The 57,671-nt window shown below is 38.7% G+C and carries 50 protein-coding genes and 1 riboswitch; of the genes, 9 read left to right on the top strand and 41 right to left on the bottom strand.

Features of this window, described 5'->3' with window-relative positions:
- Nucleotides 1–11: 11 nt before the first annotated feature.
- Complete coding sequence (locus CXF74_RS09150; RefSeq protein ID WP_101082102.1) at nucleotides 12–632, top strand: AhpA/YtjB family protein; 621 nt, start codon at nucleotides 12–14, stop codon at nucleotides 630–632.
- A gap of 80 nt (nucleotides 633–712) precedes the next feature.
- On the opposite strand, the gene CXF74_RS09145 is transcribed toward CXF74_RS09150, so the two are convergent.
- The 3 genes from CXF74_RS09145 to CXF74_RS09135 form a co-directional block, all read right to left on the bottom strand.
- Nucleotides 713–2,506 carry a chitinase gene (locus CXF74_RS09145; RefSeq protein WP_101082101.1) on the bottom strand — a complete coding sequence of 598 codons (1,794 nt, stop codon included), beginning with the start codon at nucleotides 2,504–2,506 and terminating at the stop codon, nucleotides 713–715.
- 464 nt (nucleotides 2,507–2,970) lie between these two features.
- Complete coding sequence (locus CXF74_RS09140; protein WP_101082100.1) at nucleotides 2,971–4,089, bottom strand: DUF5610 domain-containing protein; 1,119 nt, start codon at nucleotides 4,087–4,089, stop codon at nucleotides 2,971–2,973.
- Nucleotides 4,090–4,201: 112 nt separating this feature from the next.
- Nucleotides 4,202–4,546: a 50S ribosome-binding protein YggL gene (locus tag CXF74_RS09135; RefSeq protein ID WP_101082099.1), complete on the bottom strand. Its 345-nt coding sequence runs from the start codon at nucleotides 4,544–4,546 to the stop codon at nucleotides 4,202–4,204.
- 210 nt (nucleotides 4,547–4,756) lie between these two features.
- Between CXF74_RS09135 and CXF74_RS09130 the strand changes: the two genes are divergently transcribed.
- Nucleotides 4,757–5,713: a trypsin-like serine peptidase gene (locus CXF74_RS09130; protein WP_101082098.1), complete on the top strand. Its 957-nt coding sequence runs from the start codon at nucleotides 4,757–4,759 to the stop codon at nucleotides 5,711–5,713.
- 38 nt (nucleotides 5,714–5,751) lie between these two features.
- On the opposite strand, the gene CXF74_RS09125 is transcribed toward CXF74_RS09130, so the two are convergent.
- The 15 genes from CXF74_RS09125 to moaA all read right to left on the bottom strand — a co-directional run bounded on the left by CXF74_RS09125 (nucleotide 5,752) and on the right by moaA (nucleotide 17,945).
- Entirely contained in the window at nucleotides 5,752–6,486 is a 735-nt protein-coding gene (locus CXF74_RS09125) for an EAL domain-containing protein (protein ID WP_101082097.1), read from the bottom strand.
- Between the two features lie 117 nt (nucleotides 6,487–6,603).
- Entirely contained in the window at nucleotides 6,604–7,662 is a 1,059-nt protein-coding gene (gene modC, locus CXF74_RS09120; protein WP_232772479.1) for a molybdenum ABC transporter ATP-binding protein, read from the bottom strand.
- Complete coding sequence (modB, locus tag CXF74_RS09115) at nucleotides 7,655–8,341, bottom strand: molybdate ABC transporter permease subunit (protein WP_101082096.1); 687 nt, start codon at nucleotides 8,339–8,341, stop codon at nucleotides 7,655–7,657. Before modB ends, modC begins: the two co-directional genes overlap by 8 nt.
- 73 nt (nucleotides 8,342–8,414) lie before the next feature.
- On the bottom strand, nucleotides 8,415–9,128 hold the full coding sequence (gene modA / locus CXF74_RS09110; protein WP_232772478.1) for a molybdate ABC transporter substrate-binding protein: 714 nt from the start codon (nucleotides 9,126–9,128) through the stop codon (nucleotides 8,415–8,417).
- On the bottom strand, nucleotides 9,125–9,577 hold the full coding sequence (gene moaE / locus CXF74_RS09105) for a molybdopterin synthase catalytic subunit MoaE (RefSeq protein ID WP_101082094.1): 453 nt from the start codon (nucleotides 9,575–9,577) through the stop codon (nucleotides 9,125–9,127). Before moaE ends, modA begins: the two co-directional genes overlap by 4 nt.
- A complete protein-coding gene (moaD, locus tag CXF74_RS09100; RefSeq protein ID WP_101082093.1) occupies nucleotides 9,578–9,826 on the bottom strand; it encodes a molybdopterin converting factor subunit 1 in 249 nt (82 codons plus the stop codon).
- Nucleotides 9,823–10,323 carry a cyclic pyranopterin monophosphate synthase MoaC gene (gene moaC / locus CXF74_RS09095; RefSeq protein WP_101082092.1) on the bottom strand — a complete coding sequence of 167 codons (501 nt, stop codon included), beginning with the start codon at nucleotides 10,321–10,323 and terminating at the stop codon, nucleotides 9,823–9,825. Before moaC ends, moaD begins: the two co-directional genes overlap by 4 nt.
- Nucleotides 10,324–10,483: 160 nt before the next feature.
- Nucleotides 10,484–10,999: a molybdenum cofactor biosynthesis protein B gene (gene moaB, locus CXF74_RS09090; RefSeq protein WP_101082091.1), complete on the bottom strand. Its 516-nt coding sequence runs from the start codon at nucleotides 10,997–10,999 to the stop codon at nucleotides 10,484–10,486.
- 107 nt (nucleotides 11,000–11,106) lie between these two features.
- Nucleotides 11,107–11,685 carry a molybdenum cofactor guanylyltransferase gene (locus tag CXF74_RS09085; protein ID WP_101082090.1) on the bottom strand — a complete coding sequence of 193 codons (579 nt, stop codon included), beginning with the start codon at nucleotides 11,683–11,685 and terminating at the stop codon, nucleotides 11,107–11,109.
- Nucleotides 11,686–11,786: 101 nt separating this feature from the next.
- Nucleotides 11,787–12,362, bottom strand: coding sequence for a NapC/NirT family cytochrome c (locus CXF74_RS09080; protein WP_101082089.1), 576 nt, complete (start codon nucleotides 12,360–12,362; stop codon nucleotides 11,787–11,789).
- Nucleotides 12,363–12,375: 13 nt separating this feature from the next.
- Nucleotides 12,376–12,846, bottom strand: a complete 471-nt coding sequence (locus CXF74_RS09075; RefSeq protein ID WP_101082088.1) for a nitrate reductase cytochrome c-type subunit — start codon at nucleotides 12,844–12,846, stop codon at nucleotides 12,376–12,378.
- A gap of 341 nt (nucleotides 12,847–13,187) precedes the next feature.
- The gene (gene napA, locus CXF74_RS09070; RefSeq protein ID WP_101082087.1) at nucleotides 13,188–15,683 is read right to left on the bottom strand and encodes a nitrate reductase catalytic subunit NapA; all 2,496 of its coding nucleotides are present in this window, start codon (nucleotides 15,681–15,683) and stop codon (nucleotides 13,188–13,190) included.
- Between the two features lie 302 nt (nucleotides 15,684–15,985).
- Complete coding sequence (locus CXF74_RS09065) at nucleotides 15,986–16,240, bottom strand: chaperone NapD (RefSeq protein WP_101082086.1); 255 nt, start codon at nucleotides 16,238–16,240, stop codon at nucleotides 15,986–15,988.
- Nucleotides 16,237–16,716: a ferredoxin-type protein NapF gene (gene napF, locus CXF74_RS09060; protein WP_232772477.1), complete on the bottom strand. Its 480-nt coding sequence runs from the start codon at nucleotides 16,714–16,716 to the stop codon at nucleotides 16,237–16,239. Before napF ends, CXF74_RS09065 begins: the two co-directional genes overlap by 4 nt.
- 248 nt (nucleotides 16,717–16,964) lie before the next feature.
- Nucleotides 16,965–17,945, bottom strand: coding sequence for a GTP 3',8-cyclase MoaA (gene moaA / locus CXF74_RS09055; protein WP_101082084.1), 981 nt, complete (start codon nucleotides 17,943–17,945; stop codon nucleotides 16,965–16,967).
- Nucleotides 17,937–18,080: riboswitch (molybdenum cofactor riboswitch) on the bottom strand. It overlaps the preceding gene by 9 nt.
- A 183-nt stretch (nucleotides 18,081–18,263) precedes the next feature.
- On the opposite strand from moaA, the gene CXF74_RS09050 reads away from it, so the two are divergent.
- Genes CXF74_RS09050 through CXF74_RS09025 form a run of 6 tightly spaced genes read left to right on the top strand, consistent with a single transcriptional unit; the run spans nucleotide 18,264 to nucleotide 24,049 of the window.
- On the top strand, nucleotides 18,264–19,856 hold the full coding sequence (locus tag CXF74_RS09050) for a histidine kinase (protein WP_232772476.1): 1,593 nt from the start codon (nucleotides 18,264–18,266) through the stop codon (nucleotides 19,854–19,856).
- Nucleotides 19,849–20,484 (top strand): response regulator, encoded by a 636-nt coding sequence (locus CXF74_RS09045; protein WP_101082082.1) that lies wholly within the window; start codon nucleotides 19,849–19,851, stop codon nucleotides 20,482–20,484. Before CXF74_RS09050 ends, CXF74_RS09045 begins: the two co-directional genes overlap by 8 nt.
- Before the next feature lie 23 nt (nucleotides 20,485–20,507).
- The gene (gene dinG / locus CXF74_RS09040; RefSeq protein WP_101082081.1) at nucleotides 20,508–22,571 is read left to right on the top strand and encodes an ATP-dependent DNA helicase DinG; all 2,064 of its coding nucleotides are present in this window, start codon (nucleotides 20,508–20,510) and stop codon (nucleotides 22,569–22,571) included.
- On the top strand, nucleotides 22,568–23,347 hold the full coding sequence (locus tag CXF74_RS09035) for a TSUP family transporter (RefSeq protein ID WP_101082080.1): 780 nt from the start codon (nucleotides 22,568–22,570) through the stop codon (nucleotides 23,345–23,347). Before dinG ends, CXF74_RS09035 begins: the two co-directional genes overlap by 4 nt.
- Entirely contained in the window at nucleotides 23,335–23,895 is a 561-nt protein-coding gene (priC, locus tag CXF74_RS09030; protein WP_101082079.1) for a primosomal replication protein PriC, read from the top strand. The genes CXF74_RS09035 and priC overlap by 13 nt, the downstream gene beginning before the upstream one ends.
- Nucleotides 23,888–24,049: a YbaM family protein gene (locus tag CXF74_RS09025; RefSeq protein ID WP_101082078.1), complete on the top strand. Its 162-nt coding sequence runs from the start codon at nucleotides 23,888–23,890 to the stop codon at nucleotides 24,047–24,049. Before priC ends, CXF74_RS09025 begins: the two co-directional genes overlap by 8 nt.
- A 66-nt stretch (nucleotides 24,050–24,115) precedes the next feature.
- Here the strand turns inward: CXF74_RS09025 and CXF74_RS09020 are convergent, their stop codons facing one another.
- The 13 genes from CXF74_RS09020 to CXF74_RS08960 all read right to left on the bottom strand — a co-directional run bounded on the left by CXF74_RS09020 (nucleotide 24,116) and on the right by CXF74_RS08960 (nucleotide 44,727).
- Nucleotides 24,116–25,732, bottom strand: coding sequence for a methyl-accepting chemotaxis protein (locus CXF74_RS09020; protein ID WP_101082077.1), 1,617 nt, complete (start codon nucleotides 25,730–25,732; stop codon nucleotides 24,116–24,118).
- 65 nt (nucleotides 25,733–25,797) lie between these two features.
- Nucleotides 25,798–26,085, bottom strand: a complete 288-nt coding sequence (locus tag CXF74_RS09015) for an acylphosphatase (protein WP_232772475.1) — start codon at nucleotides 26,083–26,085, stop codon at nucleotides 25,798–25,800.
- 166 nt (nucleotides 26,086–26,251) lie between these two features.
- Entirely contained in the window at nucleotides 26,252–26,965 is a 714-nt protein-coding gene (locus CXF74_RS09010) for a hypothetical protein (protein WP_101082076.1), read from the bottom strand.
- Complete coding sequence (locus tag CXF74_RS09005; RefSeq protein ID WP_101082075.1) at nucleotides 26,952–27,212, bottom strand: DUF2960 domain-containing protein; 261 nt, start codon at nucleotides 27,210–27,212, stop codon at nucleotides 26,952–26,954. The genes CXF74_RS09010 and CXF74_RS09005 overlap by 14 nt, the downstream gene beginning before the upstream one ends.
- 422 nt (nucleotides 27,213–27,634) lie before the next feature.
- Nucleotides 27,635–28,585 carry an FHA domain-containing protein gene (locus CXF74_RS09000; RefSeq protein ID WP_101082074.1) on the bottom strand — a complete coding sequence of 317 codons (951 nt, stop codon included), beginning with the start codon at nucleotides 28,583–28,585 and terminating at the stop codon, nucleotides 27,635–27,637.
- A gap of 53 nt (nucleotides 28,586–28,638) precedes the next feature.
- Nucleotides 28,639–29,166 carry a GGDEF domain-containing protein gene (locus CXF74_RS08995; RefSeq protein ID WP_101082073.1) on the bottom strand — a complete coding sequence of 176 codons (528 nt, stop codon included), beginning with the start codon at nucleotides 29,164–29,166 and terminating at the stop codon, nucleotides 28,639–28,641.
- Nucleotides 29,167–29,457: 291 nt separating this feature from the next.
- The gene (locus tag CXF74_RS08990) at nucleotides 29,458–31,599 is read right to left on the bottom strand and encodes a YcaO-like family protein (protein ID WP_101082072.1); all 2,142 of its coding nucleotides are present in this window, start codon (nucleotides 31,597–31,599) and stop codon (nucleotides 29,458–29,460) included.
- Between the two features lie 50 nt (nucleotides 31,600–31,649).
- Nucleotides 31,650–33,494, bottom strand: a complete 1,845-nt coding sequence (gene asnB, locus CXF74_RS08985; protein ID WP_101082071.1) for an asparagine synthase (glutamine-hydrolyzing) — start codon at nucleotides 33,492–33,494, stop codon at nucleotides 31,650–31,652.
- A gap of 29 nt (nucleotides 33,495–33,523) precedes the next feature.
- A complete protein-coding gene (locus CXF74_RS08980) occupies nucleotides 33,524–35,689 on the bottom strand; it encodes a TOMM precursor leader peptide-binding protein (RefSeq protein ID WP_101082070.1) in 2,166 nt (721 codons plus the stop codon).
- 49 nt (nucleotides 35,690–35,738) lie between these two features.
- Nucleotides 35,739–36,875, bottom strand: coding sequence for a hypothetical protein (locus CXF74_RS08975; RefSeq protein WP_101082069.1), 1,137 nt, complete (start codon nucleotides 36,873–36,875; stop codon nucleotides 35,739–35,741).
- Nucleotides 36,876–36,898: 23 nt separating this feature from the next.
- Nucleotides 36,899–40,894 (bottom strand): TOMM system kinase/cyclase fusion protein, encoded by a 3,996-nt coding sequence (locus CXF74_RS08970; RefSeq protein WP_101082068.1) that lies wholly within the window; start codon nucleotides 40,892–40,894, stop codon nucleotides 36,899–36,901.
- A 429-nt stretch (nucleotides 40,895–41,323) separates the two neighbouring features.
- Nucleotides 41,324–42,391, bottom strand: a complete 1,068-nt coding sequence (locus tag CXF74_RS08965) for a porin (protein ID WP_101082067.1) — start codon at nucleotides 42,389–42,391, stop codon at nucleotides 41,324–41,326.
- 587 nt (nucleotides 42,392–42,978) lie between these two features.
- A complete protein-coding gene (locus CXF74_RS08960; protein ID WP_101082066.1) occupies nucleotides 42,979–44,727 on the bottom strand; it encodes a DEAD/DEAH box helicase in 1,749 nt (582 codons plus the stop codon).
- A 321-nt stretch (nucleotides 44,728–45,048) separates the two neighbouring features.
- Here CXF74_RS08960 and CXF74_RS08955 point away from each other — a divergent pair, with 321 nt between their 5' ends.
- On the top strand, nucleotides 45,049–45,423 hold the full coding sequence (locus tag CXF74_RS08955; protein ID WP_332870269.1) for a hypothetical protein: 375 nt from the start codon (nucleotides 45,049–45,051) through the stop codon (nucleotides 45,421–45,423).
- Between the two features lie 87 nt (nucleotides 45,424–45,510).
- Here the strand turns inward: CXF74_RS08955 and CXF74_RS08950 are convergent, their stop codons facing one another.
- From CXF74_RS08950 to CXF74_RS08910, 10 genes are all read right to left on the bottom strand, one after another.
- A complete protein-coding gene (locus tag CXF74_RS08950) occupies nucleotides 45,511–47,451 on the bottom strand; it encodes a bifunctional diguanylate cyclase/phosphodiesterase (RefSeq protein WP_101082065.1) in 1,941 nt (646 codons plus the stop codon).
- A 4-nt stretch (nucleotides 47,452–47,455) separates the two neighbouring features.
- Nucleotides 47,456–48,091 (bottom strand): transglutaminase-like cysteine peptidase, encoded by a 636-nt coding sequence (locus tag CXF74_RS08945; RefSeq protein WP_101082119.1) that lies wholly within the window; start codon nucleotides 48,089–48,091, stop codon nucleotides 47,456–47,458.
- Between the two features lie 69 nt (nucleotides 48,092–48,160).
- Nucleotides 48,161–48,763 (bottom strand): OmpA family protein, encoded by a 603-nt coding sequence (locus CXF74_RS08940; protein WP_101082064.1) that lies wholly within the window; start codon nucleotides 48,761–48,763, stop codon nucleotides 48,161–48,163.
- Nucleotides 48,760–50,160, bottom strand: coding sequence for a TolC family outer membrane protein (locus tag CXF74_RS08935; RefSeq protein WP_101082118.1), 1,401 nt, complete (start codon nucleotides 50,158–50,160; stop codon nucleotides 48,760–48,762). The genes CXF74_RS08940 and CXF74_RS08935 overlap by 4 nt, the downstream gene beginning before the upstream one ends.
- A 26-nt stretch (nucleotides 50,161–50,186) precedes the next feature.
- Entirely contained in the window at nucleotides 50,187–51,560 is a 1,374-nt protein-coding gene (locus CXF74_RS08930) for an HlyD family type I secretion periplasmic adaptor subunit (protein WP_101082063.1), read from the bottom strand.
- Nucleotides 51,557–53,734: a type I secretion system permease/ATPase gene (locus CXF74_RS08925; protein ID WP_101082062.1), complete on the bottom strand. Its 2,178-nt coding sequence runs from the start codon at nucleotides 53,732–53,734 to the stop codon at nucleotides 51,557–51,559. Before CXF74_RS08925 ends, CXF74_RS08930 begins: the two co-directional genes overlap by 4 nt.
- 195 nt (nucleotides 53,735–53,929) lie before the next feature.
- Entirely contained in the window at nucleotides 53,930–55,183 is a 1,254-nt protein-coding gene (locus CXF74_RS08920; protein ID WP_101082061.1) for a type I secretion C-terminal target domain-containing protein, read from the bottom strand.
- An 18-nt stretch (nucleotides 55,184–55,201) separates the two neighbouring features.
- The gene (locus CXF74_RS08915) at nucleotides 55,202–56,650 is read right to left on the bottom strand and encodes a VCBS domain-containing protein (RefSeq protein ID WP_101082060.1); all 1,449 of its coding nucleotides are present in this window, start codon (nucleotides 56,648–56,650) and stop codon (nucleotides 55,202–55,204) included.
- Between the two features lie 11 nt (nucleotides 56,651–56,661).
- A complete protein-coding gene (locus CXF74_RS21935; RefSeq protein WP_157822370.1) occupies nucleotides 56,662–56,826 on the bottom strand; it encodes a hypothetical protein in 165 nt (54 codons plus the stop codon).
- Nucleotides 56,799–57,671, bottom strand: an 873-nt coding sequence (locus tag CXF74_RS08910; protein WP_157822369.1) for a hypothetical protein, incomplete at its 5' end; no start/stop codon positions are given. The genes CXF74_RS21935 and CXF74_RS08910, both read right to left, overlap by 28 nt.

The raw sequence follows: 57,671 nt of genomic DNA, 5'->3' as shown, positions 1-57,671 counted from the left end.
AGGAATAATCGATGAATAAAAAAATGTATTACTGCTTACGATTTTTTCAAATTAGCGGTTTATTAGTCGTTTCTATTATTATTATTTTTCAATTAAATGCATTACGCGTTATCTCCAATGAAGTGCGCTACCAACAAACTGAAAAATTCTCATACTCGCTAACTAATTTGGCTGCGGCGGAGGCTGCTCGTTACCTTGCTCAACAAAAAAACAAAGATTTACAGCTATTAATTAATGATTTAAGTAACGACCCTATGGTGCGTGATGCGACGATTTACGATAATTTAGGCAAGGTATTGTTCCAGTCAAATGAGCCGTTATTATTACCTATCCTGTTAAAAATAAACCCTTCATCAGGTAAAGAGATCAAAGGCATTATTCCTTATATCGCCGAATTATATAAAGAAGATGAGAAGATTGGCTACATTAGAATATCACTAAGACAAGATCATATTTTACGCATTATTTTTGATTCTCAAGAGCAAACATTAGAAACACTTATTTCGCTATTAATACTCTCTTTTCTAGCAGGAAGTATCATCATGGCACTCTTTTTTAAACGTCTTAAAGGCTGGTATTACCGCTTGAATCGACTAATACCGAACTTAATTACAGCGAACACTAAAACTTAAACGCATTAAAAAAGGCCAGTATCATAAAATGATATTGGCCTTTGCTGTCACTTAACGTTCATTTGTTAACGGCGAGCTAATTACTCACCTTTAGGAATGATCACGCCATTACCATCGGTTGCTTGCGTATTAAAATTATCTTCAACACACATTTCATAATCACCACTTGCCCAAGCGCTATAAGCGGTTTGGTAACCTGCGAGTTTACATTTGAAGCTATGGTTGGCAGGTGTATTTGCATCCCATCCCCAATCTTTATCCCAGTTGATCATTAATGCGCCTGCACCATCAGTATTGAATGCTTTCATATCAGCACAATCTAATTTCTCAGCAGAAATATCAAGATTTAAGTAGTTTGAAAACTCTTTGTAATAAGCAATACGACTTTTCGCTTGATTAGACGTAGTGCCTTTATTACATTCAAATGCACCATTGATGATTTGAATAGTTGCACCAAAACCATGCTCAATGCCAGCTGCTTTATCCGCTGCATTTGGCTGCCACGTTCCATCTATAACATGTAACATGCTTGGTTTAGGCGGCTGCGGGTAAACATAAAAGAACACGGCAGAAGCAAGATTTAACCAAGTATCAGCGACCAAATCTGGATTTTCTAACAAGACATCTTTATCGCCAAACATCGCCTCAGAAAATGGACCGTAGTTATAATTCCAACTTAACTGTTTTGCACCACGACCAAAGTAGCTTTTATCTTTTGCACAAGGCCAACGCTCACCTTGCCATCCTGAACACGCATTATAAGGTCCTGTTGTATCCGATTCTGATTTATACATCTCACGGAGATAATAGAGACCTTGACGCCATTCGGGATTACCCTTCGCACCTTCCCAGCCAGGAGCATGCGCACCCGTTTCTTGTGTAAAGTGTGCAAACATTGTTGCCATTGAACGTTTACAGATAGCGTCTGAATCACGACCATCTTCATAGGTACGACAGAACGCAGGGAACTTAGCAATTGCCTGTAAAAAACGACGGTAAGTATAAGCCTCATTACGTATTGGGAATAAGAACTCCCATAGTGCGCTATCAATTATTGATTCAGCACGTAACACGTTATCAGGGTTCGCCAGACGCATTGGTAATACGGCTTCAACAGCAATATTATCGAGTGTTACCGCGTCAGCACGAATTAAATCAAATAACTCGCCACTCGTTAGCTCTGTTTCAATTGCTGATAATTGTGCACGTGGAATTAAGAAACCACCGTTACCATCTTCCGTTACACTTAGTTCGCCTGTAAATGGCGGTATAGGTGTTGGCGTAATCACAACCGGCGTGGGTGTAATCACAATAGGTGTTGGCGTAATTACAACCGGTGTTGGCGTAATGAAAACTGGCGTTGGTGTAATAACAACTGGCGTGGGTGTAATGACAACACTGTCACAACCCGCCAGCTCCCAGAACCATGAAGCAACACTTGGTGTCTCCCATGTACCGGGATTATTTTTAGCAACAAAACATTCGCCTTTATAACTAACAATATCGCCATTCTTTGCTTTTGTTTTACCTGCAATAAATGGTGTCGCGACAACAACAGGTGTTGGGGTGCTAATGGGGGTTGGTATAATAACAGGTGTCGGTATTCCCGTTGGTGTCACGATGTTATTGCACGAGCTAACATCCCAAAACCATGAAGCAGCACTTGGTGTTTCCCATGTGCCAGGGTTATGTTTTGCACTAAAACATTCGCCTTTATAAGAAACAACATCACCATTAGATACTTTTGTTTTACCTGGTACAAAAGCGCTGATAGCACCCTCAGCAGCAAACGCACTATGACTTGCGAGAAGTGTCAGTGATGAAGAAAGTAACGCAATAGAAACGGCTTTTTTCGCTGGACTAAATTTAAACATTTAACTCATCCTTGTTAAATTAATGAACGATTTAACTAAGCAATGAGGAGAAGAGTAAAAAGTAAGATATAACCGGAGGCCCCTTTACGTTTCAACAAAAAAGGCTAACTTATAGCAATATTAGGGTTAATAATCCTTATACCAAGTGTATTAAATATGTGATCTTGTATTGCGCAGGAAAAATGAGGGCTATCAAGGCATGAGTTGCAGGAAGTAGTTATTCTCCTTTCAATATTCATAACGCAGATAGCGTTCATTTTAACCAGCAAGGCTGATCAAAAATTAAATTCAGTTGGTATTATCACACATTGCCGTTTATCCCTGACTAATTAAGCATTTCCGTATGCTTAGCCAAATACATGACCATATCGACATTGAAGCCGATATAATTAAAGAGTACGCTTTGTGTTTTTTTAAATCAACAACAACTCTGTAAAATATTAGTTAAATCAATGACTAAATTGTCATCTATTTTCACGTTGAGACGCTAAATTAGCTAATTGTTCAAAGACAGACTCACTGTACTCCAATAAATTATCTGATTCTTTGTCATCCGGTGCTAACCACTGAAGTAATTCAGTAAGATGTTCTTCAATAGCAAAAGGCTTTGCTTGCTCGTATGCTTGCGTTAACTCATCATTAATAGGCCTGAAATTCTGCGCAAGCTCTTTTCCTGGCATCACTTTTTGGTATTCTTTAATAGAGGCGACCGTTTCGCTCCGATTAAGATCCATCGAAAACGCGGCTAAATGTGTTGGGTCCATCGAGATAGTTTGCGCTTCATCAAAAGCGTCTTCCAGGTCGCCATTAAAGAATAGATCACTGACATTTTGTAAACTACCAAGCAATTTATTGATGGTCTGCTGTTCATCTTCATTTAGCTCGCCATTTACCTCAAAGGAAAAGGCAGTCTGAGAGCTTGTTTTTTGGGAAGAGGCGTGATTTAAACCATTTTCAGTCAAATTGGAAACGGATACGTTCTGCTGCAGGTACTCAGAGTTAAAGGTAATATTAACTTGATCACCCTCTTTAGTAATGAATTTAAAAGAGGCGTCTTTGGTTAAATTATAATGGCTGGCTTCTTTATAGCTAGTTAACCCCATTGGCGGGGAGTCAGTATTAGCCAAAATTTCATCAGCAAAGGTATTTAAACCGCTTGTAAGTTGCTTCGCAGTTTCATCAATACCTTGTTTAATATTACTCGTTAATAATCCAAGTTCAGCAAGCTCTTTTGAAGCACCATTAAGGCCTTCTTTCATGCCTTTTTGCGCATCGGAAAGCATCTTATTTAACTCGCCTTCCGTTGCACCATTATTTTTAGCGTTGTTGATTGCACCGGTAACAACGTTAAGAATATTCTTAGTCACCGTCTCAAAGTCAAAAACAGTCACGTCTTTGTTTGCCCCTTGTGCAGGCAACCCCAGCGCTTCATTTAATCGATTATTAACAACATTGGCAGCAACATTATTTTTATCAATATGGTTATCGTTAAGAGCCTTTGCATCTGAAGCAATTTTCACATTACCTTGTGTCAATTGATTAAACATCGCTAAAGGCTGAAAATTTTGCATATCTACTTTCATGCTACTCTCCAATACGCTCGAAAAAATTATCACCTTTGATAGTTATCGACATTTACAAAGAAATCCTTAACTTATTTTATAGAAAAGTTAAGGATTATAAAATAAGTGTTTATTACTGACCGTAATATGCATCTGAAAGAGGCGCAACAGAACTATCAATAATGAATTCATAACCTGCTAACCATTGCTCAAATGCGCTACGGTCTTCGTCTGTTGCACTTAGGTAACGGCCGTAGCTGCTGATGAAGATAGTAAAACTTTGCGTACCACCGGCACCGCCCATAATAAGATTACGCGAATCAACAAATGTCACTATATCAGCAAAAAAACGATCAAAAGCTTGCTCATCAAGATCGGCAAATTTAAATGAAACATCAAAGCCTAATACAGCGTACTTACCAACATAAAGTTTTTTATCAAGACGGTTACTTCTTTTTACTTGTGTAATTGTTTTCATAACATTTCCTAATTATTTTAATGAATTAATCTTATTACATAATACTGCTAATAATTAATAGGTATATAGTAAAGATTGCTTTATTTACATTCGCTTAGCCTTTAAAGCACTTAAATACAAAACACACCTCACAGTTTATACTTAAATGTATTTTTAAAAAACCAAAAAAATGTTACTGGATTTTTTGCGAATCGAACGTATGCTTTTTAAATGAATAAATTTTTAAGTGCGATCCTATTGTTACTCTTTTCACTGCAATTATGTGCAGAGAGGCTGAGTGAAAATCGCGTTATTGATTTCAAAAATAGTAATACACACACCCTTCAGTACAAACATATGCTGACTAATACCGGTATTTTAGTTGATGATAATAATATCCATAAAAAAACCCTGTTAGCAGATCGTATTCTTTCTATATTTTATAACAACACCAAAAACCGCAATGTCTGTGAAGATGTCCCTTTTATCAAGCAAATCGCAATTGGCACCTGCAGCGGTGTCTTACTTAAACCAAATCTTGTGGCGACAGCGGGCCATTGCGTTGATAAGAATATATTTTCTAAAACATGGTTTTTTAATTACCAAAATGGTGACAACCTAGCATTAAAGAAAGGTTACAAAGTACAACGAGTCATTTTTAAAAATTTTGAATTAATCCGAAGCGGCTATTCCTTTGAACGTAATACCATTAATCGTCAGCGCCAAAAAATTGGAGTGGGTCCCCTACCTCCTGATATGCACGATTATTCAAATTATCGAGATATTGCATTGCTTGAACTGGAGGCTGAGGTCGAGGGTTACATTGCTTTTAATATTAACTTCACCCCGTTCTTCTCTGGACGAAAGGCGATATCCGTCGGTTATCCACTGGGTTTATCTTTAAAGCAAAATACTAACGGCACGCTAAAAGAGATGGCCAGCCCTTATTATATGACCACCAATATTGAAACATTACAGGGAAATTCTGGTGGTCCATTATTTGATGTTGAAACAGGCGACCTTATCGCGATAACGGTGAATCAAGGCTTTAATTCAACTTTTGGTTTACGTAAGAATGAGCGTTGTTACGGCTTTAAACCCCATTTAATGGTAGACAAAGATGTCGCTCACTCAAGCGGGCATATGACACTTGCTCAAGTGAAGCAGTATATTTTTGACTCCCCATAACGAATGATCAATGTTTTATTGATCATTCGCTTTCGCTCTCAGGTAACATTATTAAATAATTTTTTATATAAAAAACCCTGCACATAATCCGCACCAATCTGTTTTGCAAAAGTGAGATCTTCTAGTGTTTCCACCCCTTCTAAAATGATTTTTTTCCCTGTTTCGTGCGCATAAGAGATCATCGCGTTGACTAAGGGCATAAAATTTTTACTGTGGCGTTTTTTAATGACGTATTTATCAAGCTTAATATAATCCACCATCTGAACAACGGACGTTGACAGCATTGATTGTGGATTAAATAAATCATCAATAGCAGTGCTAATGTTATTTTTTGATAAGTTATCAATCATCGACAAACTCATTACAGCATCACTTAATTCCGAGTTTTCAATAAGTTCTACGATAACATTCGCTTTATTATAATTTTTAAACAACGCCACAAAAGGATTATTACTGTCTAACAATCCGGATGCCGAGTAAGAGTCCTGATCCAGGTTCACAAATATATTGGCGCTGTGTGGCGCATAGGAAAGTTGTAATTTTTTTTGTTCGTACTCTACTTGAAAAAGGCTCAAAGGGTTGTCATGTAATGAAGCGTAAACTAAATCTGGGGGGATAGTCTGACCATCCGCTTTATAAAAACGAGAAAGACATTCATAAGCAAAAATTCGCCCATCCACTGTTGATACAATCGGCTGATATTCAGCCCCGTAACGTTTTGTTTCCATTAATTCGAGTAGTTGACGTGCATTAAGGTGTTTAAAGTGACTCATTAGCATTCCATTGTTTATCAGGTTACAATACAATGTAATTGATAATCACTACCAAGTAAATGGGGTAACTTAAAGTTTGACTAAAGATTTAGCTTTGAAGGAATGAATTAAAAATGATTAGGTTATCTCGCCAATAATACTGACCGCTTTAATATAACTATAAACAGATTGCCCTACTTTCAACTGTAACTGTTGCAACGACTTAGCTGTTATTTTGGCTAATAATTTTTGCTTTCCAAGATTCAGCGTTAACAATATATGACTGGCTGATATCTGTTCTATTTGTTCCACCTCGCTAGTAAAACAGTTTTGTAATGAACTATGCGGGAATTGTTGCGTTGCAATGATAACGTCTTTGCTTTCTACCTTTATCTGTAAAATTTCTTGCTCAACAGGTTTATCCATGGCGAGATATATAGCCTGACCATCAACTTTACCCTGCAACATCGCATGTGTTTCATCCCACGATAAACACGTTACATTAAGCAACAAACCAGAATGAGCGTGCTTTACTAAGCTTAACCTAGGGTCAATAAATAATTTTTGAGGGTCCCCTACCGCTTCTATTTTCCCGTCATTAATCAATAACATATTATTGGCCAAATAAAAGAGCTCTTGCATCGAATGGGTAATATATAAAATAGGAATCTGCTTGGCTAAGCGCTTGATAAACGGTAACAGTAACGCACGGCTATGCGCATCAAGTGATGAAAGTGGCTCATCCATGATTAACAATTGGGGCGCGGTTAAAATAGCACGTGCAATCGCGATACGCTGCTTTTGACCTCCTGAGAGGGCAATCGTTTTTTTATCAAGTAGGTTTTCAAAATCCAGTAACTTAGCCAGTGTCTCTATCGTATATAGACTGCGTTTATTGTGCGCTAACGTTAGGTTTCCTAAGGCATCTAAATGGGGAAACAAACGAGGTTCCTGAAATACCATACCAATTTGACGATGCTCTGTTTTGACAAAATGTTTGTCATCTTGCCAAACGTTATTATTAAAATTAACTGAGCCAATAAATTGTTCATCTAATCCAATTAGGGCACGTACTAGTGAGGTTTTACCCGCGCCAGAGTCGCCAAAAACGCCACAAACGCCCGCTAAATTAATCTCAGCAGCAAAATTAAATAACCCTGCTTTGCAGAGCGTAAATTTAAGCATATTATTAGGCATCGTTTAATCGCTTCTGGCGTTTTTGAAGCACACCGTAAATTAAGATGAGTAAAGACATTGAGAAAATGAGCAGTGATATAGACAGTAAATGCGCTTGTTCGTACTGTAATGTTTCAACATGATCAAACAGCGTAATCGACAATACCTGTGTCTCACCAGGGATATTTCCCCCAATCATCAATACCACGCCAAATTCACCAATGGTATGTGCAAACCCTAATGCGCCAGCAATAATAAAACTGGGCAAGGTCATCGGGAAAACGACTTTATAAAAGGTTTTAATAGGACTAAAACCTAAGGTTGACGCCACTTCTAAATAGTTTTTATCTAGGTTTACAAAAGCACTTTGCAGAGGCTGTACAACAAAAGGTAATGAATAGATAACAGAGGCGATTAACAGTCCGGCAAAAGAAAAGGCTAAACCACTGCCGGTTAATTGTATCCAAAAAGCCCCAAAATAACTGTCAGGAGAAAATGAAAGTAGAAGGTAAAATCCTAATACAGTAGGCGGTAATACTAAGGGTAATGCCACCAGCGATTCGATAAAGGGTCTAAAAAACAATTTACTACGCGCGAGCCACCAGGCAAGCGGAGGCGAAATTATTAATAAGGTCAGCGTTGTTAAACTCGCAAGTTTTAACGTTAAATAGATGGCGCTTAGATCAAGTTCACTGAGCATATTTATAAATCATCGTGAGAAGCCATAGTTAGCAGTCATGCTTAGAAATCATAGTTATAGTTATAAGTCATGGTTATAAGTACCCTTTTTGGCGTATCAAATCCTGAATAGCATCAGATTGTAAAAAGTCGACAAAGTCTTGTAGCGCTTGTTTATTTTTACTGCCTGATAACATCACACCTTGTTGTAAAATTGGCAGATAGCTATCAATGGGTAACAGATAATATTGGCTTTCATTATTTTGTAATAATAATGTCTGTGCGACAAAACCTGCACCGATATTGCCGGTATCGATAAATTGATAGGCTTGAGCAATATTATTGCCTTTTATATAAGAAAACTTATTCCATAACTTAAACTTCTGCAATGCTTGTTGAGTGGCAAGGCCGTAGGGAGCAAGTTTAGGGTTAGCAATGGCAACATGTCCTTCAAAATCAATCAGACTTTGTTTGTTAACTTCTGTATCACTTTTCGGCACCCAAAAAGCCAACTTACCACGTGCGTAAGTAAAACGAGATCCCTTGATACCTAATTTGGATTGTTCAATCAATTGGGCTCTTTCTTTATCAGCAGATAAAAACAGGTCAAAGGGAGCGCCGTGTTTGATCTGATTATATAAAATGCCCGTAGAGCCACTTGAAATTAATACTTTTTGATCAGATTGTTGTGCATATAAATCAATAATTTCACTCAATGTGACTTTAAAATTACTCGCAACCGCTACCTTCAACGAAGCATGCGCTGGCAAGATAAAACAAAGCAATAAAAGAGCAACTAACTGTTTCACACAATATCCCATTTAGAGAGTGCCGTTTGATCACTTTCACGGGCATCAACCCAATAAGATTCACCAACACTGTTGGTTTCTTTTTTCCAAAATGGCGCCTGTGTTTTTAAGTAGTCCATTATAAATTCACAAGCAGCAAATGCATCACCACGATGAAGACTTGCCACACCCACAAAAACAATTTGATCCAATAACTGTAATTCACCCACACGATGAATAACCGTCGCATTGATGATGGACCAACGTAACTTCGCTTGTTCAACAATATCAGCTAAGGCTTTTTCAGTCATTGCAGGGTAATGCTCAAGCGTCAACGCACTTATCTTCTCACCTTGATTAATATCACGCACTAAACCAGTAAAGGTCACAACGGCGCCCGTATGGCTTGCTTGGCGCAATCGATCATATTGAACTTGTTGATTAAAATCTTCAGTTTGAACTTTTATCATCTAGCCACCCGTCACAGGGGGAAAGAAAGCAACTTCGTCACCACTCGACAAAGTAGCGGTTTTATTACTAATGGTTTGATTAACAGCTACCATTAATGTCGCTCTTGAAAGTAGTTTTTCCCACTGTTCATCTTTGTTTTTTAAATTGTTTAATAATACTTGTACGTTTGGATTTTCATCGCTGCTGACACTTAATTCAGACACACCGAGTTGGTCGCGCAATTGCGCAAAAAATAGAACTTTAATCATGCCTTACTTTCCATATTGCTTGCTGCTTTAAAATGGCCTGATTTACCACCGGTTTTCTCAAGTAATTTAACTTGTGAAATGATCATATCTTTTTGCACTGCTTTGCACATATCGTAAATCGTCAGCGCCGCCACAGAAGCGGCCGTTAATGCTTCCATCTCAACACCTGTTTTACCAGATAATTTACATAAGCTTTGAATACGCACACGATTCAGTTCTGGCTCAGCAGTTAATTCAACTTCTACTTTTGTCAGCGCTAATGGATGACATAACGGAATAAGATCCGATGTTTTTTTAGCCGCCATAATGCCAGCAATACGTGCTGTCGCGAACACATCACCTTTATGGTGATTGCCACCTATGATTAACGCCAATGTTTCAGGTGCCATCTCAATATAAGCTTCAGCAATCGCTTCGCGAACGGTAACACTTTTCTCTGTCACATCAACCATATTGGCTTTACCATCTTGATTGATATGAGTAAATTTATTTTCCATGATGAACCTTTGTTTTCGATGTAACGGAATATACTAACTAAATATGTTTGATGAATTCAGTCTAAGCTAGATTGTTAAATTCAAGGCGAAAGCGCGGAGCTTGGTTTACCAAGTGAGCACTTTCAACGCAGAAGTTAACAATATAGCGACGACTGAAACATTAAACACCGATGTGTGGCATAAAATTACACGGCTTATGGGTGCTATTCATCTGTTCTTTAATGATTTTTGTCCAAGCGGTTTTACATGCGCCCGTAGAGCCAGGCATGCAGAAGATAACCGTCTTATTAGCAAAACCAGCAATAGCACGACTTTGAATCGTTGACGAGCCAATCTCTTGGTAAGAAACGTGGCGGAACAATTCGCCAAATCCTTCAACATGTTTATCAAACAAAACAGATACCGCTTCAGGTGTTGTATCACGTGAGGTGAAACCAGTACCGCCAGTAATCAATATCGACTCGATATTATCATCCGCAATCCACTGCGATACGATTGCACGAATTTTATAAGGGCAATCAATGACAATCTGCTTATCCGCTAATTGATGTCCCGCTTCCACTAATGCGTCCGCTAAATACTTTCCCGACGTATCTGTTTCTTCGTTACGAGTATCTGATACTGTTAATACTGCCATTTTTGCAGGTTTGAATGCTTTAACACTAAGGTGACTCATTTGTATTCCTTTGTTTTTGTAACCATTCAGAGTCCATCATTTTGCTCTGAATAGGTATTGTTTGTTTTTATATAAAACACCCGTATTAAACGAATGCACTGTAAATATTATTTTGGTAACGCGTGATACGTTGCTAAGCAATCAGTCCACTCTTGTGGCGTATTACTATTTTGAAAACGATGACTGTTTTCGGCTTGCACATTAATAGGCTGTAGTTTAAGTATTTTTAACAAACGATAAAGTGAACGTTGCCTATTATGGGGTGAAGCGAGTGCTTCTGTTAAATATTCTTTTAGCTGCTTTGTTAAAGGCAGAATCATCGGGAAAGTTGCTTGCGCATAAAATACTCCTTGCGGATAAGTAGCAAAAGCATTTAATAAGAACTGACACTCTTCAAGCCCTAAAAGAGGCATATCAACAGGAATAACAAATAAAGCATCATACTCTGAAAACAATGTATTAACACAGGCATCTAAGCCACCAATAGGACCTAATAAAGGATTAACATCCTCTATGCATTGGAAGTCTTTATATTGACCACTTACAAAAACATCACTGAGTTTTAATGTCGATAAAAGTGCCACATTACGCGTTAACAATGTTTGTTCGGCTAATAAAAGTTGCGCTTTATCTCGCCCCATACGCGATGATAATCCACCCGCTAATACAATTCCTGCAACGTTCAAAAAAATTCCTTTCATCTTTTTTATAATAAAATTAAAAAAGGGGCTAGTAGCCCCTTTTTAGTTTACGTATGACTCAACAGTATTGAGATAATACAGCTATTTTACCAGCCTTCAATACCTTCCATATTTGGAAGTTGATGTGCAATACCTTTGTGGCAATCAACACAGGTCTTTTCACCCGAAGCAAGTGCGGTAGAGTGCTGTTTTACACTACGTGCGCCCTGCTCACTGAAGTCCATAAAGTCGAACTCATGACAATTACGACATTCCTGTGAATCATTCTCTTTCATACGATGCCACTCACGATTAGCAAGATAACCTCGACGTTCTTCAAATTTCTCTTGGGTGCTAATGGTACCCATTGCAAATGCCACTAACTCTTTAGACGCTTGTACTTTACGTACAATTTTATCTGTCCAGTTATGTGGTACATGGCAATCACTACAAATAGCACGTACACCCGATCGGTTTGAGTAATGAATCGTCTCTTTGATCTCTTTTACAATTGGCGCATGACAACCCGCACAGAACTCTTCTGAATTGGTCGCTTCCATGCCCATATTGAAACCACCCCAAAAGATGATACCACCGGTAAAACCGAGTATGAGGATAAACCCCATAGCAGCTGAAGAGGGAGACTTCATCACTAACCATAACCGTTTTAATAAATTCAGCATAATTTTTGCTCCTTTATCTCAACGAGTCGACTGGTTGGAAAGTATTTCCTACCAATGGTTTTGCATCGGCTTGCGTTACGTGACACTGCAAACAAAAGTAACGACGTGGCGATACATCAGATAACGTTGTACCATCGCGCGCTTCAAAATGCGTCACACTAATTTTTGTTGCGCCCATATCACCCGCATTTTTGAAGCTATGGCATGACAAACATTTATTAGCATTTAAGTTCACCTGATAACCACGTGTTGTGTGTGGTACTAATGGTGGTTGTTGCACATAGTTTCGATCGATAGGTTGTTGGTCTCTTGGCACACGCTTCATTGGCTCAGATTTATTAATATCCGAAATTTCAACCAAACCACGCAATGAACTAACACCCCCAGTATTCGAAACTAACTCATCTGAGCCATCGCTCCAAACAGGTGATGCGGTTAATGCAACGATTCCAGCTGCAATAATAGCTGTTAGCAATTTTTTCATTTTGTCTCTCCGACTTTTTTTATCTTATTTTAGGCTGTTTTTCTGCAACCTAAAATAATCATAACGATAACAATACACGCGTGAACACCTTAAATTACTCTGTATTTCACACTAGCTATAAGAGTGGCTAAGTAAAACTGCCTAGCCATTCTTATTATTGTTTTGGTTATACCAGTTCCATTAATTTAATGGTCTAATATTGCGCAGGAAAAATAAGCGAGTTCAAGGCGAAAGTTGCTGTAAATGGTTGTTCCCTTTACAAAACTTACAACGTGGAAATCGCTTCTTTTAACCAGCAAGATTGATCCGTTATTTAGTGAAATTGGTATTAATCCCCTTGATTATGCTTTTTTGGTTATCTTAACCGCACACTTTTTGTAATCCGTTTGTTTTGAAAGCGGATCCGTTGCATCGAGTGTGATTTTGTTAACTAACTGTTTAGCATCGAACCAAGGCATAAATACCAAGCCTCTTGGTGGACGGTTACGACCACGCGTTTCAACACGAGAGGTTAACTCGCCACGACGAGATGCTAATACAATCTCATCACCACGGCGTAAACCACGTGATTTAGCATCATCAGGGTGCATGAACACAACCGCGTCAGGGAAAGCACGATGTAATTCAGGTACGCGACGTGTCATTGAACCAGAATGCCAATGCTCAAGCACACGACCAGTACTTAACCACAGGTCATATTCTTCATCAGGTGATTCTGCAGGTGGCTCGTATGGTAGTGCAAAAATAACCGCTTTTTTATCTTTTTTACCATAGAACTGGTATTCAGAGCCTTTTTCAACATACGGATCGCTTCCTTCGCGGAAACGCCATAACGTTTCTTTGCCATCCACAACCGGCCAGCGTAAACCACGTTCTTTATGGTATCTGTCATATGGTGCTAAATCATGTCCATGACCACGACCAAACTGAGCATACTCTTCAAATAAGCCTTTTTGAATGTAGAAACCACAATCACGCGCTTCATCATTGAGACGGTCTGCAGGCACTTCATCTAAACTAAATGCATCAACATTACCGTTACGGTAAAGCACGTCATACATAGTTTTTCCACGTACTTCAGGCATTTTAGCGATTAACTCTTCTGTCCAAACTTCTTCAATTTTGAAGCGTTTAGCAAATTCCATTAATTGCCATAAATCAGATTTTGCACCCGTTGGCGCTTCAACTTGTTGGTACCAAGTTTGTGTACGACGTTCTGCATTACCGTAAGCGCCCTCTTTTTCAACCCACATTGCTGTTGGTAAAATAAGGTCAGCCATTTGCGCTGTTACCGTTGGGTATGGGTCTGAACAAACAATAAAGTTCTCTGGATTACGGTAACCCGGAATAATCTCTTCATTAATATTTGCACCGGCTTGTACGTTGTTGTTACACATTGTCCAATAAGCATTTAGCTTGCCGTCTTTAAGCATGCGGTTTTGCAATACAGCGTGATAACCCGGTTTTGCTGGGATAGTCCCTTCAGGTAACTTCCAAATTTTCTCAGCAATCGCACGATGCTTAGGATTTTTAACCACTAAATCAGCAGGTAAGCGATGTGAGAAGGTACCCACTTCACGTGCTGTACCACAAGCTGATGGTTGGCCTGTTAATGAGAATGGACCAGAACCCGGTTTAGAAATCTTACCGGTTAACAAATGAATGTTGTACATCAGGTTGTTCGCCCAAACACCACGTGTATGTTGGTTGAACCCCATTGTCCAATATGACGTTACTTTAATTTTTGGATTTGCGTAAACTTTTGCAAGCTCAATTAATTTCTTGGCAGGTACACCAGACATTCTCTCTGCATATTCAACATCAAATTCAGAAACATACTTAGCAAACTCATCAAAACTGATGGGTGTTGACGCACCTGAATCTGGGTTTTTAGCTTCTTGTTGTAATGGGTTTTCAGGACGAAGTCCATAACCAATATCAGTGGCACCTTTACGGAAGTTTGTATGCTTTTTAACGAAGTCTTTATCCACACCATCATTTTGAATAATGTAGTTAGCAATAAAGTTTAAGATGGCTAAATCAGACTGTGGCGTAAAGATCATACCGTTATCAGCAAGCTCAAATGAGCGATGCGTATAAGTAGATAAAACATGCACACTAACATCAGCATTGCTTAAACGTCTGTCAGTTAAACGCGACCAAAGAATCGGATGCATCTCTGCCATGTTCGATCCCCATAATACAAATGCATCTGCATTTTCAAGGTCGTCATAACAGCCCATTGGCTCATCAATACCGAAGGTACGCATGAACCCACCTACCGCAGATGCCATACAGTGACGTGCATTGGGGTCGATATTATTACTACGGAAACCGGCTTTCATCAATTTAGAGGCAGCGTAACCTTCCATTACTGTCCATTGACCAGAGCCAAACATACCCACCGCGGTAGGCCCTTTCTCTTTTAATGTTTTTTTGAATTTCTCAGCCATCACATCAAATGCAACATCCCAAGAAACCGGTGCAAAATCGCCTTCTTTATCGTACACACCATTAGTTTGGCGTAATAAAGGGGTTGTTAAGCGATCTTTCCCGTACATGATTTTTGACAGGAAATAACCTTTGATACAATTAAGGCCCTTATTCACAGGTGATTCTGGATCCCCCTGCGTCGCCACTACTTTCCCGTCTTGTGTTCCTACAAGTACACTACAACCGGTACCACAAAAACGACATGGGGCTTTATCCCATTTGATTTTACTTGCATCCTTGCTGGCAATTAAATTGCTAGCAGAAGCCGGTAATGTTATGCCTGCAACAACGGCTGCCGATGCGGCTGCCTGTGCTTTCATAAATTCACGTCTGGTAAATGTCATGTTTCTTCCTCACTGATTTTTTTGAACTGCGTTATATACCCATGTTATCTCAAGATACTTTGTCAGGCACTAGCTTGATAAGCAGAGCAAGGCGCAACAAGAGTTAATGGTCATTCCCTTTTCGATTGTTGCAACGTAGGGCTGTTTTTCAAGCTAGCGCCCCGTAGGGCAAGGCAACTTGCACCAATCTACGTCGTTATAAAATATCGACTTAGAATAACTAGGCTTCAATTTTATGCCTAGCATCTCGGCACAATTTTCCTTGCTGACTTTGCATTTTGAGGTAGCATGGGTATAAATGGTTAGGCTTCTGCTTTTTCAAACTCATGGTAGACAAGGCCGGTATTGATAACCCCATCTATTTCATTAATACTATCAATTACTTCCATAATAATGCGTTGATTTGGTGCTTCTAGCACCACGATCGCTTTCCCTTGCTCTGAAACAGTGATCACCTCAGCACCCTGTAATAAGTTAATTTTGGCACGGATCATATCCACTTTTAGGATATTCACATGCACGATCAAACTTGAGATATGTAGTTCTTCAGGTTTCATTTTAGTTCCTTTATTTCAATTGCTTTCGTTGGACAAGGCGCAACACAAGCACCGCAACCGATACATAAATCAGTATCAATTATTGGTATAGCACTGATACCAAGTTGAAACGTTAACGCTTGAGCCTCACAACTTTCAGCGCAACTGCGACAATAAATATTTTCATGGGCTAAACATGTTTGCTTAATGAGGGCTTTTTTCTGCCACGGAGATGCACTAGTAGCTGTAAATATAGGCTCTTTACAAACATCTGCACATTTCCCACAAAAAACACATTCGCCTAAATCAAAATCAATATTTGGAAAGCCGCCGTCCCCTTTGATAATAATATTTTCTGGACAAACAGAAATACAATCAGCACATTGTGTACATTTTTCTAAAAATTGCTGTGCATCGATAATCCAAGGTAATAAATTATCCGTGGTTATCTCTTTTTTTCGCTTAAATAGACTGCGTTTCGTATCATCAAAGTGCACAATATAACCCTACTTTAATTATTGTTATGTAAACGTTAATTATTGTTTTTACTTTGTAACAAATAATAACAAATATGCATTAGACAGGTATGCTAAAGAAGAGATCTATTGATGCACATCAATAACTTGGTCGAATAATGGGAGTTGACAAACAAAAAACAGGGGTAAATAATTTAATTTAGTAAGGTGGTTTACTCTCACGTTTACGGGGGTACTCAGTAAGGAGTAGTAACGTGAGAGTGTTTATACTATCCGCCGATAGAGGCTAAATGAGGCGTTGCACCAGTATTGCCCGATTGTAAGTAGTGGCTTTCTTTTTTGTCATTTAACGCCAATATAATACGATGCTTCAACGCTTCTTTTTGCGAAGCATCCACCAATAAATCACGTAGATCAACGCCCTGCTCACCAAATAAACAAAGGTGTAATTTGCCAGTTGAAGAAACACGTAAACGGTTACAGCTTTTACAAAAATCTTTGCTGTAGGGCATAATTAACCCAACTTCACCTTGAAACTCATCGTGGGTAAAAATTTGTGCAGGTCCATCATGACTTAAGGGGACTTTTTGTGTCCAACCCTCGGCTAATAATTTCTCTTTTATCCACAAACCTGAAAGATGGTGTTTATCGAAAAATTCAGCATTATCACCGGTTTGCATTAACTCAATAAAGCGCAGTTGAATGGGACGTGTTTTTATCCAATCGATATAAAGATCCAGATCTTTATCATTCAGGCCTTTCATTAATACACTGTTAATTTTGACCTGTTTATAACCCGCATCAACGCAAGCAGAAACGCCATCCATCACTTTTTGAAAGATGTTTTTGCCAGTGATTAAATGAAAGGTTCTAGCATCTAAGCTATCAATACTGACATTGATTGCATCGAGACCCGCATCAAACCACTGCTGTGCGTCTTTTTGCAGTCGAAATCCATTGGTAGTGGTCGCCACCTTTTGGATACCCGGCACACTCGCAACCGATTTAATGATATCAGGAAAGTCTTTACGTAAGCTCGGTTCACCACCAGTGATACGTACTTTTTTAGTGCCTAACTCAGAAAAAGCATTAACCAGATGGTTAATTTCTTGATGAGATAAAAACTCACCTTGGTGGCTACGTTTGTACCCATCAGGTAGACAATAATTACATTTAAAATTGCATTCGTCGGTTATCGACAGGCGCAGGTATTCGAACTTACGCTCGAAGTTATCTTTTAGCTGTTGCATGTTTTAGTTCCTTTCCAAACACGGGAGGCAAAACAATTTCTTGTTTTACCCTTCTTAACAAATGGTTAACGTTAAGCGGCTTAATTCACATATTCAAAAAACTTAGCGATATTAAGCTCGGAGCTGTAGGTATAAATGTGAACATTATGTTACATTTGCGTTCTGTTTTTTTATTCTCTATTAGTCATGAAAATTAATCTACTCTTTCATTCCCATTCTGTTGTAAAAGTGATTACAAACGCTTGTTTGTTGATTCTTATCATATCGGCAGTACATATTATAAGCGTATTTGCGACTTTCGACAGTCATATTGTTAATATGAAAATCATCGATAAGCTCACGACACTTAAAATTTCCACCAACGAACTCATTTATGCATCACACTATTATCCGCAAGATATGTCGCATATTATGCAGAAAATAGATAAACAATTACCCGTCCCAAAATTATTTGAAAGCTCGTGGTTTAATACCAAACAGATTAATCAAACCAACAAACACCTTGCCGTGCAATGGCAAGCGATACATAAAAGCATCAATGCTGGTAACTTTTCAGAGACGGATTTATTACTCCGCCCTTTTTCTGCTTCGCTTAATCAACTTGTAAAACAATATCAAATACTGGCCACTAAAAAAATGCACTTAGTGCACCTGGCTGAATTGATCAGTTTTTTCCTTATCATGCTCATCGGTATCACACTGTATTTGTATTCCCAAAAACAGATAGTTTTACCGATTAAACAATTAGTTAAAAATGTAAAGTTGATTAAAGAACGCCAATTTGATCTTGAATTTCCACAATCAAAAAATGAAATCGGCATTTTATCTCAGGGTATTGAAGACACCTCAAACGAACTTCACCACCTAATTAGCACCATGCAAACTCAAGTTTCAGAGCAAACCATCGCCCTCGAAAAAGCGCACCAAACGATTGAATTTTTATATTCTATTTCGCAGCAGTTAAGCACAGTAAAACTCACCTCGCCTATTCTGTATAACGCACTTAATGCATTAGCCAAACAAGCCAATTTAGAAAAATTGTGTATCGAGCTCAACAATGGCACCTTTATCAATAGTGAACTTGGCTGTGCTGGCATTGATGAAAATATGTTACGTATTGCGATTATCATCAATGGAAAACCTTACGGATTTTTAAACTATGTCTTAATTAAAGGCTCGCAGGAGCAACACGGTTTAATCGAAAGTTTCACCGGTTTAGTCGCACGTGCGCTTTATCAAGAAGAATACAGCTTACAAGAACAAAAAATATTGTTGATGGAAGAGCGCGGCATTATTGCCCGTGAGTTACACGACTCTATTGCGCAATCACTTTCATTTCTCAAGATTCAATGCACATTATTACATCGCCATGTGAACAACTCAGCGCAACAAGAGGCGCAACAAACCATTGGTAATATCGAAGAAGCCGTGTCCGATGCGTACATACAATTACGCTCGCTGTTATCGACTTTCCGTTTGAGTGTCACCGAATCAAACTTTAAAGAAGCCATGGTCACTATGATAAAAACATTGCAAAAACAAACCAATGCTCTGATCTGTATCAGACAATTTGAAACACATTTTTATACCGATGCCAGTCAACATATCCATCTGTTACAAATAGTGCGTGAAGCGATCATTAATGCGATTAAACATGCTCAGTGTGAACGTATTGAAGTGTCATGCATTATTACTGATCAGCATAAGGTATGGATTAGTGTTATTGATGATGGCTTAGGCATCATTGATAATAGTGAAAAGAATAACCACTACGGGCTATCCATAATGAAGCAGCGTGCCGATGAATTAGGTGCAACACTTTCATTTAACAGCTTAAGCAAAGGAACTGAAGTTAAGCTGATATTCCCTTATAAAGACTCAATACTTAATCAAGGAAGTGAAAATGTCTAATGTAACACGTATTATGATTGTCGATGATCACCCACTCATGCGCAAAGGAATACAGCAGCTGTTGTCTATCGAACCCAGTTTTCTTGTTGTTGCAGAGGCAACCAATGGCATTGAAGCGGTGAGTTACGCTAAAAAAGTTCATCCGGAACTCATTCTACTTGATTATAATATGCAGGGTATTTCTGGTTTAGAAACACTAAAAGCATTAAGAAAAGACAACTGTCCCGCTAAAATCATCATTCTGACTGTTAGTGATAACAAACAAGATGTGATTGCGATGATCAACCAAGGGGCAGATGGTTACTTATTAAAAGACTCAGAGCCAGAACTCTTATTAAGCAATATCATCAAAGTACTTTCGGGCAAATTAATTGTGACCGATAAACTGACTGCATTTTTAGATGAGCTTGACCAAGAAGATAATATCCGCGAGAAATTAGCTAATTTAACCAAGCGAGAACAGCAAATTATTGCTGAAGTTGCTAAAGGTTTAAGCAATAAAGAGATATCAGAAAGTTTACATATCTCTGAAGGTACGGTAAAAGTACATGTTAAAAGCTTATTGAAAAAGTTGGCCATAAAATCACGCGTTGAAGCAGCGGTATTATATCTGCAACAGCCTAAATAACGCCCTAACACAGTTCGGAATATATGCTCTCAGACACAGTTAAAAAACAGATCCGCAATGGATATGAGCGACTCACAGAAGCGTTACCTAATTTTGCAAAACGTAAAGCGCAAAACTATTTAGTTGCTGAAATAGCAAAGGTACTTGCTGGTGAGTATGACAAATCTCGACGGATTCTGGTGGCTGAAGCGGGTACCGGCATTGGTAAGTCGTTAGCATATATTCTGGCAGCCCTGCCTGTTGCACAAGCGAATAACAAAAAATTAGTTATCTCTACCGCGACTATTACGTTGCAAGAGCAGTTAATCAATAAAGATCTGCCTTTTTTCCTGCGTCACAGTGATTATCAATTCTCTTTTACGCTGGCCAAAGGCAGACAACGTTATTGCTGCGAACATAAATTACTCGCAACACAACAGACCGCTGCACAACCGGTCTTATTTGAAGAGAAACCTAAAGCGGGTGATAAAGCGTTATTAAAACGTTTAACTGATGCTTACCTTGCGGGGAAATGGCAAGGCGATCGCGATAGCTGGCCAACACCTATCCCAAATAGAATTTGGCAACATATCGTCTCCGATAAATTTAGCTGTAAACGCGCGCTTTCAAATCATCGACAATGTCCGTTTCATCGTGCACGTGACGATATAAATAAAGCTGACGTTATTGTTGTTAATCATGCCTTATTACTCGCAGATCTCGAATTGGGTGGCGGTATTATTCTGCCTGATCCTGATAACTGTTTTTATGTCTTAGATGAAGCCCATCACCTGCCAAAAATATCACGTGATTTTGCCAGTGCTTCAACCAATATCAAAAATTCACAGGAATGGTTAAAAAAACTTAAACCGCTGAATCAGCATATTTCTAAAAGTATTAAAAAACATACCACTATCACGCCCTGCTTAAATTTACTGGAAAGTGGCGTAGAACTAGAAGCGGAATTTAAAAAAGTAGATCACTTTTTCCGTGATAATCCACAGCTCTTAGGCGAAAAAAATCAATGCCGATTTGCACTGGGTGAATTACCCGATGCATTGCTCAATATCATGAATAATATTGCCATGGAAAGCAAAAAAGGACTCGCTGCATTAACCAAGCTGTCTTCGATTATTGATGAAGAGATAAAAGATGACAATATTAAGTTACGTGATGCTGAGCCTTTGTTAATAGAAACAGGTCTATTTTTACAGCGTTTTGAAACCATTAATAGCTTAAGTAAAATGCTCACTAAAGAACGCTCTGATAAATATGCACCGATTGCCGCTTGGGTCGATAATGAGAATAACGAACTAAGCGTGCATGCTTCTCCCATCGAAGTCGGTGGTTTATTAGAATATATGCTTTGGTCTCAGGCAGCAGGCGTTATCGTCACCTCGGCAACCCTCACCTCGATGAATAGTTTTGAATATTTTAAACGTCAAAGTGGGCTGCGTAGCGACGACGGAACACAATACCTACGTTTGAAATCTCCTTTTGATTACCCTGCGATCCCATTGATTGTCGCCGACATGATGCACGAACCTACTCATCCTGAATTTGATAATGAGCTGGTTGATAAAGTTGAACAGTTCATTGAAGATAAAGAAGCGAACTTAGTTTTGTTTGCCTCTTATTGGCAGATGAATTTAGTCGCAGACAAACTGGCTAAAAAATATGGACCGGCGCTGTTAATACAAGGTGTGCTTTCACGTAGTCAGTTAATCATTGATCATAAAGAACGCTGTGACAAAGGCCAAACCTCCATTTTATTTGGTACCGGTAGTTTATCCGAAGGATTAGATTTACCAGGGCATTATCTGACGAATTTAATGATCACTAAGTTGCCCTTTGCGGTGCCTAATTCTCCTGTTGAAGAAGCACATTCAGAATGGATAACCTCACAGGGAGGGAATCCATTCATGCAACTCGCTATCCCAGAAACCAGCAAAAAACTCATTCAATCTTGCGGACGACTTATTCGTAAAGAACAAGATACAGGTAAAATAATTATTTTGGATAAACGCGTAAAAACAAAACGTTATGGCAAAGGTTTGCTTGACGCATTACCTCCTTTTAATATTCAATACGAGCAAAAATCTTCATGACCGAACTGCTACTTGACCCAAGCTGCTTAGCTTTGTTAATGGGTGTTGGTTTATTGGCTGGCTTTATTGATGCGATTGTTGGAGGCGGTGGCATGTTAACCGTACCTGCGTTATTAAGCTTAGGTTTACCCCCACATTTAACATTAGGCACTAATAAACTGTCTGCCTGTTTTGCCTCTGGTACGGCGGCTTACACCTATTTTAAAAAACAACTATTTACACCCAAGTTTTGGAAAGAAAGCCTTTATAGCACCTTTATAGGCGCTTTATTCGGGACTATTTTTATAAACTTTGTCAGTACTTACTGGTTAGAAAAATTTCTCCCCCTTATTATTCTGGTAGCTGCCATATACAGCTTATTTAGCCGTTTAAAAGAGGTTGAAGGTGATGCACTACCCACACAAAATAAACAATTAGTATTCAAGCAACGCATCCAGGGTTTTTTATTGGGTTTTTACGATGGTTCATCAGGGCCTGGTACGGGCGCATTTTGGGTTATCTCAAACATGCGTTTATATAAACTGAATATTTTGTTGGCCAGTGGCGTCGCGAAATCGATGAACTTTACCAGTAACTTTACCTCGCTATTAGCCTTTATTTATTTTGGTCAGGTCAACTGGCTGATTGGTTTAACCATGGGTTGTTGTTTAATGTTAGGCGCTTATATCGGCGCGCATTCTGCGATTCGTTTTGGCAGTAAATTTATTCGACCTATCTTTATTGTTATTGTCATGATCATGGCACTCAAACTAGGGTATAACGCATGGCTCAGTTAGACAGTGGATCAATACAACAACTTCAGGCACAATTAAACGCACTTAAATTACGATGTATTAAAATTGATAGTGAGATAAAACAAACAGAAAATCGTTGTTTTGTTTTTGAAGCACATCAATTTCCAAAACGTAGTTTGACGCTGCTGGGTTATTTAACCCAAATTGAGAAAACACTGAATTCACTGGAAAGTTGTATCAGTAAAAAACGCAGTGAGCTATTGATTAAAATAGAGTGTGAGAAATTTGTTGTTCAATTTCAGTTGCTCTTACAATTGGTACAATCCGTCGACAAAGGCAAAGCGTCGTTGCTATATAAGTCTTATTCGTCACCGAAAGAGAAAATATTTCAACAACTTAAAAAGCAATCTGAATATGAACATAGATTGATTGCCATGATTTCTGAACAGGAAGAGTTATTGGCTGACGACAACGGCTGTGATCGCGCTTATACCAAAGAAAAAATCGAAGCATTAAAAGGTCGTTTTCAGAAATGTAATAGTTTTACCCAAAAATTAGAGTTTCAACTTGAGGAAATAGACGATGAGTGAAGAACAACATAAACTAGCCGATGCGCCACCAGCAGTACAAATTGCAGTGGATTTAATTCAGTTACTTGAAGAAAATAAAATAGATAATCAAACTGCCGTTGAAGCGCTTCAAATTGTATTAAATGATTTCCAAAAGAAAGCACAGACTAAATAAAGGCAAAAGGCTAGAACGCATAAATGCCTTCTAGCCTTTCAATATTAAACCTTCCAGTTCACTTTCTTAAATGGTAAAACGTTCAATACGTCGATCAACATCTTGCGATAACGATTTCACATTTAAACTTTCCAGTTTAGTTTGCTCACTGGCTTGCTCTGTCTCAACAGATATATCACTAATACTGACCATTGCACGTGCCACTTCCTCCGCAACCGCTGCCTGCTCTGTTGTTGCTGATGCAATTTGTCCGGTCATCTCATTGATTCGAGCAACATGTTGCACCACTAATTTTAGCTTCTCATCCGTACTCGCTGCAGCTTCAATGGTTTGATTAGCAGCCTCTTTACCGTCAGCCATACTTTGAGATGCGGTTTGTGACAATGATTGTAACTTCTCGATGATCTTGCGAATCTCAACCGTTGAGTCTTGCGTACTGTGTGCAAGGCTCCTTACTTCATCTGCTACAACGGCAAAACCACGACCCGCTTCACCCGCACGTGCGGCTTCAATGGCTGCATTTAACGCTAACAAGTTAGTTTGATCAGAAATACCCGTGATAACATTTAATACTTCAGCAATTTCAGATGATCCCTGTTTCAATTCATCAACAACCGCACCAGCATGATCAATCTTTTGCGCTGCATTATCAACAAGCCCCATCGTTTCAGCCACCATCAAGCTTGCATCATGAATCATGTCATTGGTTTCTTGTGTCGTATTAGAAGCCGTTACTGTATTACCTTCTACTTCTTTTACCGTCAGTGACATCTGCTCAATCGCACTGACTACCGTTTGAATCTCTTGCGTTTGCTTGTTCACACCACGGTTAGTCTGTTGTGCAATCACTGATAAGCTGTTCGAGGCATTGGTTAAATCATGTGAAGAACCCGATAGCTTTTTCAACAAATTATGAAATTCAGTTAACATAGAGTTAATTGATTGGCTCAATAACCCTAGCTCATCATTTTTGTTAACCGCCAAACGTAGGGTAATATCACCCGCTTCGACCTTAGCCATCACTTTTTGAATATTGCTAATCGGTGCGATAACCGCAGAGATAATTTTCCAAGCAATAAATGCAAGTCCCGCTAATACCAAGGAAACAATGATGGCCATCTCAATAATATTACTCACCACTTTTTCTGTTACATCGCTAATATAGATACCCGTACCTACGACGATATTCCACGGTTTAAAGTGTAATGAATAAGAAAGTTTATCTTCAGGTATGCCATTAGCAACACGCTGAAATTGATACTCTACATAACCTCGGCCACCGGTATAACGTGTCGCGTTGAGAATATCTTGATATACATAACGGCCATTGGCATCTTTAACAGTGGCAACGTTACCGCCTATTTTTTTACCTTTTAAACTCGCTTTTAATACCATATCGGTGGTGAAAGCAAAAAAGTAGCCATCTCCACTATATTGCATCTCTTGCAGTGTCGAGTAAAAAGCTGTTTGTGCCTCTTCTAGACTTAACTCATCGGATGCTGCTTTTTGTTGGTAGAATTTTAAAATACCTTCCACTGTTTCTATTTGTACTTTTAGCTGGGTTTTTCGATCTTCGTACATCTCCTCTTTTAATAAAGAGATACCGCTGTAACCTATGAACAAAATAGACAACAGTGAGAATGCGACGAAAAAATAAACTTTTTGTTTTATAGTAAATGACACTTAACAGTTCCTTTAAAGGTGATATAGATCAATATTATAGTCAATTTGGTATGATAAATAGATACCTAGAGGCATAAAAAGCCTTCTTTATGAATATATACTGTTTCAGTCACCTTAATGTCATCAACAATAGATGTTTTAGGACCCTTCTCTAGCCATTTCAGTAGTATGAGTAATTGTGGCTTTTCGCCATACATTTTTACCTCTACAGAGCCGTCGATTAAATTCTTAGCGTGGCCATAAATAGTTAATTTATTAGCCTCTTTTGCCGTGAAATATCGAAAACCAACCCCCTGAACACGACCAGTAACGATCACCTTATAACCTATTTTATCCATGTTATTTTTACTCATATCCACCTCTCTTTATGCTTTTATGAACTAAAAATCAAAACCAATATAACTAACACTTATATAGTAGGGCAGTTTTTAAATGATGTTTGCTTTTAATGCGCATTATTATCAATAAGAAGATTACTTTTATAATATTCACAAATATATCTTGTAGGGTTTATGAATATTATTGTTTTTGACTAAAATATGACGTTATATCTAACCAAGGCATTGATAACCATGTATCGGGCACCGGCCATTGTTCAGGAGGAAGCGTAAGTGGGTATGTGTTTTTAACAATAAGGGGCTCACCAGTAAACTGTCGTTTCACATAATGATCACAATGAGATGCTTTGCTTAAGATTAGCTTGTCTTGTATTAAAAATACATTATCGGGCTTAGTTTGGCTTTGATAATCGTAAAGTACAAAAATAGCTTGTTCAGAGACTTTCAATAAATAGATAAAACCGCCCATTTCAGGTTCCTGAAATCGACACACGGCTTGTATAGGGTAAGTTTCATCAACGACGGTTGCGTCTGTGATGTCTTGTAAAATGAGGGGGTAGGTATTCTCTGTTGTGGTTAACCATAGATAAGTGCTAAATAGTGCATACAATGCAGTACCTACAATCACTAATTTCTGTCCCCCTGAATAAGAGAGGATTTGGCTAAGTAACTCACTGTAATGCGCTAAAGAACTCGCAACACCACTGATTAACAATAAACCGAGTAACGCCCCACCCCACATTACCAGCGTGTTTAAAATCGCTTTTAGTAATCGTTTACGTGGGCTTAGGGTTTGTTGTAGTCGGTGTTTTAGGTACTCTATTTCCTCTGCAGTGCTCGCTCTTGTTGAACTAGCACTTGTTAAACTCGCACAGGGAATATTATTTTTTTGCATCTTTCTCTTCATCACGAACAAATTTTATATCTGAAAACCCCATAGCAGCAAATTCTGTTTGACGGTGGTTTTTTAAAATTCCCTGGCCACGGCAACTCATTGCTAGTTGTTTTTCCATCTCAAGAAAGTTTGTTAAATCAACGCCTTCAGCATCAGCAACCGCTTCGTAAATATCGTGAAAGATACCGTATGAAAATTGGATTGTTTTAAGCTTCTTTTTGAATTTATAAGTCACTTGACGTGCCATTTTATTGCCCTTTTAAGTTTAATTTTTTAAGAAGGGGGATATTACCGCAAGCACCGCAGTCAGCAAGACAAATAATGATAAAATTTCACTATTATACCAATCGAAATAAATAGCTGATCTATTTTACTGGCTAAAATAACTTACTTCTTCGTTGAAAATTTCGTAAAGGGAACAACCATTAATGAATTAAAGTCTTTAATTTAATTCACCGGTAGAGGGTTAACCAAGTTAACCGCTCGAAAGGCGTCAACTTCCGCCTTGAATTAAGCTATTTTATCTGCGTAAAACTTAGACCACATACTTACTCCAATTGGTATTGTTTCTAACGAAATATAACTTACCGTTTTTTAGGAAAAAAAATCCCAAATAATTTGGGATTTTAACTGGATGAATAACGCATCTTATTAGTAACTGGTTACTGGTTACTGGTTACTCGCGACTTCAACAATTGAGCCACCTGAAATGTCGATATCTTCGTAAGCAAAACGAATTTCGCAGGTTCTTCTTTCAATCGCCTGCGGAAAGTTTAATGAACGAGGCAGTAAACTAATCACTTGTTTTCTAAAACGGTAAACAAGAATATTAATATGGTTTTCACTTAACCCCAATATTTTACAAAGTTGGTCTTTATCCATCCAACCTTGCTCAGCATCACACACACCACTTTCACGATCTTCTAAACGTTTACGCGCTAACAGTAACATCAAATAATGGTGGTTTCGTTTACCTAAATCATAAACATGATCACCCATTTTAAATTTGAATGATACGTGCTCTTCATTTTGGCTAACATTAAAAAAGATGCCCACTTGTGGAGACGTAGGTAGCTCGTTTGACACTAAATAGGTCGTTTCTTCGCTTGCTCGGGCTTCAATAAAACGCCAAGTATGACCTTCACAACCGACCAAATCACCGGTTTTTAATACCGAAATACCCGACTTGCTTTCGCAGACCCAGTGGCCATTAGGTGATTGATACAACGTAACTTCTGCTAGTTCTTCGTTGGGTAAAATAGCGATATTATCTAATTCAATGGTTTTTAAACCCGCAGTCACTGGCACAAGCAAACTTTTAGGTGCAACCACTTCCAGTATTTCCCACGCGTCACCCGCTAAACTCGCAAAATGGATTTTATCCCCTTTGTTTAATTTTTGCATCGTGCCACGTAATACCGGGTTACCGTTTACAAAGGTACCGTTACTACTTGAGTCCTGCACTAACCAATCCTCACCATCCCAAAGAATAGTTGCATGCATGCGCGAGGCATCTGGATTTTGCAAAACCGTATGCGAAGTGCTTGGATGACGACCAAATATATGCTGAATCAATAACGTGATTTGCTCTTCGGTATTGTTATTAATCATTCTTGTCATTTTTATTTCTCCATGCAATTCAATGCACTAACATCATATTTATGCAGCAAATCTTACTGACCATTTGCCACTAAATCATAAAGCGGGTAATCCGCATAATTGATACCAGTTGCTATTTGTATGTTTTTTCTAATATTAAGTGATTGTTCAGTGCGTTCAACCAAACTGTTAAAATCATCGTGATCAGTGACATCAGCACGGCCAACAGAGCATGCAATGTCAAACTCTCTCATAATGACATTACTGTCTAATACTTTGCATATTTGTCTGACGAGGTCCGTCACTGAGGTATCTTCTGTGTGATTTAAAATCACAGTAAATTGGTCGCCGCCGTAGCGAAAAACTTGATCGGTAAAGTGAATACATTGCGATAATAGACTCGCAAAAGTGCTAATGACTAAATCACCCGATTTATGACCGTGTGCTTCGTTAATTGATTTGAGACCATCTAAATCGATTAAGAGTAGAGAGATGTTTCTTTTCTTTTGAATGCTCATTTTTACTGAATTTTCAAAAGCGATAACAAACTGTTTACGGTTTGCAAGTCCGGTTAAATTATCCTGCAACATTAATTGACCCATATTCTACTCCTAAATATCCTGAAACAAACGAAAATACGTCTGCATGCAGGAGCAATTAATTAAACTAGGTGTAGATTAGCGGCTTAATGCAAAGATAACCATTACAACTTATTACAGGAAATGAACCTTTCAATCTATTTTACTCGCAGTGAAGAAATTACTGAAAAAATGACAATTTACACACTAACATACTAATAATAATGATTATTTTAAACTTGTATCTATAAAGTCAGGCGACAGATAATAACCTGTAATAAATATTACACGTTATTACACCGGGCTTTTGTATCCCTATACATACAAAGCTTGTTGATTTATCGTTTGTTCACAATAGGCTTTATCTAACCAGCCCAGTTTAACCGGCGTTTGATAAAGGCGCTGATTATCAAATTGTGGCCAAATATGACATAACCCAGGTACAAACACTTTTGCGCTTTTTATTGGCAAAGGCGCGCGAGAATAATCAAGCGCCAAGGTTTCTAATCCTAATGACTGCAATTTATCCACCAGCATTTCAATATCCAATTTTATATCACCGCTACTTTCAATATCCTTCGGTACAGTTTTGATGCTATCCAATGGGAATAAATAAGCATCAGGTTGCACCGCATCAAAATCAAAAGGCGCGTCTTTTTGATTCCGTATTGGAATCAACTGACACAATTCCGTGAGTGCCCGTTGCGCAGCCAAGTCACTTTGCAGATGACAACCAAAACCAAAACTTAACCCACCATTTTGTTTATGTTGCCCAATCGCTATCATCACGGGTACCTCAATATCATGGGTTAAATCTAATACCCAATAATCATGATCAGCTAAGGTTTCATCAATGACCTTTAAATTGTCTTTATCAAGTCGCGTTAAATCAAACGCCGGACGTTCGATGCGGTTATACCACCAGATAGCCACGGCATCACGTTCAATCAATTCAAATAAAGCCTGTAAAATCGCTTCCTCTAAGGTATTACCGGCAGCACAGCCGTTAGAGTGCCAGCGAGCAAATTTATCATCATCGAAGGGAATATTGGCAAAACAATGTGTGAGAGGCAGGTGAACTTGTTCATGCTCAGTCAACGACCATGTTGGTAACCAATGTATCGCTTCACCTTGATAAGCGATAGCTGCTTGTTTTAATAATGAGTCTGGATGATTTTCATCATTAAACTGCTGATATTGCAAGACACTATAAGGGACTAACTGTTGGAAGTCATAATAACGTTTAGCTAAAACATCAGGTTTACTCAAATGTAGAGGCTCATCGCCTTGGAAATGCGCACTGAAACGTTCAATCGCTTCACACAACGCACTGGCTTGTGATTGGTTATGCGAAACACCTTTGCCCATGCACTGATGTACAAAACTGCCATTATCGATATTAGTCAGGCGATTTATTGCAGGTTTCTTGAAAAAGGCAGTGGTGTAGATTTTCACTGGTTTATCAAGGCTGTCAGGTAACGCCTGAATATGGGTAATAAGCCCCGTTATTGGGCTAATAAAGGGCGTGATGTTGTCTACGGTTTGCTGTGGACAGACCGTTCGTGAGCCACCATCTTTATTAAATTGAGCAGGACAAGTGGTTAACGTGATTTTTGATAATATTTGTGTTTTAAAATCGGCCTGATGTTCGTTTATCAAACTAATAGGGTGCTGTTCAACCGCCCCGCTCGCTCTATTAATTACAGTGAGTTGTGGTTTAACAGCTGTTAGTTGATTCGTTAGTTGTTGCTGTAAAATAGGTAATAGCATCGCTGTTAATGGCTGATTAGCGATATAAGCAGACATTAAATCAGCATCCGGAAAGCAGGTGGCAATCAAACCTAATGTGGGATTATTATGCGCTAAACGATGTTGTAACTTAGCAAAATATTGTGACGCATTAACCAGCCCGAGTAACGATACAATTTGTAGCTGCTCGCCGGTTATTTTAATAATGCACACAGCATCATGTTTTCCGACTTCAGCGAGTAACGCAGGGTTTAAGAGATCATCACAAACAATAAAAGTAACGTATTGGCAAGTCAGACATTCAAGTTGAGTAAAACATTCAAGCCATAAGCTAAGCGCAGGTGCTGTATTTTCAGTGAGGTTAACAACAGCATAATGTTGATTTTTATAAATGGGTTTACTCAAAGAACACCTTTGAGTAACAAAACACAGCTCATTAGCCTTTAAACCACCAGCTTCTCTCACATCCACCAATAACTGCTGTTGCTTAAACTGGCTCACTTGATACAGAAAAGTCGCGATATCTTGCTGGCGATCCAACAAGATTGCGATAATGTCATCAGTTGAGCGTTTGCCATCAATTAACGTTAACGCGCTAAACTGTTTTTTAGGTAATGCGAAACTACTCATTTCACTGAGTAATAACATGTCGCCACTTTCAAGGTTAAATGCTTTAAATTTTGGATGCCAATTGAGAAGTTCAGTCATTTTTTCCTGTCTATTTCATTGTTTTCTGAAAATTAGTTGCGAGTAACACGTCAGAATTCCATCTTATACGCGGCTTGTAATATCATCACACTGCATAAAAACATAAATACGGGATCTAACTGGGCTTGCTGTGCTATTGGTAATTGCAGTGCATGGTGATAGAGGTTAGATACTTTTTGTTTATCATAGAAATCGGGTAAGTGTGTCAAATCTAAGAAGTAGCTTTGGAACACTTCCGCCAACGGCCCCACGGTGTGCAAACTAGCAGGACTGCTGATAAACGGTTTTTTAGCAATGGCAGTGTATTGCTTAGGCATATATTTCGTGGCAACGTCTCGCAAAATACGCTTATCCACGCCGCCATCAAATTTATAACTCAGTGGTAAACCATGGATAAATGCCACTAATTGATTATCTAAAAAGGGTGGACGCCCTTCAATACCGTTCGCCATTTCGGTTCTATCCGCCAAGGCACCCAAATTATAGGTTTGAAACACGGATTGGTAATGCAACTGTTGAGATACCGTTATCTGTGAGGTAGTGATCGGTGACGCACTGGGCGCTATCAACAAGGTTGAAAAGTTATTCATGGTGCTTTCAAGCTGAAACTGAGGCGCACGTAAACTAGTTAATAACACGCCATTTGCTGTTGCATGCACCGCCTGTGCAGGTAAGCAACCGAGTTTGTTTTTTACAGCCTGTAAATGTGTATGCCATGTTGCCGGAAATTGCGACACGCTTGTATAAGGCGCGCTTAAATCTTGCCTGAAAAATCCATATCCGAGCAGTGATTCATCAGCGCCTTCACCGGTTAGTACGGTTTTCTTTCCTGCTAAGGCCAATTGTTTACTCAGGTATAATTTAGCCGCTACATTGATATTAGGAATAGCCATTTCAGATTGTAAGACTGCCGATTGCAAATGATCAGCGAGAATATAGTCATCAACGAGTACAGTATCATTAGTGATAGCTAGCTGTTTTGCAAACTGCTTGGCTTGCTGACTTTCATCAATCGCTTTATCGGGAAAGGCAATGGTGTAGGAATGCATTGAATCTGATAAACCAGACGCTATTGCAGTAATGATTGAGGAATCAATACCACTGCTCAAATAGGTGTTATTGGTCTGATCTTTTAATAGACGTTTATCAATCGCATCTACTAATAATGTTTCAAATTGAGTACAAGCTTCGCTATAACTCAATGTTGATACTGCGAATAGGCTTGGGTTTAAAGGTGAACGTTCAATATAAGGAATAACGGTTAACGTGGAACCTGATACCTGTACAACATGACCGGGTGGCACGCTATAAATACCCTCAACAAAGGTTTGTGAAGCATCCTGTAGAAAATATTCAGCCCCTGACAAGTAATCTTTATTCCACTTAGCCGGCACACCATAAGCGAGTAGCGCTTTAATTTCAGAAGCAGCAATGAGCTCTCCCTCAATAAAGGCATAAAACAGTGGTTTAATGCCATGGCGATCACGCCCTAATGTCACCTGATGACTTTTTTTATCAACAATGACAAATGCAAATTCGCCATCGAGCTCAGCTAATCCGCTAATACCTGATAAATGAAACTGATGTAATAAAAACTCACTGTCACTCGCAGTATTAAAACGAATGCCTTGTAATTCAAGTGGTGCGCGATCATTGTAAATTTCACCATTAACCGCAACCACTAGCGTGTTATCAACATCACCACACATCGGCTGCGATGCACTGTCGCCACCATTAATTTGTAGGCGAGTATGACCTAAAGCGACATTCTTTGTTTCAGAAAACCACAGCCCCTTATTATCTGGACCGCGGCTATTTAAGGTATTTAAGGCACGCACAAATTGGCTGTGGTTAACCTGTTTTGAAGATGACGAATAAAAAATAAGACCGCACATAACTCACTCTTTTACCTAATTTAGATCGTTTATATTAACAACGCCTGCTGGTTTAATTCACTTTCCAATTTTGGTTTTTCTAACCAGCCCATTTTAACCGGTACTTGATAAAGACGCTCGGCAGCAAAGTATGGAAATATGTGGCATGCGCCAGGCAAGATAACTTTAGCAGTATGCAATACCATATCTGGACGTGTGTAATTTAAGGCTAAAACATCTAATCCAGCATTCGTTGCTTGTTCGAAACAGAAATGTAAATCATCAACGATATCTACATTCTTAGGAGTCATAAAATCAGACAGTTCAGTGGTTGCTTTTGACGGGAATAAATAGTCTTTCTCTTTTATTTTATCAAATTCAAAAGGGGCAACATTACTATGGCGTATTTCAGTTATTTGACATAACTCTGTTAATGCACGCTGGCAGGCAATAATTGGATCGATGTGACAACCAAAGCCAAAACTAAATGTGTTATCTGTTTTGTGCTGGGCAATGGCAGCAACAACAGGGATATTTAAGTCATGCGTTAGGTCTAGCGTCCAATACTCCCATTCTTGCCCTAAAGTATATTGCATTTGCTCTATCAAAATAGGGCTTACAACATTCCATTGAATAGCTGGTTTTTGTAATTGGTTATACCACCAGATTGACACCGCATCTCGTTCTACTATTTCTAAAAATGCTTGTAACAGCGCTTCTTCTAATGTGTTACCCGCAGCACCACCATTATGGTAGAAACGACTAAATTTTTGCTCTGCATAAGGAGTATGCGCATAACAATAACTTAAGGGTAAATATTGCGTTTTATGTTGGCTTAATGACCATACAGGCGTCCAATGTATTGGCACATTTTTATCGTACTTAGCAACAGAATACAGTTGGTGCTCGACATTGTTTTCTTGCACACAAAAATCATGATATTGAGACTCACTATAAGGGGATAACTGATGAGGAGAAATGTAATCATCATTTATTAACGCAGATAAATGATGTGGCTCATCACCTTGAAATTGTGATGCTAATCGTTCAATTGCTTCACTTAAAGCACTGGCTTTTGATTGCTCTTCGCTAATACCTTTGCCCATGGTGGTATGCATAAAAGTTGAATTTGATAGTTTATAAGTGAGGAAATCAAGTGTCATCGGAGATTGATAAAAACCACTTCGATATATTTTACTGGTTTTATTTGTATCTTTTGACAACATTGATAAATGCGTTAAAAGACCAGATAAGGGGCTTATTAAACCAGTCAGTTTCGCGTTAGTTTTTTCTGGTGTAAGGCTACGAACGCCACCATCTTTATATTGCGTCTTGACTGATAAAGACAACCTAAGTGCTTTGCTTACTTGCTTCTCATAATATTTATCGTCTCCACATGACGGGCACTGAGGTCGATAAATAACAGGATGTAATCGCGGAATATCACTTAATACTGATAGCTCATATAAGCTGTCAGTATTCTTCTCTATTAACAAGCGCTTTATTAACGGTAAAGCATCAGTTAAATAGGTCTCTATGGTTTCTTTACAGTTAAGTCTGGCTACCGAAATTGGGGATGCTCTATTTTCCCCCTGATCATACTGAATCCATTTTAATACATCATTTGCTTTCATCCGATACTGTAAACACTGCCAGCACGCCCTTCCTGCCAGTCCTGAAAAAAAAGGACCAATTAACGCCCTTTCACCGGTGAGTTTAAGTAATAACCAAGATTCTTTCAGTGAATTAAAGTGTTGTTCTATCTCTTTTATACGCGGATCTAAATAGTCATCAACAATCACTATATTAGTTTTTTCGGTTATCTTCGTCGCAATCAACAGTGCTTTTATGCGATCTTCTTCAATGCATTGCGATAACATAACAAGACTATAACCATCAGATTCCGATTTAAGTTCGTAGGCTACCTTAAAATCAGGATGAAAATACGACTCCCCCTCCACATCCAATGGAGCCAGATAGTCAGAATCAACAAGAGATTGAATACAATGATGTAAATAGGCTGCGTACTGAGGGTTTACCCCCATCGAATAGTCTATAAGTGTTTTTCCACTACTAATAAAATCATTAACAGCGTTGTAGGTTTCAATTTCTAATAATGAAGATATAGACTCAGACACAAATTTCACGTGCAAATTTGAAACAGTAGCAACAGTAAATTTACGGTGCCAATCTAACCGTTGATCAAAAATATTCATATAGTTTATTCATTAGAAGTGCCCAGCGACTGAGGTCGCTGGGCATAGGTTAACAAGAGAATGGATAGCCAGAGTTATCAGTGTTGTAGCTCATTAAAGCGACTGGAGAAAGACTTGCTTGCTTTGGTGGAGCTGGAATAGCAAGTATTAACTCTTGCAAAGGAAGTTGAGGATTATTATATTTTTTCCCTGCTTTAAGTCCACGCTCACCTTGTTTATGTACCAAACTATTACAGGTCTCCTCATCATATAACCAAACCCATTTATCTTGGGCCTGGTCATAAACAATATTTTCATCTTCTTCTAATACGAGATCTAAATAAAATGGGTAGTTATAACCTAATAATTGCTCGATTAATTTAATCGTTTGGCCAGGTTTATGTGCATCTTTGTCTTTGGTTATAATAAGTTTCCAAACATCATTATCTGTCCACATTAATGCAACTAATTTTTGCATTGCGGCACCAAATGATAAATAAGTACCTGTATCATTATTCAAATCATAAGAGGGTTTAGGTTGAATAGGGGCAAGTGAATTGGCAATCAATTCAGTAGGATTATCATATAATAAAGGTTTACCGTATTCTTTTTCATAAAATATTGCGTAAGCTGGTGAAAAATAAACACTGTAACGTCCTACGTTTTTAATAAATAATTCAGGATCAGTATTAAAAAGCTCTTCCGTGAAATGCAAATCTCCTAATGTATTCGCTCCAGAGTTTTTATATTCAAACTCTTTTTGTTTTTGCGGGTCTTCATCAGTAAACAACCACGAAGAAATAGCGCTATAAGACGAAAGTGCATTAGCTAACTCATAACCACCGACTTCTGGCGCTTTAGGTAATTTTAGGACAATACTATTGTTGATATAAGGTTGAACTAAATACTCTCCATTCGTAGTGTTAAAGAATGGAACAACGCCTTCATACCAAAATAGATATGGGTTATCTTTACACGCTACTTTTAAAGGATTTTTAGGCCCTAATTCTTTCATAAAAGTTACCCAGTATTTATCTTTAAATTCTGAATAATCACTCGGGTCTTGAAATCTAAAATCAAGTTCTTCGCTATTACATGTTACTAAAAACTGTTCAATGCTTTCGCTCTCAGACCAAATTTTAGCACTTGATCTCAGGTGTAACTGACGTAAAGAAGTTAGTTTTTCTGGGATATTAAATTCTTTCATTTCACTTTCATTCCTTTAAGTTATTAAAAATATTTATGAATATCTTTTTCGATTTCATGAACAATATGAATCGCACCCATTTTCTTAGCGATATCTCTACCTTTCTTTAAGTCGTTGAGTGCAATTTCATTTTGTGCGGGGTAGTGATCTAGTCTGCATAGAGCACGACGTTGATATAATTGTGGTTCGTAATAATGTTCATTAACAGACTCACAAAGCGCAATGCATGACGTTAATCTTTCTAGTGCTTTTTTATACTCTTTCTGATTAATAAAAACATCTGAAAATAGAGATGAAAAGAATGCAACGGCATGCTTAGACTCTCCAATTTCTAAGCCATTTAGATATTTTTGCTCGTGCGTCGCATCATTAATTGCCCAGCTATAAATTGGGCCTCCATAGGCTTCGTAAATGGGCATACTGTTTTCTTTAGCGACATTTACTAATTCAAAAGCAGATTGCTCACAGGCGCTATGATCACCTTGGTATTGATGCACAATACTTAAGTACATTAATGAAATACATAATGAAGGCGGATGATTAATTAAGCGCGCTTTAGCAACACCTTTCTGAGCAAACTTCAAAGCATTATCTACTTGCCCTAAATCCCAATAGACACGTCCTAATAGTGCCCACGCAAATGATTGGTAATCCCAACCATAAATATTGATATGATCTGTTTCTTTAATGTCCACGTTATAAGTAGCTGAGCGTAAAGCATATTTCAAGGCAACTTGAACTGCTGGCAATTCATCTTCACTTATTTCATCATTATCGGTTATATATTTACCAACAAAACCACCGGTATAACGATAATAAGCTAATGCACCAAAAATATTCGCTTTGTCAGAAATAGGCGCCTCTTTTACAACACTTTCTAACTCTTTTTCTACATTTTCTAAATCGCTACGTTGTCCAGAAACCAAACCAGTAAACATTCTCCACCATAGCAGAGGGATAATTTCATTATTATTTTTAGATGGTTTTGCTTTTAATAATTCAATCGATATATCAGTACACTGTTTCACTTTCTCTGAAGCCCAGCCGTGAGTTTGCATATAGGTAGTGGTAAGCAAATTATTAATAGCAAGTTTCATCTCTATCTGTTGTGCTTTGTCTAGATGATCACTCCATAATAAAATTTGATCGGTTTGTAATACAACCTCTGCAGTGGCTAATTGTTCTAGGGCTTGATTGGCAGACTTAAGCCCAAATGAGACTGCTTTATTAAACATTTCAGCAGATGAAAAGTGTGTAGCAATAAGAAATAAACTACTTGATTGATGGTTTTCTAGTTGCGATTCTAAACTAAGAGCAACTGTTTTATGTTTTTTTTGTCTTGAATTTGAAGGCATTGACTCATAAGCAGCATCTCTCACCAAAGCATGTTTAAAGAGGTAGCTATCACCAGTAACACGACGCTTTTGTAAAATAATATCTGCGCAGACTAACTCATCTAAGTCTGTTTGTAATTGTGCTTCACTGCGGTTTGATGAAGCAACTAACAGGTCATAATCAAACTCTCGCCCGATAGTGGCAGCAAGCTGTGCGGTCTCTTTGCTGTACACCAAACTATCAAGTTTTTGTTGCAAGGAATCACGCAAGCTGGTTGGTAGCTGGGCGATTTTTTCACTATTGATAAAATCGGTAATACCATTGATATGTTGGACCAAGCCCTTTTGTTTGAGCATATCCACCAATTCTTCAATAAACAGCGGAATACCATCGGTACGGCTGAGCACTGCATTCATCACTTGGCTTGCGACATTTTGATTATCAAAAAGGTTGTTAATAAAGCTTTTACTGTCCTGCTCGGTTAGTTTGTTTAATGCAATGCTTTGATAAATTTCACTGTCAAATATTGCGGGTAACGGTTGGCGAGAGTTACTAATAAACACGTTATTGCTGTTTTTAAACGACTCAGATGTTGATAAATGATGAATGAATTCAAGACTGGTTGGGTCTGCCCAGTGCATATCTTCGAATACAAATAAGTTTGCTTGTTGGTTATCCTGCTTATTTAATAATGCGTTGAGCGTTTTAAATAACAACTGTTTTTGCAAATCTGGACTTAAACTACTCGGTGCCATGTCATCGAGTAGTTGGTAGCCTAACCAAGCGCATAATATCGGTAAAATATCGTCAAGGTTAATCTCATCAAACAATGAAATTTCTGTGCTTAATTTACTGATTGCATCACTGTCTGATAAGCTAGTTAACGCGTATTTGTATTTTAAAATATTCAGGATGGGATATAAGGCGTTATTGATATGCTCTGGTAAACACTGGCCCATAAAGTGGGTGTATTGACTGCTTTGATGTCTAAACTCAAAGGTTAAGCGTGATTTACCAATACCCGCTTCGCCAAATACGTGTGCCAGTTTCACTTCGCTATCTGATGTTTGCAGCGCACGTAATGCGCTTATCTCTTGTTCTCGCCCAATAAACAGGTGGTTATTGTGTGCGGCCCGTAAGAAACCGAAGGCCTCTACATGGCGCTCGGCCATTAAATTAAACAAGGGTGTAGTGGTTGAACTTACCCCTAACGGTTGATGGCTTACAGGGTTAAATTCAAGGTAACTTTGTAGTATTTTTTGACTGCTATCAGAGCATAATATTTGATCGTTGCCCGCCAATCTGACCAATTGTAATGCAATATTGGCAGTATCACCCTCTGGCGTTGCATCGGCATAACAGGTTAATAGCCCTGTATGAATACCAATTTTAATCTCTAATTGAATGCCTTGATTCACTTTTAATAATGCATTACGTTTCTTAAGATCGCTGATTAAATCCAGCGCTGTTCGTGCACAAAGCCTTGCATCGTTATCACTGGCAGCTGGATACCCGTAATAGAACAGTTGCGTATCCCCTAACGTGCCTACATGAAATGCCCCATAACGAATGGCGGTATCTAAACATTGATTTTTTTGATCACGATGCAAGGTATCAATTACCTCTTGATCGACCTCTTTTCCCTTGACAATATGTGCATTTAAACGCACCGCCATCACTGTAAATTGTTTGCGCTCTACATGGCCGGTATTAAAAATAGGATTATCGTTAATCAGTGTTACATCGTTGTCTAACACGACATTAACCAGGGTCGCCTTTGATTCATTGTCTGACTGTAATTCACCCACCAAATTAGCCACATTAATGTGCTGAATCTCATGATACAAATCAGGGGCGTTCACACTGCGTAGGTGCGCTTTTTTCTGTAATACTCGGCGTAATAAAGCAGCTAAAGGGTGACCCACAATGGCACTAGGCAACGCCACATTTTCTTGGCTAAGTTGTTTATGGAAAATAGAGGCTAAATTCGATCCCGACATGGCAGGTTGACCCGTTAAACACTCTATAAAGACCAAACCCCACACATAAAGGTCGGTTTTAACCGTTGCGGGCTCACCACGCAACTGCTCTGGTGAGCTGTAGGAAGGTGTACCTAAGGTTTCCTGGGTTAAGGTAATGCTTTTGTAGTCTTGAACACGTGCTTCATTCACTAACGTGCCGATACCAAAGTCTAATACTTTGATATGTAATTTGGCGGCACTTTCTGTGAGCATGATATTCGCGGGTTTAATGTCTCGATGTACCACGCCTTGTTGATGCGCATGTGCTAAGGCATCTAATACTTGCGTCATCACATCGGTGGCTTCAACGGCGGATAATGCGCCGGACTGCGTTAAACGTTGCTTAAGGGTTATCCCCTCAACGTATTCAAATACGGCAAATAACAGATCACCACTTTCGCCTTTATCTAATAGGCGCACAATATTAGGATGCTGTAAGCGGCTACCCAGCAAGGTTTCACGTTCAAAACGTTCGACATAACGTTGGCGTTTATTGTCATCAAAATCATTGCTAATCGATAAAAATTTAATCGCAACAGACTGGCCAGTATTTACTTGCTTTGCAAGGTACACATGTCCAAATCCACCTTCGCCTATTTTTTCTAATAATTGATAGGCAGATGAGTCGAACTGCTGGGAAATTTTATCGTTTAGAAGAGTCATAATAATAGATTCTTTTTGTTGATGGGCACCATTTATAGTTAAAAAGAATACGGTAGCTTTATCTATAGATCAATGTACTTACGTAACAATTACAGTCGAATACGGATATAACTCTCAATTTTTTGTAACCGTTTTAGTAAAAACAAAAAACACCAACAAAGAGTAAATAAATGAAATGTTTTTGAAGTATAAATGTGATTTGTTTATTAAAAAAGAGATATGTATTTTACACATCTAATAAAAAACAAAAAATAATGAAACCACGATTTACTTGAAAAACGAAAGAGTTAGATTAATAAAAATATCAATTTTGATTTAATAGGAGGCAGGTAATAAAGAAATAAGCATGGTTTGTAGAGGTAAAAAAAAGGACCAACTAAGTTGGTCCTTTCAATTTATAATTTAATAAAAACGTTTCGTTTTACAAAATTATAGGTAGATACGTCCACCGATCATCCAAACGTTGTCGTCTTTATGACCCGCTAAATCAGAGCCTAAATCAACTTGGTAACCAACATAACCTACTACGTTTGATAGGAAGTTATATTCAACTTGTAGTGCAGATTGGCTGTAAACTGTTTTGCTTGAAGACTTTTCAAGTAACTTAGCATCTACTGCTTCGTAGTTTAAGCTTACGTTAATGCTGTTTTCAAAAGCGTATGCAACGATAGCTTCCATATCTTGTGCTTCAGCGTACCTAGATTTAGATTTACCACGGAACACATTTTCATTGTCACCGTAAACAGCCGCTACATAAAGACCTTGGCCGTATGAACCGTATTTAGCTGAAACATTTGCAGCTGTTGACTCTTTTGTTTGGCCAGAAAAATCGATATCACCTGCATTGTATGCTGCACCAATCGAGAATTGAGCAATATCAAACGATAATGCAACTTGGTAACGCGCATCATATGCTGTAGTTGTTTCAACATCTTTACCATCTGCAGTATTACTATCAATACTAGTGATATCGTTAGCACCCTGCCAACCTAAACCTAGGTTTAACGCCATGTTGCTACCGAATTCAACACCATTGCGGTAACTAATCATGTCATCAGCACGACCCGTACCCATTGCGCTCATGTCACTTGGGTATAAGAAGTCATTTGCGAATGCGATTGGCATATCAGCATAACCTGTTACATCGTAAGTAGGTGCCCACTGTGTACCGATTGCAGCGCGACCGTAAGCTTCGTGTGTTAAACCAATGTAAGCTAAACGAGTGCTAAGTGCTTGCTCGCCACCTGAAGTATTGATGCTCCATTCAAGACGTGCGTCTGCAGCAAAACCATTACCTAAATCACGTGTTGCGCCGAAGTTAATACGTGGAGAAACTGAATTTACTTCAGTATCGTCTTCATCAGAACCAATTAATCCACCAGAAAGATGTCCGCCAACAGAAAATGTGTTTACTTCATCGTTGTATAATTCAGTAGCAGAAACGCTTGTCGCGATGAATAATGCAGGGATAACTGTAGCTAATATTGTTTTTTTCATTTCTTAATACCCTTTAATTTACTTAATTAATACTATAAGTCCTTGTGCAAAATCCTTTGCACATTTCGAATATTTCGAATATTTCGCATATTTCGCAAGCAACAATACCAAGAGTATTTTTTTTTGCAATTAAATTGAACTTTTTGAAAAAACCTAAAAACGGTCGGTTTTCAACCTAAAAACAACAACTCAATAACATCCACAAACATCCACAAACATTTAATCAAAAACAAACCAACAAAAGACACGAAACTTAAAAAACAATAACTTACAAAGTAAAACTTTCTTATTAAACGTCTAAACTTAAACTTGAAAACATTTTATTTTCATATCTTTCTGACGATTGAATGACACTAAAACCGTTACATACATCACATTAAGTGACATAAACTTATTTTTAAATAGTTCGATAACGAACTTAAAACGTGAAGGAAATCACCATTAACACAAATAATATAATGGGTAATAACGATATATTTACTGCTTAGCGAGTAATAAATAGGGTTAAGTACTCGTAAGATCTGCTATTAAAGGTTTACTTTCTTAACGTGACAATAGGGATATTCCTTTTTCTGGAGGGGATAAAACTATTCAGTGGTGTCTTGGTAAAAAGCGAGATCAAACAACTTTTCGCGCACTTTCCAAAAACGGCCGTCTTTGTGGGCAATAACAATTTCTGGGTGACGTAATCGATGCTGGTTTTTGATCACTTTTGTTGGCGCGCTGTCTGTAAACTCACGGTGTCGATCGATGAGATGTGGTTGGATAAATTGTTTTAAAAAATCACGTTTTTGCGCTTTGCTTGAAACTTGCCAAATCTGTTTGATTTCTGCATTATTTTCGCCCTGATACGTCACGGTTAATTGGGTTTTATCAAAGCGATTCTTACTGGCTTCAAGTTTCATATCAACACATTTTATGATCATGGCATCTTTCAAGTTCATTGCATCACGTAATTTTTTATCGGGGTCGACCAATACGTGCTCGCAACCATTGCATCGACGTGCCGCAATGTCATTCGCCTCACCACATAATTCACAGATTTTAGCGCGAAAACGGTAACCACAAATATCACGACTGCCATCTTCTAATAATTTATAACCTTGGCATTGGCGTCCATAATGCTCAATCACAAAACCTGCAGGGTCGACCTTTGCCCAAAAATTATTGTTAAACAAACAAGCAGGACAAGGAATGGTCACCATCTCACTTTCACTGTTCGGTTTAGGGTCGCCTAATTCGGGCTGATAAAGGTCATAACAGTTACCTGCAAACTCCATCACCAGGCAATCTTTCTTACCTTCAAATAAACGTAAACCACGACCGACAATTTGCTGATATAAACTCAACGATGCCGTTGGACGTAAAATAGCAATCAAATCAACGTGTGGTGCATCAAAACCGGTTGTCAGTACAGAGACATTGACTAAATATTTAATTTTCTGTTCTTTAAACGCATTAATAATACGGTCGCGCTCTTCAATAGGCGTATCGCCAACCACTAGCGCTGCATTCTCTGCCGCTAAATAGCCCATTATCTCTTGCGCATGATTGACGGTTGACGCAAATATCATGATACCTAAGCGATCTTTTGCCTGTTCGATGACTTGCTTGATGATTAAAGGTGTTGCGCGCTTCGATTGCTTTATCACCCCATCTAAATCAGCTTCTCGATAATTTCCAGATTTTGACGCGTTGATCGACGAAAAATCATAACCTAATACCGCCATATCCATCACTTTAGGCGTAGTTAAAAAGTTTTCATCTAATAGAAAACGAATCGGTAAATCAAAAATACAATCACGGAAAAAACGATCTTCTGCTGAGCGTACTTGCCCACGGGTATGGTATTGATATATCCAGCCGAGTCCTAACCGATAAGGTGTTGCGGTTAAGCCTAGTATTTTCAGTTTGCTATTATTTTTTTGCAGGTGTTTTATGACACGCTGATAAGCACTGTTTTCATCTAACGGGACACGATGGCATTCATCGATCACTAATAAACTGAACTGCTCACTAAACTGATCAAGGCTATTCACAATCGATTGTACCGAGGCGAATACAACTTGCTGGTCAGATTCTTTTCGCCCTAAACCCGCAGAAAATATAGAAGCTTTAAGATCGTAGCTTTCATACTTTTTATGGTTTTGCTCAACTAGCTCTTTAACATGCGCCAATATTAAAACACGGCCACGTGCAAGACGCGCAAGCTCTGCAATAATGAGACTTTTCCCCGCCCCTGTTGATAAAGCCAACACGGCAGGATCACTGCTTTTACGAAAGTAATGCAGTGTGGCATTGACGCTATCTTGTTGATACGGGCGAAGTGTGTACATTATTTTCCAACTTGGAGCGTTTAAAACGTAGCAGTGTAACGTAAAAATAGTGATAATGGATGTATATACCCAAACTACCTGAAGATGCAGATTCAGAGGCTCGCTCGAATGTCAGATTAAGACGCGACATGAAGATAAGGGTTATTCCCTTTTCGAATGTTGTAACGCAGAGCTGGCTTTCGAGCGAACCTCCCGTAGGGCCAGGTGAGAGGTAACCCTCTTCAGTGTTATGAAGCATTGATTTAGAATGACTAAACCTTCAACTTCATGCCTTGAATATGGCCACCTCTCAACTGGCTGATTCCTGCATCTTCAAGTAGCTTGGGTATCAAAACCGCATTAGCCGATGAACATATGGCTTTTACTGTAATAGATACCGACGGACAAAAAATGACAGATATTAGTAAAGCGCAATTGGTCGAACAGCTGCACCTTTGGGGCACTCAAAAAATTTCAAACGAGCAGTTACAAGATTGGATGGTGACACATTATGATCCACCTGAAATAGCCATTGGATTAGGTGAAACTGAATGGGTAAGTGAGGCGATGAATATTATTATGAACGAATATGAGTTGGCAAAACTTGATAAATTCAAAATCGAAGGTTATCAGTTTGCACTTAGCTTTTTAGACAGTGATGAAGCGACTTTTTACCAACGTAAACATAATTTTGTTCATGAAGGTTTCTCTGATTAATAGACGTTTTGAACGGATATTAATCAGTTAGTAATACCCTACTATCGGCGTGTCATGTTAGATTGAAAATGGCACGCCTAATTCCCCTTAACGCTTGTCTATTTCAACCGGCGGCATGATATAACCCTGGTAGCCTTCAGCCCTTAACGGCTTAATAGTATTCAAATGCTTTTCATCTTCAATACCAGTAATAATTGCCTTAATATTTAACCCTCTGGCAATATTAACCAATGCACGACAAAGCTCTAAATTCTGCTGATTTTCTTCGTTTTCTTCATTGTTATAACATGAAAGCGACATATCTAATTTAATGTAATATGGCTTTAACTGCTGTAAATAAGTGAGTGAACCCATTTGTCTGCCACAGTTATCTACGCCAAATTTTGCGCCACCTTGAGTGATAATGTCACAAAGCAGCAAACAGGTGGTTAAGTTTTGTGTAATACCCGCTTCTGGCATCTCAAAGTGTAACTTTTCAGGGTTTTTCACTTCCGAAAGATAGGAAGCAAGCCAGAGATGAAAATCAGGGTTAGTGATACTTTCTCGCGACAAGTTCACCGCAATCGGTTCACTATTTAGACTCAACAAGTTATTACTTTCTATCGACTCTAATAAGCATCTATCTAATTTATGACCCAATGAAAAACGTTCAATATAAGGCATGAATTGGCCCGCACGTATCACTTTACCAGCCACTTCTAAACGACAGTATATTTCACGATGGATCACTTTATCATCACGACATTGTTGAATATGCTGCCATTGGAAAAGAAATTTATTTTGGTCAATCGCTTCAACCAGCTCATCTCGCCAATCTTCACGACTAAACTCTTGATCTTCTTCGACAAAGAACCAATTACTTCTCTTATTCTCATTTAAGGATTTTTGCAGTGCATTATCGGCCTGTGATAATAATTCAGCACGAGAGACACCTTCGCTTCGCTCGCTAATACCAATCGCAAAACCCTGATTGGGTTCACTACCTGCGTTTAACATCTCTTGATTAATTAATCGAATCAGCCCTTGTAAATATTCGCTAACCTGTTGTTTATCCACTTCGCGAATCAAAAACGCAAATTCCGTATTTGATATACGTGCTACCAGTGTCTCAGAAGAAAATGGTAAGTCTTTACTCAGTTTTTGAGCTAATACTTTGATGGTTTCATCACGGACCTGGTACCCATATTTACTATGAATATCATCCAACCAGTTAAAATCGGCCAGTAATAATGCACCAAATCCGGGCGAATCTAACCAACTATTAAGCTGCCCTGTAAAATATAAACGATTGGGTAACTGTGAAACATGATCGCGTAAGGTATTGTTTTTAAGGTTGTCGACCTCATCATCTAATGCGCTAAATACTTGTTTTAGTTGTCCGGACATTGAGTTAATCGCCCCCACCACTTCTTTTAGCTCTTTGGTAGGAGGTAATGGCATATCAGGGTGGAATTTTCGTTGTGATACATCAGTGGCATGTTGGGCAACTTCATGTAACGGTTTTAAAATTCTTTTTAAACGTAAACGCAAAACCATAATAGAGATAAGAAATAATGCGGCTAAAATCATTAACGTATCATTCATAATACGCCACAACTCGCGGTATCCGATGGCAGGGTTAGATTCCACTTTTAGCGTCGCTAACTGCAACCACCCCGAGGTAATAGTGACCTCTTTACTCTGCGTTTCGAAGAGGTTTAAATTGATAAACCATTGCGGCACTTTTTTAATGGTAATGCTATTTTCCCAGACCTGCTGTTTCTGGTCCGCAAGCCAAGTTAGATGAACTTGTTTATAAAACCCACCTTCAAAAATCACATTTACCAAAGTATCAACTGTCGCTGCATCGCCGGTTTCTAAATGTGGTTTTAACATCAAACTTAATGATGTGACTGTATTATTCAGATCTGATTCCATTTGGTTAACCATGAAGGTTTTGGTTTCAGTAAACTGAAAATAGACCAAGCTGGACATCACTAATAAAAACAATGCAAATAACAGTGAATTTATCTGATTAAAAAGGGTCATTATTTTACTCCATTCTCAATTTTGGTTGTTTTAGGTTTGAGATCCCCATGCGCTGATTTAAATCTGTCCAACGTTTTAGTCGTTGCGATTTTCCTGCGAGTACACCTTGGCCTTTCTTTTTATTGAGCCAAAGTTGTTTACCGTTAAAGCTGTAAACGGGAATAAGATCTTTACGTTTTGTGGCAGGCTTGATTCTGCCGTCGATATTATCAAGAATAACAGGCACTGAACCGGGTGTTTCATAATAGGCAACTACCATATGGTACTGGTCTAGTGTTACTGCTTTTACCATAGTAATACGCATTTTTTTATCAGGGATGCCAAGCTCTAATAAGGTAAAATATTTAGCGATAGCAAAGTCTTCACAATCGCCCGCATTTACACCTAAAAATTCAATCGGTGTTGCCCAGTAATTACTGACACCCCAGAGTTTAATGTCATCGGTAAAACGTAATAAGTTAAAAAAATTATTAACACTTTTAAGTTTTTGAGCTTCATCTAATGCAGAGGATTTATTCATTAAACGAAACCACGCCTTACCTCTTTTTCCTGCTCGTTCACCATAATTACTGATAAGCGCAGCGACAATTTGTGGCTCGTTCAATTTGCTCGTCTTTTTTGCATACAATACCGATACCATAACCAGCAGTAACACACTGATTATCAATATTCGGTACACAGGTAGTGCAAGCAAGGTTTTCACTGTTTGTTACTCTAGTTCGTCATCAACGCTGTAGATGGTCCACTTCATATCAGTAAGACTTCTATCGCTACTAATTTCAGCAACAATACGACGATTTCGAGCATGAATATATTCATCATCTCCCTCAAGTAATAAATTTTCAAAACCATAACCGACAGCAGTAATACGCTCATCAGTAATATTGAATTTTTTAATTAAGATGTTTTTAATCGCCTGAGCTCGATTTTGTGATAATTTTTTATTGAGCGCAGCCTTACCGCGAATACTAGTATGACCTTCAATAGCGACCTCAGTTTGTGGATACTCAATCATAAAATCAGCGAGTTTTTCAACTTCAAAAAGGTACTCGCTTTTAACCGCATATGAGTTATTATCAAAATTGACTTCTAATTTACGATGCACTGTTTCAACCGTATTAGATCCACAACCATTATTACTCACTTGAGCACCCGTATTACTTTCAGGGCACTCGTCACGTGCGGAAATAATACCGTCACCTTCGCTATCGCTTAAGTCAAATTTTTGCACCGTTGGTTCTGCTGTCATATCGATCACTTGTACTGAGCAAGCAGATATAAAAAATATACCTAAAAATATTACAAATTTCATTGCCTTACTCCCCCATCAAACTGTTCTTCACCTAACCAACTTTCTGGGCGGGTTACGCGTAATGAGTCCACCAATAAACCTATAGAGTGCAAAATACGATATTGCGCTGAAATTTCTGTGAATTCAGCATCTAAGAAGTCACGGCGGGCTTGATATAATTCGTTCTCAGTATCTAATAAGTCTAGTAAACTACGTTGGCCAATTTTAAATTGCTCGGTGTAATCTGATTGTGTATCTTTAGAAGCAATAACATGCATTTTGATATATTTCTTTTGTAAGTTTAGTTGCTCAAAAGCATTCCATGAGAGAATAAATCCTTCCGTTACTTGTCGGTGCACATTACGGTTTAATTCTTTGGCTTCACTCATTTTATATGCTGTTTCTTTGGCATAAGCATCATCTCTACCTCCGGAGAAGATATTGTAAGAGACACGTATCATCGCAATCACTTCATTATTTTCTCCGCCAACGTCACTGCCGTTTGCTTTACCGTCTTCACCATCTAGATTGTCATTAAAATTAGCGTTAACATCGAAAGACACTTTCGGATAATAGCTAGATTTAGCCGTATCATGCTGCGCGCGCGCTGACTGAATATCATTAGTCGCAGACTTAATAACAGGATGATTGATAAGTGCTGACGCGAGGCCTTCTTCTTTCGTTTTTGGTAATAAGGCGCCATCAGGATACGGAATGACTAAATTGTCGGGACGCTGCTCAATCACCCGATAAAACGTAACTTTACTGTCTAAAAAGTTATTTTTAGCTGCAATTAAATTGGAATGCGCCTTAGCAAGACGTCCATTAATTTGCGAGAGATCAGCTGAGCTGCCAAATCCAGAGTCCGTACGGATTTTAATTTGTTCATATATCTCTTGATGCGCTTCAAGATTTTTCTCCGAAAGCGAGACTAATTTTTCAGCTTTAATCAGGTCGATATACACTTTACTCACTTCAAGCGCTAAATCTTCTGCAATGCTGTATAAACGCCACTGCTCTGCACTCGTTGCGTAACTCGTACGGTCAACTTCACTACTGGTATGAAAACCACTAAAGAGTTCCTGTTTTAAACTTAAACCGACTTCACGTCGAGGAAGCTCTTCGGTATCATCACCTCCAGCTAAACCCGTGCGTCGTGTACCTGGACTATCGGTATACTCATATCCAATACCTGCGGTAGCATCAATCGTTGGCCAATAGCCAGCTTCAGCTTGCTCAACCTGTTTTTCAGTTACTTTAAAACGTGTGTAAGCAGCACGTAACTCAGGGTGCGTATCAAAGGTAAACGCCACCGCTTGTTCGAGAGATTGACTGTTTACTGCAGTAGGTAAAAATATTGCACTACACAATAGCCCTAGTACCGTTTTTTTTATTAACTTGAAATAGGTTTTTTTCATAATATCTCCATCACTATGTTCCATTCTTAATACTCCCTGAGCGCGAGTTCTTTCGCCCTTAAAAGAGGATTCAAAATATATTCCAGCACTGTTCGTTTACTGATCATTACGTCAACACTGGTCATCATCCCAGGAATGATTGGCATCTCTCTATTGTCCCTACTGTGCATGCTTGATTCAGTTGTTCTCACTCTTATAATATAAAAACTGTTACCCTCTTCGTCTTGTGTAGTATCAGCACTAATGTGCTCAACAACACCTTCAAGTCCCCCGTATCGGGTAAAGTCATAGGCTGTAACTTTTACCACTGCAGGTAAACCGACGTATAGAAAGGCGATATCCTTAGGAATTATTTTTGCTTCTACTAACAATTTATCTTCCGATGGCACAATTTCTAATAATACTTCCCCCGGTTTGACGACTCCACCCAAGGTGGTTTTGTGCAGTATTTTAACCGTGCCAACAACCGGTGAAATAATCAGTGCTTTACTGACTTTATCTTGTGCGCCGACCTGTGCTTCATTAAGACGGGAAAGTTTAGATTGGAACTCATTGAGTTGAGCTCGTGCCTCTGTACGGAATTTAAAAACTGCTTCTCGACGTTTGAGTACCGCTTCTTCAAAAGATGATTGTACTTTTGGTTTTAACAAACGTAAGGCACTTAGTTCACCTTTAATATCATTAACGGTGCGCTGTAACTTTAACAACTCAACTTCAGGAACAATTCTTTTCTTGGCCAAAGGAATAGTTAATTTTAGTTCACGATTTGCCAATTTCAAACTGCCTTTAAGGGTCCAGATCTTAGAGGTGAGCTCTTTAACTTCTTGTTCACGCTGTTTAATTTGCTGGCCTTGAATAGCAACTTTATTTTCAAGATTGTTTAACCGAGTATTATATTCATCTTGGTTACGCGCAACCAGCTCTGGAGAGTTGTTATTTAAGTCATCCGGAAACTGTAATTGTGTTTTTTTTATTTTCACTTGTAGCTGCCATGCCGCCACATCAGCCACTAAGACATGACTTAATTCCGATCGCAAACGGATAATATTAGCACGTAGAGAATCTACTTCTTGTGTTTGCTGCGCCATATCAGAGCGAAAACGTGTATCGTCAATACGTGCAATAATTTGCCCTTTGGTTACCTGCATGCCCTCTTTCACGTAAAGCTCTTGTAAGATACCACCATCAAGACTTTGAATAATTTGTACCTGTGAAGAGGGGATTATTTTGCCTTCTCCACGTGTTACACGATCAAGCTCTGCGTAATAAGCCCAAACAATAAAACAGGTAAAAAGTGCAGCCATAGACCAAATAGTTAAACGGTGCACCGTTGGCGTTTGCGTTAAAATAGCACCGTAAACATCATCTGCCATTTCTAAATCTTGTTTACTTATTTTCATACCTGAGTCCTCTGTTTAGGAGCACTGTTTAATAGTCCATTTTTGAGTTTGTCTAATATTGCATCTTTATCACCATCTGCGACCAAATGCCCTTTATCAAGCACAATAATACGGTCCACTAACTGCAACAGATGCATTTTATGGGTGATTAAAAAGAGTGTACGGTGATGTGCAGTCTGCTTCATCGATTCGATAAACAGTTTTTCAGCACGTGCATCTAAACTGGCTGTGGGCTCATCTAATAGCAACATCTGTGGATCATTCAAAATAGCACGCGCTAATGCAACCGCTTGTCTTTGCCCTCTAGAAAGTGATTGCCCTCCTTCACCAACTTGTAACTCTAATCCTTGCGATTCCATATCAGTAAACAGACTCACACCGGATAGTTGAACCGCGCGGATTAACTGGTACTCGGTAACCTGTTTAGTACCAAATAGAATATTGTCTTTGATCGACCCGTGAAACAGCACGATATCCTGTGGTAAGTAACCAATATTACGGCGAAGATCACTCGGATGAATTTGTCCTTGATGCAAACCATCGTAACGAATGCTGCCTTGGTTTGGTTGAAACAACCCTAAGAGTAGCTTGGCAAGGGTTGTTTTACCTGAACCGTTACGACCGATAATCGCAATTTTTTCACCCGGTTTTACTTTAAGTGATAGCGGATATAACGCAGACTTTTCTATATCAGGGTAAGTAAAAGTAACATGCTCCATAACAATATTACCTTCAAGCTTAGTACGGCTTGCAAGGTGGCCTTTATTTTCAAATTCACCTTCTTGTTCCATGATGCCATCAAGCTGTCTCAATGATGTCACAGTTTGATTATAACGCATCATTAAAGAAGCAATTTTAGCCATTGGTCCAACAGCACGACTAGAGAGCATTACCGCGGCAATAATTCCGCCCATTGAAATAAGCCCATCGGAAACCCGATAAACGCCTAATACGATAACTGCGACAACCACCATCTGCACAATGAAACTAGAAACGTTTGCCACTGAGTTAGTAATGATTTTTGATTTAAGTTGCCAGTTCGAAGTGTGCCCTAACATCTGCTGCCATGCGTTTTGTACAACACCTTCAGCACCATTCGCTTTAATTGATTCAAGCGATGAAAGGCTTTCAACTAAATGCCCATGTCGCAGACCAGAGAACTTATTGCTCTCTTCAATTGCATGACGTAATCGCGATTGTACAAGTAATGCATAACCCAATATCAGTACGGTTGCGATGACCGAGAAAATCGCTAAATCCCCCGCTACAAGGTAGATAATAAATACAAATAAGAAAGCAAAGGGTAAATCAACTAATGCCGTCACCGTAGCGGATGATAAAAATTCTCGTACACTATCAAACTCACCAAGTTGCCTCGCCATACCACCAACACTCGGTGCACGTTTGGCTAATGAAATACCAATCACTTTGGCAAACAATTTTGAAGAGGTTTGGATATCTATTTTTTTACCGGCAACATCAATCAGGTATGAGCGGAGTTGCTTAAGAATAAAATCAAAGGTATAAGCAATAGAGGCGCCAACAGCAAGTACCCATAAGCTCTCGAAGGCTAAATTAGGTACAATTTTATCGTAAATATTCATTACTAATAACGGGGATACCAAGGCAAATATATTCACTAATATTGATGCGATAATCACATCACGATAGATAGGAGCAGATTCCCGAATGGTATCCCATAACCAATGTTTTTCATTCTTACCTATATGTACATCAAAATCACGATCGCCATGGTATTTCTGTTTAATTAAAAATAAGTAACCGACATAAACAGACTCTAGCTCTTCAATAGTTAACAGCTCTTCTCCGCCTGTTTCAGGTAGTGAGATAACCGCTTTATTTTCTTTAATATCTAAGGATTGTAAAACGCATGCTTTTTGATCTTTAAGCATCAAAATGCAAGGCAGTAACATCTGCGGAATATTATCGAGGCTTTTACGACTTAACTTCGCACTTAGGCCTGCACGCATGGCTGCTTGTGGTAATAATTCAGGAGAAAGCACACTACTGGTTAATGGCAGTCCGGCAGCTAATGCTTCAGCAGAGCAAGGATTACCAAAGTGCTCACTTAGTAAAACTAAGCAATCTAATAAAGGGTCTTCGCTGATACGCTGTGAAGCGTTAATAGTCCATTGTGCCTGTGCTGATGACATTTGAATACTCGAGTCAGTGTGATTTTTACAAGTATATAACTTATAAAGAGTTATATGCATTATGGAGGTTAATAAAAGATAAAATATACAATAAGTGAGAGATAGGGAGAAGTTACCTATTCTATAAAAACGATGAAAGCATATTGTTTTGCTTTCATCGTGACAGGCTATCGAAACGCTAGTCCCTACTTACTTTTACGCATGGTCCTCGGGAATAGTAATTAACAAGATATCAGTATCAACACTGGCGTTCTCTCCGATAAATAAAGCACCATGATGACCACCTGTTAGCAAATCATTTATGATAGTGACATCATTGCTGCCGAGGTCTATCCCATCCAATACAATCGTTTGTGTTATTTCAGCATTACCATCTGCATGTACACTTATTGTAGTGTCTTGACCATTACTTTCAAAGTCTAAGAAATCATTCAGGTTATCGCCATTACTGATATGCAAAAGATCACTGATATCAATCACATCGCCTTCATCAAGTGCAAAGTCTTTAATATGATCGACTCCAGTATCACCGTCTAACCAAACAAAGGTGTCAGCATCTAAACCACCAATTAAAGTATCTTGGCCTTTGCCACCAATAAGTATATCACTACCTTCTCCACCAATTAATGTATCAGCTTTTTTCCCTCCGTCGATTATATCAGCTTGCTCAGTACCAATTAATCGGTCAGGACCATTAGTGCCGGAAATCTCATTAAACAGTAGCTCTACTGGCTCAACAACAGGCTCTGCAGCCGGAGCCTCTAACGGTTCAACAACAGGCTCTGCCGCTAGAGCCTCTAACGGTTCAACAACAGGATATTGTAATGCAGTAAGCACTTCGGCCGCAGTCGAAGTAGAGACGTCTACAATCAGGCTATCCGTTAAGTTTTCAATGACTTTGGCTTGATCAACGCTACCATCTTTTTTAATACCATCTAACCTAATATCATCCAAAATAATTGTCTGGCTTAAATCAGATCCAAGCCCATTTACGTATATTGAGATAACAGTGCTGCTATTTTCATAAGAAAAGACTAAATAACTTCCTAAACTTGTCGTGCTAGGTAATAGTTGGCTGAAATCCAATTTATCTTCATCAACTTTAAAATCAGTGATGTGATCCGTTCCACCATCTACATCATCAGACTTCCAGATGAAAGTATCTGCATCTGACACATTCTTACCGTATTTTTCACCGCCACCGGTTAAGATATCGTTACCTAGTCCACCAATTAGACAGTCATTTCCAGCATCACCTCGCAATACGTCATTACCCGTTCCGCCATCTAACGTATCGTGACCTAAACCACCACGGAGACCATCATTGTGGCTACCGCCATCAATATAATCGTTTCCAGTATGGCCATATAATAAATCAGAGCCTGATTGACCGTATATAATATCATCACCACTTCCGGCATTTACTACATCAACTTTATTAGAACTCACGTCTTCAACTAGTAACTACTAATATGGTGTAACTATGGTATCTAAATCACTTGACATAGTACTTGTAGCCTTTAATGTCTCAACTGAGTTTTCTAAGTCATCGTCACTTTCATAACCTGAACTTCCTGTCTCTCCTGCGTAAATAATATCATTTCCAGCACCCGTTTCGACATGGTCATTTCCAGAGCCACTAGATATTATCTGGGCTGAGTTAGTAAATTCAATACTGCCTGTTTTAAAGTCAGAAACAAAAGTTCCATCCGGTTTTGTGAAAGAAATTGTCTGATTTCCACCAATGTCAACTTGAAGGTTATTCTGATTTGCCGACCAATATTCTCCAAATAAAACTCGGTAAGTATCATTTAACGTACCACCATTTAATATTGGTAAAGTATCTACACCATCACTTGCAGCTGCACCGTTAATCACGATAGTAATATCATGTGCCGAACCATCTTCCGATCGAACTGTATAAACCTCAGTCACCGTTTCATGTTTATCAAGATACTGTACTTCAATGTTATCTACTTGATAATTCCAAGTCCCATCGCTACTAATAACAAGCTGACCTAAAGCTGAATTATTATCAGATAAGTTATTGTTGAAAGTGACATTAGTAGTAAATATTGGAGAGTCATTATTGTTTATATCAGAAACAGTTAATTTTCCATTGTCCGAAAGGACATATGTACCATTGACAATTTCTATCTGAACGTTTTCCGTTACAGATCCATTATCATCACCTTCAATAATTGAGGGATCATTTAAACCACTCACAATTAGGTCAACCATCGCAGTATCTGACTCACCAGTGCCATCTATACGATCATTGACAGTGTATTGAAAACTGACTTCTTGGTTTTGACCAACGTTTAATGATTGCAATGAATCGACAGGTGTAAACAAAATCTTGCCATCAACCAATTTTGCATTACCGAGTAATACACCACCTGAATCAGACACACTAACAACCGAACCATTTGTAACACTCTGTCCCTGAATATGAGTTATTGTTAACAAATCGCCATCTGGATCACTGTCGTTATTTAAGGCATCAATTGTGATAGCTGTGTCTTCGTTTGTTACATATTTTGATGTTTGATTTATCGTAATAACTAAATCATTATAATCATCATCACCGCTCGGTGTATCTTCAATACCAATGGTAAAGCTAGTGCCAGTCCCATTATCAGTTTCATCAAAGTAATCTTCATTGCCCTCATTTAACGTATGGTCTTGGTAATAAACATGACTGCTTATAACAACACCATCTGCAGTTAACTTCCCATCCACATTAAAACCTAATTCTATATTTTCAAAGCCATTCCAGGTATCACCACCTTTTGCAACAAGAATAAACTGAACATCCTTTCCTTCAATAGTCATTATTGGGTTGCTATCACTAGCCGTTGCTGAATTAGTATTTGCAATAACAACCACTGGATCAGTTGCAACGCCATCGATCACTGAATATGCGATTAACGTATTGCTATAACCAGCATCTTCAGAGTTAAAAATATTTCTGTGCTTAGGCCATCATCTTTGGCGATAGGGGGTTCGTTTACAGTTTCATCAATATCACTTTCCGCTAAAGTCAGCGTAAATTCGGTTTCATTTAATGCCGTGTCTTTGGCAATAACCACATAGTCACCGCTGTTGCCATTATCATCCGCTTCAAAATCATTAACGTGGCGGTTGCACCTGCGTCGGTGATCGTAATCTTGCCCGCATTGTCGATGCTGTAAAAACCATCTTCTGAGGTTTGGCTATTGCTGTCTTTGAACACGTAACTTGCAACATCGGTATTCTCGGCTAATGAGCCCACTTCCGCGCCCGATACTTGATTTTCTGCGTAAGTGACCGTTTGAGCGACAACACTTGGCGCTATCTCATCAATATCACTTTCCGCTAAAGTCAGCGTAAATTCGGTTTCATTTAATGCCGTGTCTTTGGCAATAACCACATAGTCACCGCTGTTATCATTGTCATCTTGTTCAAAATTATTCACGTGGGCTGCAGCACCCACTGCCGTGATGGTGATTTGCCCGGCATTGTTAATCGTGTAATAACCATCCGCAGTGATTTTTCCACCATTTTCAAACGTGTAACTCGCGACATCCGCATTAGCTTTAAGTGTGCCAACAACCGCATCAACACTTTGATTCTCGGCGTAGCTAATGTCCTGATCAATCACCGTTGTGTCTGGTTGAGGCTGTGGCTCGATAATTTCAGTTGTAACAGCAAGTTGTAAGGCACTATTATCTGTTATTTCAACATTCTGCGAAGCAAAGTCAAAACCTTCCGTTTGAAAATCAGAACTTGCTTGTGTCTCAGCACCATCACGAGAGAAGTCTACCGCAGAAGAGCTCCCACCGTCACCAGTTTCACCGGCAGCGGTTTCAACATCTTCAATCGGTTCATCATTTTCTTCAATAGCAGCTTGAATCGCTTCAATTTCAGCAAGTTCTTGCGCATCAAGATCGATATA

The sequence above is a fragment of the Psychromonas sp. Urea-02u-13 genome, assembly GCF_002835995.1.
Classification (GTDB): Bacteria; Pseudomonadota; Gammaproteobacteria; order Enterobacterales; family Psychromonadaceae; genus Psychromonas.
The sequence above is the reverse complement of the archived record's forward strand: the minus strand, read 5'-3'. Positions and strand labels throughout refer to the sequence as shown.

Bases quoted from the DNA above. Each gene is read 5' to 3' on its own strand.
- asnB (WP_101082071.1), bottom strand. From the start codon at position 33,494: ATGTGCGGTCTTATTTTTTATTCGTCATCTTCAAAACAGGTTAACCAC.
- CXF74_RS08935 (WP_101082118.1), bottom strand. From the start codon at position 50,160: ATGAAAAAAACCTATTTCAAGTTAATAAAAAAAACGGTACTAGGGCTA.
- CXF74_RS08970 (WP_101082068.1), bottom strand. From the start codon at position 40,894: ATGACTCTTCTAAACGATAAAATTTCCCAGCAGTTCGACTCATCTGCC.
- modB (WP_101082096.1), bottom strand. From the start codon at position 8,341: ATGCTCAGTGAACTTGATCTAAGCGCCATCTATTTAACGTTAAAACTT.
- CXF74_RS09080 (WP_101082089.1), bottom strand. From the start codon at position 12,362: ATGCTGAATTTATTAAAACGGTTATGGTTAGTGATGAAGTCTCCCTCT.
- CXF74_RS08980 (WP_101082070.1), bottom strand. From the start codon at position 35,689: ATGAATATTTTTGATCAACGGTTAGATTGGCACCGTAAATTTACTGTT.
- CXF74_RS09045 (WP_101082082.1), top strand. From the start codon at position 19,849: ATGTCTAATGTAACACGTATTATGATTGTCGATGATCACCCACTCATG.
- CXF74_RS09150 (WP_101082102.1), top strand. From the start codon at position 12: ATGAATAAAAAAATGTATTACTGCTTACGATTTTTTCAAATTAGCGGT.
- CXF74_RS08995 (WP_101082073.1), bottom strand. From the start codon at position 29,166: ATGGGTCAATTAATGTTGCAGGATAATTTAACCGGACTTGCAAACCGT.
- CXF74_RS09035 (WP_101082080.1), top strand. From the start codon at position 22,568: ATGACCGAACTGCTACTTGACCCAAGCTGCTTAGCTTTGTTAATGGGT.
- CXF74_RS08950 (WP_101082065.1), bottom strand. From the start codon at position 47,451: ATGACCCTTTTTAATCAGATAAATTCACTGTTATTTGCATTGTTTTTA.
- modC (WP_232772479.1), bottom strand. From the start codon at position 7,662: ATGCCTAATAATATGCTTAAATTTACGCTCTGCAAAGCAGGGTTATTT.
- CXF74_RS09135 (WP_101082099.1), bottom strand. From the start codon at position 4,546: ATGAAAACAATTACACAAGTAAAAAGAAGTAACCGTCTTGATAAAAAA.
- CXF74_RS08930 (WP_101082063.1), bottom strand. From the start codon at position 51,560: ATGAAAATAAGTAAACAAGATTTAGAAATGGCAGATGATGTTTACGGT.
- CXF74_RS09075 (WP_101082088.1), bottom strand. From the start codon at position 12,846: ATGAAAAAATTGCTAACAGCTATTATTGCAGCTGGAATCGTTGCATTA.
- CXF74_RS08975 (WP_101082069.1), bottom strand. From the start codon at position 36,875: ATGAAAGAATTTAATATCCCAGAAAAACTAACTTCTTTACGTCAGTTA.
- napA (WP_101082087.1), bottom strand. From the start codon at position 15,683: ATGACATTTACCAGACGTGAATTTATGAAAGCACAGGCAGCCGCATCG.
- moaB (WP_101082091.1), bottom strand. From the start codon at position 10,999: ATGAGTCACCTTAGTGTTAAAGCATTCAAACCTGCAAAAATGGCAGTA.
- CXF74_RS09025 (WP_101082078.1), top strand. From the start codon at position 23,888: ATGAGTGAAGAACAACATAAACTAGCCGATGCGCCACCAGCAGTACAA.
- dinG (WP_101082081.1), top strand. From the start codon at position 20,508: ATGCTCTCAGACACAGTTAAAAAACAGATCCGCAATGGATATGAGCGA.
- CXF74_RS08945 (WP_101082119.1), bottom strand. From the start codon at position 48,091: ATGGTATCGGTATTGTATGCAAAAAAGACGAGCAAATTGAACGAGCCA.
- CXF74_RS09140 (WP_101082100.1), bottom strand. From the start codon at position 4,089: ATGAAAGTAGATATGCAAAATTTTCAGCCTTTAGCGATGTTTAATCAA.
- CXF74_RS09000 (WP_101082074.1), bottom strand. From the start codon at position 28,585: ATGACAAGAATGATTAATAACAATACCGAAGAGCAAATCACGTTATTG.
- CXF74_RS08940 (WP_101082064.1), bottom strand. From the start codon at position 48,763: ATGAAATTTGTAATATTTTTAGGTATATTTTTTATATCTGCTTGCTCA.
- CXF74_RS08965 (WP_101082067.1), bottom strand. From the start codon at position 42,391: ATGAAAAAAACAATATTAGCTACAGTTATCCCTGCATTATTCATCGCG.
- CXF74_RS09050 (WP_232772476.1), top strand. From the start codon at position 18,264: ATGAAAATCATCGATAAGCTCACGACACTTAAAATTTCCACCAACGAA.
- CXF74_RS09010 (WP_101082076.1), bottom strand. From the start codon at position 26,965: ATGCAAAAAAATAATATTCCCTGTGCGAGTTTAACAAGTGCTAGTTCA.
- moaE (WP_101082094.1), bottom strand. From the start codon at position 9,577: ATGATAAAAGTTCAAACTGAAGATTTTAATCAACAAGTTCAATATGAT.
- CXF74_RS09015 (WP_232772475.1), bottom strand. From the start codon at position 26,085: ATGAGTAAAAATAACATGGATAAAATAGGTTATAAGGTGATCGTTACT.
- moaD (WP_101082093.1), bottom strand. From the start codon at position 9,826: ATGATTAAAGTTCTATTTTTTGCGCAATTGCGCGACCAACTCGGTGTG.
- moaA (WP_101082084.1), bottom strand. From the start codon at position 17,945: ATGCAACAGCTAAAAGATAACTTCGAGCGTAAGTTCGAATACCTGCGC.
- CXF74_RS08990 (WP_101082072.1), bottom strand. From the start codon at position 31,599: ATGACTGAACTTCTCAATTGGCATCCAAAATTTAAAGCATTTAACCTT.
- moaC (WP_101082092.1), bottom strand. From the start codon at position 10,323: ATGGAAAATAAATTTACTCATATCAATCAAGATGGTAAAGCCAATATG.
- CXF74_RS09130 (WP_101082098.1), top strand. From the start codon at position 4,757: ATGAATAAATTTTTAAGTGCGATCCTATTGTTACTCTTTTCACTGCAA.
- CXF74_RS09005 (WP_101082075.1), bottom strand. From the start codon at position 27,212: ATGGCACGTCAAGTGACTTATAAATTCAAAAAGAAGCTTAAAACAATC.
- CXF74_RS09065 (WP_101082086.1), bottom strand. From the start codon at position 16,240: ATGAAACCTGAAGAACTACATATCTCAAGTTTGATCGTGCATGTGAAT.
- CXF74_RS08960 (WP_101082066.1), bottom strand. From the start codon at position 44,727: ATGTACACACTTCGCCCGTATCAACAAGATAGCGTCAATGCCACACTG.
- CXF74_RS08925 (WP_101082062.1), bottom strand. From the start codon at position 53,734: ATGTCATCAGCACAGGCACAATGGACTATTAACGCTTCACAGCGTATC.
- CXF74_RS09125 (WP_101082097.1), bottom strand. From the start codon at position 6,486: ATGAGTCACTTTAAACACCTTAATGCACGTCAACTACTCGAATTAATG.
- priC (WP_101082079.1), top strand. From the start codon at position 23,335: ATGGCTCAGTTAGACAGTGGATCAATACAACAACTTCAGGCACAATTA.
- CXF74_RS09145 (WP_101082101.1), bottom strand. From the start codon at position 2,506: ATGTTTAAATTTAGTCCAGCGAAAAAAGCCGTTTCTATTGCGTTACTT.